The following is a 47,367-nucleotide window of genomic DNA, read 5'->3' as shown; positions in this document are numbered from 1 at the left end:
GACCAGGAACGGACCCGGCTCGCACGCCGGAGGCGGCGGCGGAGGCGGAGGCGGAGGTGGCGGCGGCGGAGGTGGCGGTGGCGGCGGCGGAGGCGGCGGAGGCGGCGACCCGAAGTTATAGGTCAGCGTCACCAGCGCACTGTGCGACCGGATATCCGTTTCGTCCGACGTGCTGTAGAAGCTGTTCGTTTCAACATCATCGTGATTAAACAGGCGATACTTCACGCCAATGTCGAAGTTCCGGGAAAGCGGATAGCGAACGCCGGCAACAAGTTGCCAAGCGAAGCCCGAGTCCGAATCATCGGTGTAGACCGGAGCGGCGTCCGTAGTACGGATACCATCGAAGCTGGTGCGGGCGATACCGACACCACCACCGATATAGCCCTGGAACCCGTCATCGTCACCGAAGTCGAGAAGACCATTGACCATGAAGGCGAGGATACGAATGCTGCCCTGCGCGCCATTCCACTGGAACGGGTTGCCCGGAGCGTTGCCGTTCGGGCCACCTGGGTTGTAGTTCACACCGCCGTCGGCGCGAGGCGTACCCGCGATCGGCAGACGCGAACCAAGATTCTGTTCAATGGTAGTAACTTCAGCGCGGCGATACGAAACATCGGCTTCCAGACGGAACCAACCGAAATCATAACCCAGAACACCGCCAACGTCGAAGCCAGGCTCCGTGTTGACGCTGAACGCGTTGTTGGTGAACACACCGGCCGAGTTGGTAACGTCAAAATCGGCATTGCCGATCAGCGTTCCACCCGCTTCGGCGCCGAGATACCAAGAATCATCGCGAGCCAGCGCTGGCGTAGCCGCCACGGTGAGCGCGGTTGTCGCGAGCGCCGCTTTGATGGCGAACTTGCGCATAACTTTCCCCTTTCTTACAAATTCCTAGCTTAGGAATGCCAAAACCAATATCGAAACCGAACTGACCACGCAAGCAGTCAATTGGCGTATCTGTTGCCAAAATGCCGCATCTGCGCACTCAAATGGCAGACTGGAAGCGGCCTTTGTCAGCAATACACGACCTGAACGTTTCTATGCCGCGATGGTTGCAGTGTTGCAAGGAAAGTTAGTTATTTAATTGTGATTATTCGCAAGATCATGTCGCAATAAGGCCGTGCGCCCGCAAAACTGCGAGAATCGCGGTGATCCCGGCGCGCGATTCCGCATCGATAACACTACCGCCACCGATATCGGCAATCGCCGCCTGTTGCGCGCTGACAACAGCGACTCCGTCGATACGGACGACAGAGCCTGCCAACTCACCGTCCATCCATGCCGCGCCATCCCATACTGTATATATCTCGGCGTCCCGCACCCAGACGCGCATATGCTCTGTCGGCGCAACGAAGCGCCAGCCGCCGGCGGTCCAGACGGCCAGCCGGTTCGCCTGACCGGACCAGTCGCCGGTCGGCGCAGTGCCGACGATCCAGCCCTGCCCGATCGCGGGTATCGGCGGCGGGATATTGTCACCGCGCGTTTCGGCCACCGGATGCAGGGCCGCATCGAGCAGCGCGAGCGCCTCGTTGTGGAAGACCTCCTTCTGCGCCTGACCCGGCTGGATGAAAGGTAGCCCGAACCGGGCCGTCGAATCGGTCATGCCGATACTCCTGTGTCAGAGGGTGAAAACCGTGCGCGCCGGCGTGAATGATTCGGCATGCGTACCAAGCTGGACGACAGAGAGGGTGTAGCTCCCGGCCATGTCTGCGCCGTCGGCGAGCTGGTCCGCACGCATATATGTCCAATCGGGCTGGCCGGTCTCGACCGTGCGTTCTGCACCAACCGCCGGCATGACCGTGGCCTGCCACGATTCGGTCTCCTCGCCAAGCGGCACGTCGCTGCCCGAGGTCCATGCCCAGCCCAGGCGGCTGCGCCGCACCCAGCGGAACGCAATTCCGCCATCCGCCAGCCGCTCCGCCGTCAGGTGAACCGGCGCGGGCGGGCGGATAGCCAGTCCGGCGATACTATCGCTGACTGATACGGGCGCGTCGGTATCGCCCAAGCCGGTCGCCATCACTTCGATCGAACCGCCCAATGCGGAGATCGGCGCATTGATCGCCTTTGCAGCCGCCGCCTCGATCAACACGAATCCTTCGCCGATACTGTGCGCGTCCATCGCCCATTCGGTGCCGCGCCGTCCGCGCAACAACCGGCCGAGGCGGAACCGCCCCTCGCCCAAAGGCTCGGCCAAGCCGAACTGAATCAGCTCATCGCCGAGGAGCGCCAGATTCGCGCCGGCAATCAGCGCGGCATCGGATGCCGAGGAGAGCCACATCGCGTCATGGAGTAATGCGACCTCGACCCCAGACTGCGCATCGATCATCGCCGCTTGGCCACCGGCCAACAGGCTGGCGGCCTGTCCCATCACGGCGGAGGGCGCGGTGCGGCCCAGCGAGGCGAAGCTCGCGCCACCGTCATAGCTGACTTCGAGCACGGCGGACCGCCAGCCCAGCGAGGGCCCCGCCGCCGCTACGATCAGGCGCGGAGCGTCGTACAGCGCGTCGTCGAGACCCGGCAGGTCGAGCACATGCAAGACCGTCGGCCCATGATCGAGATCGGGATCGGATACGGCGCGGCCCGGCGCGGCCATATCCGCAACCGGCTGCGCGGCCGGCGCGACCCGGACCAGATCGAGCATCACGGCCATCCGCTCCAGCCCGAAACCGGCGACGCGCCACACCCCGGATTGCCCCGGGATCCGCACCGCATCGCCGGGCCGCACGTCCATCGCCCGGAACGGCAGCGCGACGGTCGCCGTCTCCCGCTCGCTCCATAGCCGCGCCAACCGTGCTTCGGCGATGGCCTTGGCGCGCGGCGCGGACAGCGCCGAGGGTAGATCGATACGTTCCACGGCCCGATCCGGCCCATCGAGCCAGGCCCGCTGCAATCCGGCCTGATAATCGCGCACGGGCTCATAGTAGCGGATGGCAACTTCGACCGGCGTCTGGCCTGCGCCGTCCCGTTCGATACGGTGGCGCGCCCCGCCCTCTTCTCCCGGCTCCGCGCCGAGATCGTCATCCGCAAGGTCGGAACCATCGGGAATCGCATCGGAAAACCGCACGATATCGGGATCGTCGATCTGATGATGCGGCAGGGCGGCGAACAGCATTTCGATCGCGGCGCGCAGATCGGCGCCATGGGCGGCATAGCCGGAGAGCGTAGCATCGCTGTCGGCCGCCGCCTGCCCGGCGCTGAGATCGTCGACGATATCCCCGATGCCGACCGCATCGGCATCCGCTTCCACTTCGAAAGTGAGCGAGGGTATCCGGTTGCCGAAATCGGCCAGCTGGAGATTTTCGAACACGGCGAGCGCCAGCCCGCGATAGGCCGGCGTGCCATCGGCACCCTCGGCCGAAGCGATCAATGGATCGAAAACTTGATCCTCCGATCCCAGATGCAACCGGAAATCGGCGGTCTCGCTCTTGAAGTCCCCGGCCGCGCCGCGCAGCAGCTTGCCATCGGCCCAGATGCGATGGACGGCGCGGATCGGCCGCGCCGACAGGGCAACCGCAAAGGACGCGCTATAACTATAGGTGGTGGTGCTCGGCCGGCCTTTGCCGCCGCCCTCGCGATTGCGATCCTCCTGGATATCGGTCGCCCAGATCACCGTACCCGCGATCCGCATGGTGCCGAAGACGCGCGGGATCGGCGTGCCGTAAGACGAGGTCTGCAGGCGCAGATCGTTGAGGCGCGGCCCTTCCCGCCCCTTGGGCGCGAACAGCCGACTGTCGATCTGCTGACCGATAAAGGCGCCGATCGAGCCGCCGAGCGGACCAGCCACCGCGGTGCCGACCGTGCTTAATATCAGTGTCGCCATGGATCAGCGCCTTTCCCGGTCCGCATCGGGCCGCCAGCGCCAAGTTCCGAGCACGGGCCAGGGCGGCGGTCCGGGCCGCTCAACGATGCGCCGCAGCGCGAGATCGGCATGGATGAATCCGGTGCCGCCCAGAATCGCGAAATGGAGCTGGCGCGCGCCGGGCCGTAAAACTCTAAGGTCGCCCGGTATCGCCAGACCATCCGGTACGGTGGCAAAACCGTTGGCGGTCAGCCGATCGGTCATGTCGCGTACATCGCCGCCGCGCAGCGCGTAACCGGATGGCAGCGTAAGTACCGCGCCCGCCGCGCGATAGGCGAAGGCGGCAAGGCCGACACAGTCGAGCCCGACCGCCGGATCGCGTCCCTGCACGCGAAACCGTGCACCAACGCAGGTGCGCGCCGCCGCGACAATCCGCGACGGAGTATCGTGATGCTCGCCCATCATCCGGCTCCCGGATAGCGGGTCAGCAGATCGTTGCCCGGCAGATGCGGCTCGCCCCGGAAATTCTCTGCATTGGCAAAACGGTCGCGGCAGGTCGCGAACAGCCGGTCGCAGCCTTGGGTGAGTTCGATATGCGCGCCGGGCTGCACGGCGAAAGGCGGAGCTTCGCGCAAAGTGAGACGATCGCCGTCCGATGAGAGGATCGCGCTGATCAGGCCGCTATTCCCGCCATCGATCCAGCGGAGCCGGCCATAGGCATAGCTGTTGGCGGCAGGTTCGCTATCGGCGATGGTGATGGTCCGGTCGTCGATCAGCGCAACGACGCTACTCATCCGCTGATGCTGGGCCAGATCGACGCGGCATCGTCTGTCCCCGAACCGCGCCCGGCATTCGGGCGACGTCATCTCGCTGACCGGCCGGTCGAGCATCGCGGCCGGGCCTTTCAGTTCCGCCGTAAAGCGCAGAACCTCGGTCGAGACGGCGCCGAGTTCGCCGCGTCCAAGCCGCAGTTTTTCGGCGTTCGGCTCTTCCCAATCCACCGCGAATATCTCGACGCGCGCGCCATCCCAACGGCCGGTCGCCAGATCGCCTTCGGTAATCGCATCGCTGGTCAGCGCGCCCGAGACATCCATCACGTCGGCATCGAGGCCGCTCTCCATCCGGATCGCCGAAGGCAGCATGCCCGGTGCCGACCGATAGACCAGGCCGTCGATGGTCAGATCCCGGTCATGCGTGGTGAAACCCAGCGTCACGCCGTCCCGGCGCGCGAGACGCCAGCAAAAGGCAATCGTCGCGACCGGCGCCGCGAGAAAATCGGTCATCAGACCGGCCGAATCTCAATCAACGGCACGCTCAATGCCTCGCCGGCGCGAAAGGTGGCGCGGCTCACTTCGAGCCGGTCCTCGGCGAAGCGCACGGGCACGTCGAACAGATAGCCGGCGCGGATTTCGGCATCGGCGGCAGGCGGTGTGTCGAACCGGATTTCGCCCGCTTCGAACGCCCAGCCGCTCGCCTGTTCAACGCCGTCCACGGCCACTCGGATCGATCCCGAAACCGGATGGGTGATGGCGCGGACCTGCTGATCCGGCGCATCGCCATAGCGTTTGACAAGCGCAAAGCCGGTTGTCTGCCCTTCGCCGATTCCGAGAAACTGGTCGCCGGGCGCGGGCGTTCCCGCCATGCCGTTCGAACTGTGATCGAAGGGATCGCGAAAGCGAAAGCCGCGCGCCGCGCCGCGCCGGGCGCGGAAAAAGGCGATCAGCGTCCCGACATCGTCTTCGGCGCGCACGCCCGGCCCCGCATCGTAGCGCATCCGCGCATCGGCCCAGTCGCTGTTGCGATGCTCGGCGCCCGACGCTGTCGTCACGATCGCGGTCGAGAAGCCGGAGGCCGCCACCGCCTCGCGGCCGAGCGCCAGCGGAAATTGCACATCGTCGAAAGCCTGCACATCGCTCTCCTCGCTGTCGAAATGGGTAAAGCCGTCGCGCATCACCTGGGGCAGCGCCCATACGAAAGTGTCGGCGACGCCCCGGCGGCGTGCGGCATCGGCCGCCGCGTCGATCTCGCTCCATTGCGCCGCATCTTCGGCGTTGAGCACGAAGCCCGAAAAATAGTGCTGGCGCGTGACCGGATAGCCGAGCCGCGCTTCCATCGCCGCGACGCCGCGCGCGGTCGCGCCGCGATTGCCGGCCGTCACCCAGTCATAGTCTTCAAGCTGGAGCACATCGAAAGCCGGGTCCGCCCAGCCAAGCGGCACATTGGCGCGCTTCGCCTCGGGCGCGGCCTCGTCGAGCACGGTCGGCAGATACACCAGCAGATAGGTCGTCGCATCGGGGGCCTGCGCTTTGACCGCATTGGCGATCAGCGCCGTGGAGTCCGCAAGGATTTCGCCGGCCCGGTCGAGCATCGCGATCTGTTCGGGCGATTGCGGCCCGAGGATCGTCGGGATCGAGACGAGATCGTCGCCAAAGGCCGGCACGGCGGCATTATCGTAGAGGCAGATGCGATAGGAGCCGTCGAGCGTGATCCACCACCAGGGCTCGCCGATCTGAAAATGGACGGGCAGCCCGGCATCCTGCAGGATCGTGACAAAGGCGAGCGCAACCGCACGCAGATAGTTCATCGCCTGGGCGCGCGCCGGCGACAACAGGGTCGAGGGCGGCACCCAGCCGGTCTGCGCCGTATTGCCTAGCTCGTCCCGCTGCTTCCAGCTTTCCCGGCACACCGCGTCGAACAGCTCGTAAGACAGCGAAAAGATCAGATGATAGCCGAGCGCCTTCGCCCGTTCGGCAAATTCGATATGCCAGCGTTCGCACGACGCGTTGATCGCGCCGCCGGACAGGGTCGCCTGGGGAACGCCGGGCTCCCAACTGAAATAGCCGAGCCGGTAATAATGGCTCATGCCGACATAATGGTTGATCGGCCCGCGATAGCCGAGATGCAGCGCGTTGCGCAGCAGCCGTTCGGGCGTCTGGTTATAGGCGTCGTCATAGCCCGTCGCGAGGCGCAGCCCGTGTTCGGGCAGAAGTGTGTCGCCGATCTCGAGCGTCGAGGCAGGACCACACGCGACGATATCCGACAGTTCCACCCAGGCCTCAGCCGTTTCCGCGAGCGGCGCGGCTACGTCCGTATAGCCGGGCGGCACCAGCGAGATGAACATCCGGTCGATATCCCCGGCCCAGACCGGATCGGCCTCGCCCGGCAACAGAAAGCCGCCGTGCATCGCATCGAAATCGAGCGCGATTGCCGCATCGTCCGGCGCGCCGCTGGCATAGTTCCAGAGGCGCACATACCAGCTGCGCGCCGCACCGCTCGCGTCCCGGCCCTCGATCGTCAGCGTCGGCCCGTTAATAGCATCGAGCGGCATGAGTCCCGACGACCGCCAGTGAAAACTCACGCGGCACCCGCGATAATCGCGCGCCGTTTCATAGGCGATCAGCGGATGATCCCACCGGTCTTCGCTCTCCCAGATCAGCCCGGCCAGATTGTCGCTGTCATAGAAAACGCAATCGGCGCGCAGCGAGGCAGGGCTCGTCGTCACGACCGACGCCATCATCGGGCGCGGAAAATCGACGGTCCAGAAGCGCGGATCGAAACGCTTGATGAAGCTGTGCTGCTGCGCATCGCCGGGCGCGGCGAGCCAAAAGGGCATCGGCCTAGTCCGCCCGCTCGAGCGCCCGGCGGACATGGCGCGCGATCTGGCGGCTCGAACGGGTCAGCGCTTCGGGTTCGGACCCGCGCGGCGCGTTGAGATTGACGGTCACGTGCACATCACGGGCATTGTCGCGGGCGGCCAGCGGCTCGACTCGCCCGCTGGCCGACGGCACGAACAGTTCCGGCCCGCGCTCGCCGACGCGATAGGCCCGGCCCGGTGCCACGGGGCCGCCCGTCGCGCGCCCCGGAACGCCGAGCAACGCACTGGCGAGCTGCGTGCCGAGCGACAGCAAGCCGCCCGATCCGGCGCTCCGCGCGCCGCCGAAGAGCGAATCCAGCCCGCCCCGGATCGCCGCCTGGGCGATATCGCTCATCACGGCGAGCGCAGTGCGTTTCAGATCGTCGAAACCGAGCTTGCCGGTGCGCACCGCGCGCAGCAGCGCGCCCTCGATCCGCCGTCCGGTAATATCGGCCGCGCCGCCCAACCCATCGGCCAGCGCACGGCGCATATCCTCGACATCGTGCCGGAACGCCTGGGTATCGGCGCGGATACGGACCATCTGGTCGTCAAACTCATCATCCATCGGGAAATTGCTCCATCAGGGCGGACAGATCCGATCGCGCGGCGGGAACGCCGTCCGGTGCGTCATCCGAAAAGACCTGCAAAATCGTTGCGAGTTCGGCCGGCGTCGCCGCCCAGAAATCGTCCGGCCGCCAGCCCAGCATCGCACCGGCAAGCCCGGCGAGCCGGGCAGCGGATTGGGCGAAAGTTTCAGATATCATCAATTCTTTCTCTCCCTTTACGGGAGAGAACAACGAAGGCTTGGCAGCTTGCTGCCTAGCCGCAGTCAGAGAGGGTTTAGCTGCGCTGCAATGCGCCGCGTTTCCACGCTCACTAAACGTTCGCTCTGTACCCTCTCCCTGACGACGCTACGCGCCGTCTTTCCCTCTCCCGTAAAGGGAGAGGGCTTTATCGGCCCTGCAGTACCTGCCCAAGCAGGATGCGCAGCGCCGGGGTCAGCGCGGCAAGCCCCTGCCCCGCCAGCGCCTCGCCGAACCGCTCGCGCGTCAGCGCCTCGGGCTTCGGATCGAGACAATGCCAGAAGAGCGCGACAAGTTCGGCCAGCCTGAGCCCGCCATCCGCCGCCCGCTCGACCAGCGCGAACAGCGGGCCGAGCTCTTCCTCGGCGGCCACCAACGCGGCAAAGCTCGGCCGCAACCGCAGCGCTTCGCCCGCAACGACAATCTCCGCCTCGCCACGCGCGGGGTTGGCTTTCGTCATATTGGGTACCTTTCAAACCTTCTCCCTTGATGGGAGAAGGATATGGAGCCTTGGCGAGGCACGAGCCTAGGCGAAGTTGGATGAGGGTGATTCATCGGTAGGCGATATAGCCAGCGGATAGATCACCCTCATCCAACTCCAACTAGCTTCTCCTTCGACAAGCTCAGGATCAGCAAGTTTGCGTATCCTTCTCCCATCAAGGGAGAAGGTTTAGAGGCTCACCACCGCGCCCGAACTTTCGAGCGCCAGCGTGTAGTTGCGTTCGCCGTTGAAATCGCCGGCATAGTCGAGCCGGGCGATCAGGAATTGCCCCTGCATCCGCTCGCCGCTTTCGAAGCTCAGCTCATAATCGTCGAGCGATCCGCCGAGCGCATTATTCTTGAGCCGCGTCTCGGCCACCGAGCCGGTAAAGATGCCCGCCCCCGACACCGATACGGACCGCACGCCCGCACCGCTCAGCAATTCGCGCCAGCCGCCCGAATCCTTGTTCGTGACGACCACCGGCTCGCCATTGATCGAAAGCTGCGTCGTGCGCATGCCCGCCACCGTGCTGTAGGTCGGCGGATCGCCGCCATCGCCGACTTTCAGGAGGAAAGCCGATCCTTTTTCTGCTGCCATGATTGTCTCCTCGATAATTCCTCTCCCCTTGCGGGAGTTCGGAGGTCGATCATGCTCCCAGCATGATCTGAACAGCGCGGGGCGCTGTTCACCCCGAACTGATATGGAGCCTTGCGATCCTGAGCTTGTCGAAGGATCGCTAGGCGAAATTGGAGAGGAGGTAAGCTGCAAGCTCTTTGCCCCGAGGCATTTACGCTTCGCTCTGCCCCCCTCTCTCTGGCGACGCTGCGCGCCGCCTTTCCCTCTCCCGCGGTGGGGAGAGGGTGTCACACCGCCAGCATCCGCACCCGGTAATCGATGATGCCGCGCCAGGAGTTGGTGCTGCGGTCGACGCGGCCGCGCAGAAAGACGCAGCTCGCGACGCGCCAGCCGGACAGGTCGCGCGGGAGCGCGGCGATTGCGGTTTCCGCCTCGGCCATCAGTTCGGCGAGGCGCTCGGCGCGTTCGTCCTGATCGAAGATGGACAGCGCAAAACGCAGCTCGCGGCCCGGTTCGGTCTTGGTGCTCCAGTCGCGCGCCGCGATCGGGCCCAGCTCAACGTACGGGATCGCCGGGCGGATGACGGGTGCGGCATAAATGCCGTTCACCGCATCGGCGAGCGGCGCATGATCGCGCAGCGCCGCCATCAGCGCACCGCGCAAGACGATCTCGGTGCTCATTGGAGCCGCATCCGCCGCCAGGGCCGCCACAACGCAACGACCGCGGCCGGCGGCCCCGCCGTCTCGTCCGCATCGCGCTCCGTAAAGAGATGCGCGACGAGCCGCACAATGCCCTGGCGCAAGGGTTCGGGCACGGCATTCCAGTCCGGCCCCATGCCGGCGCGATAGGCGACCGTCACCCGGCGCGCCTGCCCGGCCGCCGTCACGCGTACCCAGCCATCCCCATTGCTATCTATATCGATCGCATAGCTGTCGATCGGCAACGCGAAGGGATCGCCCGTTTCCGGCAGCCCGGTTATCCCGGTGATCGCGGCGACCGGCGTCAGCGTCAGCCGCCGCCATTCGCTCGATACGGGAATCGTCTCCTCCGCATCTCGCAACAGCAGGGCCCGCCCGACAAAGCGTTCGCAGACGCCGGTCGCGGTGCGGATCAGCCCGGCGAGCAGCGCATCGTCTTCGTCCGTCGCGATGCGCAGATCGGCTTTCACCGTGTCCAGCGCGACGGCGGTTGCGGCGGGCACATCTTCGACCGCCGCCATCAGACCTGCTCCACGCGAATGACGAGCGAGCGGTCGGCCGCGCACCCGTCCGACAGGTCGATATGGCAGGCGGCGCGATAGACGCGGCCCGCGATACCGCCCGAGAAACGCGCGCCGGTTTCGCTGCCGTCGATAAAGTCGGCCGAGGCGGTGACGCCGCCAGGCTCATCGGGTTCGATCGCCCAACTGGCGGCCGCAATCGTCGCGCCATCGAGCAGCGCGTCCGGCCAGCGCATGGCATAACGCAGATCCGCATCGGGATCTTTGAGAATGGGAGTCATGAAAAAGGCTCCGTGGATATAGGGGAAAGCGCCGCGCCTCCTGCGAAGGGGGAGGCACAGAAGACGCGGCGCACGCCATCCTCTCCCCTTGCGGGAGAGGATACGCAGCCTTTCCCGCGCAAGCGGGTTAGGCGAAGTTGGAGAGGGGTGAGCCGCAAGCGTATCGCTTTGAGGCTTTTACGCTTCGCTCTGCGCCCCTCTCCCTGGCGACGCTACGCGCCGCCTGTCCCTCTCCCGCAAGGGGAGAGGGTTTCAGGATCAGCTCACACTAAACCGCAGCAGCTTGATCGCCTCGCTGTTCGAGACCTGCCCGCCGACGCGCTTCGTCGCGTAGAAATGGACGAAGGGCTTGTTGCTGAACGGATCGCGCAGGATCGCGGTTTCGGCCCGTTCGGCGATCAGATAGCCAGCCTTGAAATTGCCGAAGGCGATCGCGTCCGTGCCGCTGCCGATATCGGGCATGTCGTCGGCCTCGACGATCGGATAGCCGAGCAGCGTATCGGGCTGGCCCGCCATCAGGCCCGGCTGCCAGAGAAACGCGCCGTCCGCCGTCTTGAACTTGCGGATCGCCGAGAGCGTCGCCGCGTTCATCACGAAGTGCGCGCCCTGCCGATAGGGCGAGCGCAGCGACTGGACGAGATCGACCAGCGCATATTCGGGATCGCTCGCATCGAAGCCGCCATCCGTGCCGGTGGCGATATATTGGAGCGTTCCGAAGGCGCGGACGTCATCGGCCTCGTCGGTTGGCGTGCCCGTGAGGAAGCCCCTGGGTCGGTCCGTGCCGGAGCCCGATACGAAGGCCGCGCCCTCGGCTTGGGCGAATTCGGCCGCGATCTCGCTGGCGAGCCAGGCTTCGACATCGAAGGCCGCATCGTCGAGCATCGCCTGGGAGGCGGCGGGGTTCGCGTAAAGCTCGCCCATCGGCGGGGCGATCTCGGCAAAATCGGGCGTATCGGTTTCGGGGCGCGCGGCGTCTTCGGCGACCCAGCCCGAGGGCGTCCCGCCCGTCGTCACGAGTTTCCGGTAACCGGCGCTGCCGACCTTCACGACATTGGCGATGCTCCGGATCGGCGAAATGTCGTTCAGCGTCCGGTCGATCACCGCATCGATTTCCTGCGGGATGGCATAACCGCCCGCCGGCCCGCCCGTGCCGTCGAAGCTCTTGCGCTCGAGGCCGGTCTCCAGCCCGCGCCGCAGATAGTGCGCCGTGAAATCGCTCTGCCCGCGCGGCATCGACTTCGTACCCTCGAGCGCCGGGCGCGCCGCGGCGACCGTATGCGCATCCATCCAGCGTTTTACGGCGGCAATATGTTCGGCAACCTGCTCGGCCGGCGATTGCTCCTGATCCTCCTCTGGCGCGTCATCTTCGGCCGCGGCGGCATCTTCATGCGCCGGCTGCTCCATCGCCGCAAAGCTCGCCGCGAGCGGGTCCATCTTGGTTTCGATTGTCATGTTCATCTTCTCCTTGGGGGCACAAAAAAAGCCCCCGAGCCGGAAGGCGCGGAGGCGGTGAAATTAACCCCTCTCCCCTCGCGGGAGAGGGAAAGGCGGCGCGCAGCGTCGCCAGGGAGAGGGGCCGAGAGCGAACGTAATGAGCGTGGAGCCGTCCTGCGCCGTTTCTCGCCCGGAAAACCCTCTCCAACTGCGACTAGCGACCCTTCGACAAGCTCATGATCGCAAGTCTCGTTTCAGTGAGCGGTGTTCGACGGGTCGGTCGTGCTCCCAGCACGACCTGTGCGATGCCGGGGGCATGGCACACCCGGCGACCACCGCTCACTCCCAGAAATGGGAGAGGAGTGAGCCTTCCCATCGCAAGAATTTCAAATTACAGGACGCGCCATGACCGACACCAAAGAAACCCCGCCCGATCGCCTTGCCAACAACCCGATGAGCGATTTCTACGATCCCGCCATGCTCCAGCGCGGCATCGGCATCCGCTTCAAGGGCAAGGAGCGGACGGACGTCGAGGAATATTGCGTTTCCGAAGGCTGGATCCGCGTCCAGGCCGGCAAAACCAACGACCGCCACGGCAACCCGCTGACGATCAAACTCAACGGCGAAGTCGAGGCATGGTTCGAGGATGTGGACGAGGTGTGAATATAAACATATCGCCCTCTCCGAGCGATTACCTTACGGTAGACGAGCGTATTGTTTGGAGCGGTAGACCTGCACAAGGCTTCTTGTTTCAAAGAACCGATTGGTTTCTCATTCCATTCAGCATATTTTGGGCGGGCTTTGTCGTTTTCTGGAATATCGAAGCTTGGGGCGCCGCAATCATTAGTGGTGAGTCCGTAGCCTTCATGTTCGCATTATTTGGTATACCCTTCTTGCTCGGCGGGTTTTACTTTACGGTTGGTCGCTTCGTACATGATGCCAAAATCCGAAGTTCTCAAATCTATGTGGTTACCGATCAGCGCGTTTTAGTTTTCAGGCAACGAAAAAATGTGTCGGTTCAGTCACTAGACTTAGGCCATCTACCCGTTTTGGAGCTTTCCGAACGAGCTGATGGCTCGGGTACTATAGCCTTTGAAAGCAAGAGTGATTGGATTTCACCTTCAGGTTTGGGTATTTGGGTTCCGTCCCTCAGCAAATCGATGAAATTTCAAAGAGTTGCGAATGCTCGATCTGTTCACGAGCAAATTCGCCGGGAATCTCAGCGAGTTTGATTGTCAGCCACCGCATGCACCCGCGCCAATGGCTGCATGGGAATAGGCACCAGGCTGACTTCCACCAGATCGACATCGATCAGTTCGCGCAGCGCGCGTTTGCCCTGCCGGCCGTCGCGCACGCGATAGCCGAAGCTGAGGCCGCCGAGTGTGCCGCTCTCCAGCCCCGCCGCCAGCTTCGCATCGTCGAGCCTTGCGATCACGCGCAGGCCGCGCGCATCTTCCGCCAGCGTCTCGATCCGGCCGATCACGTGGCCTCTCTCATGCTGCCACAGCAGGGGCACATCCCGCCCCTGCCCCGCCGAACGCTCCAGCGACCGCTTGAACGCGCCCGCGCGGATCACATCGCCGCCCTGGTCGGGCCGATCAAAGACCGCCGCATAACCGGCGAAGCGCAGGCTCATCGCCCGGGCCAGCCGACCATGCCGAAGCGCACGGCAAGACCAAGCAGGATCAGCGCCAGCAGCGTCTTGCCGATCCAGCCAAACGCCGTACGCATCGCCCCGCGCCGCGCGATCCGCCAGGCGCCGAGCAGTTCGCGCAGCTCATCCAGATCCTTGCGCGCATGGACATCGTCGAGGCCGAGCTTGTGCAGCGCATGGGTCGCGCCCAATTCGCTCGCCTCCTCGACGATCGCGCGGACCGTCACCAGATCGCCACCCTTTTCGGATAACTGCTCGACCAGCCGGACGAGCATTTCTTCGTTTTCGGTCATGCCGGTTGTCCAATGTCACACGTCATTCCCGCGCAGGCGGGAAACCAGTCCACCGGCCGCAGCGCGAACTGACCGGGCCGGACTGGACTCCCGCCTGCGCGGGAGTGACGAGGGGTTATTCAGCCAGGGTCTCCAGCCCCAGCATCGCGCGCTTCTCCTCAGGCGAGAGGAAGTCCGCTGCGCTGACCTGCGCCCAGAGCTTCTCGCGATCCTCGGCAAGCGCGGGCACATGATCGAGATCGACCTCCAGCGCCGCATCCGGCCACCACTCGGCGAGCCCGCGTGCGATGCCCCCCAGTATCTTGTTCGCCAGCGGCAAGACGCCCAGCCGCCACAGCGCCCGGTTCGCCTCGCGATAATTGGCGTACGTATTGTCACCTGGGAGGCCGAGCAGCATCGGGGGGACGCCGAAGGCCAGCGCGATCTCCCGCGCCGCGGCCGCTTTCAGCCCGACGAAATCCATGTCCGCCGGCGTCATGCTCATCGCCTGCCATGTCAGCCCGCCTTCGAGCAGCATCGGGCGGCCCGCATTGGCCGCGCCCTGGAAGCCGGCCTCCATCTCCGCCTTGAGCCGCTCGAACTGTTCACCCGACAGCGCCGCGCCCGGTTCGCCGGGATCATAGACGAGCGCACCCGAGGGCCGCGCCGCATTGTCGAGCAGCGCCTTGTTCCATTTGGTCGCAGCATTGTGGATGGCGATCGCGCCCGCCGCCGCGCCGAGCGCGCCCAGCCCGTAATGATCGTCGAGCGGATGCATGGCGCGGATATGGATAAGGCCCGGCCTCCCCATCCCATCCTTCGCCTCGAGCCGCATGGTCTTCTCGCCCGCGCGATAGAGATAGGCGGCGGGCCAGCCCTGCGCGTCGGGCTCGACCGTCACCCGCTCGGGGCGCAGCGCGTACAGCTCGGCCGGCGCGTCATCCGCATCACAGAGAATCTGGATATAGGCGTTGCCATGGAGCAGCAGATGCGCCGCCGCCGTCTCGATCAGAGGCTGACCGGCGGAATCCGCGGCGCACAAGCCCGTCTCCCGCGCTCCGCCGGCCAGCGGCGCCGCGCCCGCGCTCTCGGAAACAAGACGCACGGCGCGCTGCGCAACCGGATTGTCAACATAGCCGCCACGCACCTGGGCCTCATACCCACGCGGCCAATCGCCGACCGTGACCGCACCCCATGGCGCACGCAGCAACGCCGGACGCGCGGACGCGCGCCCGGACTTCCATCCGAAGAGTTTCATCGAATTCTCCTGAACCTTCTCCCAGCGGCGAGCTGGCTAGACGCAGTTCTATTTGAGCCCGTACGGCTCAGATCGTTTCTGCTGTAGTTTGCCGTTACAGCACATTATCAGCTCAGCCGCGTTGGATACGCTCGTTCACATTTGGTCGGCTTCTTCATCGGCATAGCGGATCGCCTCACGCCGCGCGCGCCATTCGCCGAACCGATTGGACAACCAACGCAAACCAAAAATCAGCAGGCCACCGACGACGAGCCATGGCAGCAACACGGTCACGAGATATACCAGAACGGTGAAGAGCGCGGTCAGACTGGTACGGCCCGCCTGGAGCCCCTCATCCGCGATCTGTCCGAGTGGCTTCCGGCCATAGCTGTATTCGCCGACATAGCTGATCGTCAGTGGCGACATGGCGAGGCGCCGCTCATTCGCCGCTTGCACCTGCTGCTCGCCGGCCAATCGCGCCCGCAGATCTGCTGCCTCCGATTCAAGTTGGGCGCGCCGGTCATCCGACAATCCACCGGCATTCAAAGCGCGGTCGATCTCGGCCAAACGGTCCTCGATACGGGTTTCGCTGCGCTCGCTGTCATCGATAGCTGTCTGCACCTCCTCGCCGCTGAACCGGCTCGATAGCAGAGTGCCTCCCATTTCTTCTGCGCTGCTTACGGCATCGCCGGCGAAGGACCGGGCCTCGGCGGGTACGATTAGAAAGGTCAGCGATCCCCGCACTCTACCCTCATCGGATCGATCGAATTGCATGCCGATAATCTGGCAGCGATCCAGCCCCATTTCCTCGCACGAATCCGCATGGCTTTCCTGTAATTCGGCGATGAGCGAATCCGGCACTCCGAGCCGCATCGCATAATCGAACGCGACGCCAGGGGCCGCGGTGGGATCGATATTTGGCGCGACCCGGTCGGCTGATGCGCTTTCATCCGCATATTGCGAAGCTTCACCACAGGCCGCCAACACGCCCAGAACACCAAGCACAGCAAATTTCTTACGCACGCGGAACTCCTCATCTGCAAGACGAACCGTTTACTATGAGCGATGAACTGTGTCCACCGTCCGCACGATCGCGAGTGATTTTAGCAGCCGAAATAACTGATATGAAACAATATTAGCACTTTGCTTCACAGCCTTCGTACCCCCGGCGCATTCCGCCCTCTCAACAATAGCTCCGTCAGCGCATGGACCAGCGCGTCGGCGCGGTCGGGGCTGCGGCCGGGGCCCTGGTAGCGGCCGTCTATCGTCAGGCCCGCCATCTCGTCTTCGAGCGCCGGGAAGGTGCCCATATGGCGGACCTCACCGCGCTCATAAAAGGCCGCGATCGGCTCGGCGCGGGCGCTCTTGCCGCGCGCGGCGTGGACCAGCCGGAGCGGTAGGTTCCGCTCCGCCGCGCGCAATACGGCGCGCACCATCTCGCCGCCCTGGTTCGCCTCGGCGATCACGCGATCCGCGTTCCAAATCTCCGCCGTCTCGGCCACTTTCCGCGCCCAGCCTTCGGGCCGCAATCCGTCGACGCTCGCATCGGCGAGCACATAGCCGCGGCCGTCCGCGCCAAGCCCGGCGGCGACAATGCCGCAGGCGTCCGAATGCTCGCCCGCGCCGGCCGGCGGATCGACCGCGACGACAATGCGCCGCATCTCCGGCGCGGCATCGACGCGGCACGCTTCGATCAGCGCGCGCGGCCACAGGCTGTTCTCGATATCCGCGATCAGCTCGCCATCCAGCTCCTGCCGCCCCAGCCGGGTGCCGCCATAGGCGGCTTCGACGGTGGCAATAAAAGCTGGCGCAAGGTTCAAGCAATTGTCCTGCGTCCTACCGCGTGTGACGATGATAGCTTTATCGTCGCTCTGCGCCTCGCCTATCAGCCGCTCGATCAGCGGAACCGGACGCGGAGTCGTCGTGGCGACGATGCGCGGCCCGCCGCCACGCCGCATGCCCAGCATCATATTGTCCCAAGCCGCTTCGCCATCCGGCCATTTGCCGATCTCGTCGCACCAGGCATGGCTGTGCTCCGGTCCGCGCAGACTGTCCGGTTCCGCCGCCGAATAGAGCTTGGCCTGTGCCCCGTTCGGCCAAGCCAGCCGCCGCAGGGATGGCGCCCACAGAATATCCTCATCTCGCGGCGTAACCGCCAAAAGCCCACTTTGGCCTTCCACCATCACGCTGCGTGCTTCATGCAAAGTCGCGCCGATCAGTGCGATCCGCGCTGCTCCGTTCTCCTTCGCGATTGCCCGCACCCATTCGGCTCCGGCACGCGTTTTGCCGAAACCGCGACCGGCCAGAATCAGCCAGACATGCCAGTCGCCTTCTGGTGCAATCTGATCATCGCCGGCCCAAAATCGCCAGAGGCTTTCCAGCGCGCGAGCAGACGTCTTGCCCAACGCCTCCAGAACAGCGCGCCGGTGATGCGGCGGCAAGGCCAGCATCGCAGACAACCGCGGATTGCTATGGACCATCCGATGCCGAACCGGGCCGCGCGGTTTCCGTGTCCGCGCTCTCCAGCCGCACTTTCATCTCGGCAAGTTTGGCATCGAGGCGCTCCAATATGTCATCCTCGTCGACATCCTGTTGCATTGCGCGCTGCCGGACCACCGCGTCCTTGTGCGCCAGCAGCAGTTTGAGCGCCGTGGCGTCGCTGTATGTGGTAATCTCGGCAATCTTGTTGCCCGCATGAAACTTCGGGGTTTCCGTTCCGAACCGCGCCCGCGCCAGCATTTCCATTTCCAGATGCGCATAGCCGGAGGTCAGCGCTTCGCACCATTGCCGGGCGAAAGCCGCGTCGCGATCAAACAGGCGGTATGCCGTCTGCTTGCACATACCGGCATGGCGCGCGGCGCTGGCGACATTAGACGTCATCGCCAGATGCGCGAGAAACTCAGCCCGTATCTCTTCGCTCGGAGCATCGTGCCGCCGGGCGACCATCGCCACCCGAACGCCGCGGCCGCCGGGATTGATCCGGCGCGGCTCAAGCACGATTTCCTGCCCAAGTACCTCCGCCCATCCAGCGCGAAACGCTTTGTCCTTGTTGCGCCAGCGATAAGCGCAGGCGCTGCTAATGCCGACAGCCCGGGCCGCCTTGGCGACGTTCTGGCAAATACCGAGTTCTTCGAGGAAATGTTCTCGGCGCTCCGGCGTAAACAGATTGCCCTTTCCACGCGGTCGTCCGGTTTTGCCTTTCATCGCCGCCGCCATGTTCACGCCAAAACAAAAGCCGGGAAACGCTGTCGCGCCCCGGCTGGATAGATTTTTCGATCTTCGGCTTGTGTACCGAAACAGCGTTACGCTGTCAAGGTATTTTTACCGATTTGGTAAAATAACCGACCCCACTCTATCCCAAGGCCCCGATATGCGCGGGATTGCGTGACTCAAAATTCTCTGACACCACCTTCCCCCATGAGCTGGGACGAACTCAATCTGGTCGTGAAGGGCGGTGTGATCGGGCTCGCGCTGCTGATGACCCTGATTCTCTGGCGCGATCATCGGCACGCGCCGGCCGGCCGGATCGGCATGCTCTTTCTTGTAACGGTAATCTGCCACATCGTCGCAACGAACCGGGTCACGGGGATCGACGGTCCGCCGGCCTTGATCGACTGGGCGTTCGAGGTCGGTTCCAACGCGGCACCGGGCGTGTTCTGGCTGCTCGCGCGCGCCTGGTTCGCCGACGAACGGCCGGGCTGGCGCAGCTGGGCCCTGGTCGCGGGTTCGGTCGGGCTCATGCACTGGCATGCCTGGATGCTGTGGCTCGATATCGAACCCTGGATCATACCGACCGGAATCGCGGGACGGGCTGCGGCCATCGGCATGGCGGTGGCCGGCCTTTATGTCGCCTGGCGCAGCCGGGGCGAAGACCTGATCGAGGAACGCCGGCGGTTTCGCACCTGGGGTATGAGCGCGATCGGCCTTTACACGGTGATCGTACTGGTCACCGAAATCGGCATGCGGCCCGCCTTTCTCTATTCGCCGAGCAGCGCCCGGGCATGGCTGGTCTTCGGTATTTTCCTGCTCACGCTTGCCGCCGCTACAGCGATGCTCGCCACGAACCGCGCCGATCTGTTCGGCGCGCCGCAGCGATCCGGCGATGCCGACGAGAAGAAGCCCGAACTCGATACCGTGCTGGCCGCCAAGCTCGATGCACATATGACGAGCGAGCTGGCCTGGCGGGAGGACGGCCTCACCATCGCCGCGCTCGCTCATCGCCTCGACACGCAGGAATATCGGCTGCGCCGCCTGATCAACCGGCAACTCGGCCATCGCAACTTCGCCGCCTTCCTCAACAGCTATCGGCTGGACGAGGTGCGCACGGCGCTGGCCGATCCCGAACAGCGCGACGTGCCGATCCTGACCATCGCGCTCGACGCCGGATTCGGCTCGCTCGGCCCGTTCAACCGAGCGTTTCGCGAAGCCGAGGATATGACGCCAAGCCAGTATCGCGCGGCGAAGATCGATTAGACGGTCATTTGCGAGAATTTCGCGCAGATCGGAATTAGGATGAAATACAAAATATACTTTTGCATAACTTTGATTTCTCTTCTGGTTTCCTTGGGATTCTCCGTGTGGCTATGGCTCAAGGTTGAAGAATTTGAGCGCAAGCCTTTCTACTACAGAAGCGATGTATCAATCGTGGAATCTTCGATTCGACGATACAACGCTATGAACCCTAGGGCAGAGCCCATGCTGCTGGACGACTATAAATATCTGTTCCCGATCGTTATGCATTTGGAAGATAGACGATGTGTTGAGCTTAGACCAACGACGCGAACAATCGGCGGGTCGAAAGTATACTGCTACAGCCGCATTGATGATCGGCTCATTTCGGAACACCGGGTAGGCGAATAGCAGTATCGCGTGACTAGTTGAGTTCGGCAACGGTGGGCGACAACGATAAATATCGAAATCCGATACCGAGATCTATCGGGCAGGGCACAAGATCAGTGTGCCTGCCTAGCCAAGATCGGCTGAATTCCGACGCTTTTCCGCTTATCGATTTCGAAATCCGGCTAGCCTGGTTCCAAGCCGGGCGAGAAAAACAGGCTGCAGACCGGCACATCGGCCCCATCAAACGCACATGGGAGAGCCGCAATGCCGATCAACGAAATTCTCGCCTTTCTGCCCGAGCCGATCCGTGTAGGTATCGCGCATATACCCAGCATGATCACCTTCGATTTCGGCCGCTATCTGATCGCCGCGTCGGTGATCGCCGCGATCGTCTGGATCGCCAAGCGCGGCGGCGGGGCCTATCGTCAAATTCAGAAACGGGTCGCGAGCTCGGCCGATTACCGGCGCGAATTCTTCGCCTCGCTGCGCACCTGCGCGATATTCGTGTTTGTCGGCATCTTCATCGTCGCCGCGTCGCAGATGGGCATCCTCTACGATATTCAGGGCAGCTACGGCCTCGCCATCGATCTCGCGCTGTTCGCAGCGATACTGCTCGCACATGACGCCTATTTCTATTGGACGCACCGGATGATGCACCACCCGAAGCTGTTCAAGACCTTCCACCGCTTCCATCATCGTTCGGTTACGCCGACGCCCTTCGCCGCCTATGCGTTCGATATACCCGAGGCGCTGGTGATGGTCGCCTTCATGCCGCTCTGGCTGTTCTTCGTGCCGACCCCGGCCACGGTGATAACCGCCTTTCTCGCGTTGATGATTATCCGCAACGCGATGGGCCATGCCGGGCTCGAGCTGCACGCGCGCTGGTGGCTGAAAAACCCGCTCACCCGCTGGATCAGCACGACCACCCATCACGACATGCACCATTCGGGCAATTTCAATCGCAACTACGGATTTTATTTTCGCTTTTGGGACGTGCTTATGAAGACCGAAGCGCCCGAATATGAAGCCGCTTTCGCCGCATCGGTCGCCAAGCCCGAAGCGGAAACCGAGCAAGCGGAAACAGGCCTTGCCGCCGCGCGCTAGGGTTAGGACCCTAGATTTCACTCTCCCCTCGGAGCGGGCGGCCTCACAGCACGCCCGCTTCTTTTTTCAGGCGGTCAACGGGTCCTTCATATCGGCCAGATCCTGCTGCTCGATAATCCGTTGCGCGGTATATTGGCGCGCCGATTCCGAGAGATCGCGGCCGAGATGCCAATCGAGAATCTTCATCGTTTCGGGGATCGGCGGCATCAGCAGCACGTCCGCCTGGCTGAGATTGTCGCGCACCGCGCTCGCGCTGGAGACGACCATCGAGCGCGACATGATCTCAACGATGCTCGGAAATTCGTGTTTCGGTTTGCGGCGTAAGAGCACGTCCGCCAGCAATTTTCCGCGCGAGCGGAGGAAGCGGTATTTGGTGTCGAGCCGCCACTCCTCGCCGGCATCCGAGCGCAGCGAGACGACCACGTTCGGCCCCGCCTTCGCCTCTCGCATGATCGTGACCGGGATATTGTCGAGCACGCCGCCATCGACGAGAATATCCCCTTCCCGCGTGATGAAAGGCGGCAGGATCGTCGGCAGAGAGCCCGATGCGCGCACCGCATGCCAGAGCGGCCCGCGCCGGTGCACATAGACGCTGTTGGTAGAGAGGTTCGTCGACACGCCGAAGAAATTATAGGGCAGATCGGCGATATCCTTGTTGGAGTATCGCAGCTCCAACTGCTCGTCGAACACGCGCGGATCGAGGATCGAATGGACCGGTACAGTAACCCGCTTCATCGCCTTTTTGGCGATAAACATGTCCTGCATCTGCACGATCGTCTCTTCCGGCGTCAGCCCTTGCGCCAGCGCGCCGCCCATTGCCGCGCCCGCGCTCGTGCCGCCGTAAAAGTCGATCGGAATGTCGTTTTCGAGCAGCGCCTGCATCACGCCGACATGCGCGCAGCCCAGCGCGCCGCCACCGGCGAGCACGACACCATTGGCCCGCCCCGCCATGAACCGGCCAACCCGCGCAAACGCCGCCTCGCTGTCGAGCGGCACCTGATGGTGGAGCTTCACATTGCGGCTGTCGAGCCAGCGGCCAGAGCCCGTAATCTCCTGCGCCTCGCGCTCGCGCCACAGGATCAGCATCCGGTTCGCGCGCAGGAACAGCGGGATCGCATAATCCTCAAGATCGGAGCGGTCGCATTCCTCCTCGAATAGCGGCGCGACAAGTATCAGATCGTCAGCATTGCGCGCGATCGCCCGGTCCCAGCCGCGCTCGCCGCCGGCAACCAGGATAACGCGCTTGGCCTTGCGCTCCAGTTCGCCCAGCCATTGGCTCAGCGCGTCACTATCGGCCGACACGCCTTCGGGTTTCTCGGCAAGGGTGACGATCCGCGTTTCGTTGTGCCGGCCGAGCGCCGCGCCCAGCCGCTCGGCAAATCCTTCGGGCAGTTGCGATCCCGCGGCGGGCATCAGCGCGACAACCTTGCCGGGTTTCGCCTCCATGGCGCTCGATGAGGCCGTCGTCCGCGCCAGCCGTGAGGACACGGTCGCGAGTATGGAGTCGGCGATTTTCGGATGTTTTGCGACGATCGAGTCGTACGCCTCGCGCGTCAGCCGGAAGACGGTACTGTCGCGGCTCGCGCGCACGTCGGCTGTCCGCGTGCCGCCGGAGAAGAAAGCGAGTTCGCCGACCGGTTCGCCCGCGCCGATCTCCGCAACCACGCGGCCGTTGGAAAGCTGCACGTAAAACCGCCCGGTGGAGACGAGGTACAGCGCATCGGCTTCCTCGCCATAGCGGACCAGATATTCCCCGCCCTTGACCGGCATGCGCTCCGCCGCTTCGCGTAAGGCCTGCCGCCCGGTTTCGTCCAGACCGGCAAAAGCTTCGACCTGCGAAAAATCGTCCGCCATCTATTCGCCCCCTAAAACCCCGTCCCAGTGCGACCCGCGATATGTTTTGCGCGCATCTAGCGGAGTTTACGGGCTTTTGGGAAGGGCTTTGGTTCAGTCTTCTTTCGCGCCAAAGCGCGGGATTTGATAGTCGGGCCGCAGCCAGCGGACATGGCCCTCGGCTTCCTCGGCCGCGCGTTCATGGTTGAGCGCGACGAGCCGCGCTACGATCTCGGACGGACCGAGCTCGCCAGCCTTCCATTCCTCTCCCCAGCCATAGGCCTCGGCAACGGCCTGATCGAGCTGCTCATGCAGCCGGTTGATGATGGCAGCGCGCGCCTTGGTCGCGCGCCTCTCTTCCTCTTTCGACACGGGATCGCCCGAGCGCAGTTTCTCGCGCAGATTATAAAGCTCGGTCATGGTGAGCTTCTCGGTTTCGGCGAGCGCGGCTTTGCGGGTCGCGTCCAGTTCTTCCGCTAGGTCGGCGATGGCTTTACGCTGATCGTCGGTGACATCGGGGAACGGGAATGGCTCGAATATCTTCGATTTGTTGTAACGAGGTCTATCTTCCAAAGTGCCGCCCGCGCGCAACGCCCATTGCACATGAACCGCCGATTGCAGCGCGCCAAGATGGAATGCGTCATCGCTCCCGATGGCGATGAGCATATTGTCCGGCACTATCTCGGCATCGAGAAACTGGAATATCCGATGCTTTGAGGTTTCGACGGTCGCGATATAGCGTGGCAGTCCCTCAAGCGCTGGCCGCAAATCCTTTCTCGGTTCGCCGTGAATCCACCAATATTCCTTGTAACTCTCTCGGCGATTATGCTTGCGACCTTTCTTTTCCCAGTCGCCTTTGCGTTTGTTGAACTCCTCAAACTCCCATACTTTAGTGAGCAGATGCTCATAGACTTCCGGAAAACGTTGCCGGACCTCTTTTTCATCGAGCCCGAACAGATCGATCACCATGACATCGCGCGACCGCTGCAGCAGATCCCGACCATTGCGATACGGCCGAATATGCCGCTCCAACCCTTCACGTTCGCCGAGGCCCAGTACGGCGGCCTCTTTCTTTGTGACGATAAATCCGCTTCCGTGAAGTTTGACACCCGGTGATGACAGTCCTTCATTGGCGCGGAGCGACTGCGCCAAATTGGGGCTGACGCCCGTGGTAAGGTTGGGATTTATCCGACCCTCGACGGTAGCCAACTCGATATGTGGCTCGTCCGTATCAAGTGCCGTCTCACTGGTCACTTCATGGAGAAGGCCATCCATCTTTCCTGCTTCGGCCACGGTCATGGCAATCCGTACAGCGGCTGCATCTTTGGTCGCTTTTGTCCATGGATGATCGGGAATTGCCATGACGAGAGACAGAGGATGGGTATCGTCGCCCAGATAGTTAGCGATTACACGGCGCGAAAATTCCTGCGTGATCGAGTTGGTCGTCACAAGACCGAAACGCTTGAGCGGGCTGGCTTTGGCCGTCAGCATGGCAGCGGCCCGATCCCACCATTGCACGACGAAGTCGGCCGATTTCGGCACACGTGGATTGGCTGCCCACAAGGCCTCGGCGTAATCGCCGCCGAGCTTGTCGCGGATATCTTTGCCGCCAATAAACGGCGGATTGCCGACGATAAACTCCGCTTCGGGCCAAGCCGGTTGGCGGGGTTTCTTGGTATCAGGCTGACCCGTCGCTGTCCTGACGAGCACAGCATCGAAGCCACCATGAGTGCCTTCGTTGATATTGGTCAGCGTTGGCAGCACCGGCTCGCCGATAGCGTCGGGATGGTTGGCGAGGCGATGGCGCAGCCAGCCGATCCAGAGCACGAGTTCGGCGATCACGGCCGCGCGCGGATTGAGCTCAAGGCCCAAAAAGCCATTGGGATGCACTTCGGGTTTCAGCTTGTGATCGAGTTCGGCGGCGAGCTGGATCGCCTCGCCTTCGAGCCGCAAAAGCTGCTCCATCGCAACATAGAGAAAGTTGCCCGTGCCGCAGGCCGGATCGAGCACACGGACGGCGGCCAGCCGGTCGCGGAACGCCCGCAGTTTATCGAGCGCCCGATCGCGTTCGTCCTTTTCGATCAGCATGCGCACATCGTCCCGCACAGCCTCCCATTCGGGGCGCAGCACGTCCATGATCGTCGCATCAACCAGCCGCTCGACATAGAGGCGCGGCGTATAATGCGCGCCGAGCTTCGAGCGATCGCCTTCGGTCAGCACTTGCTCGAGTAGCGTGCCGAAGATGGCGGGCTCAACCGCGCGCCAGTCTTTCTTCGCCGCCTCAAGCAATTCGCCCTTGAACTCTTGGGGCACGTCGAACACCTGGGCCGAGGCGAAGAGATTGCCGTTGAAATAACTGACAATCGCATCGCCGAACGACCAGTAGCGATTGGTTTCTTCGGCCTCGTCCATCTTCGACCAGAGATCGTGAAGACCGCTGCGCCAGAACTGATCCGAACGTTTGCGCGCATCCGCGAGAAACCGCTTGAAACTCTCTTGCGGCAGGAGCCCAACATCCTCCGCGAACATGCAGAACAGCATCCGCATGAGAAAGAGCGAGGTCGCTTCGATGCCGAGCGCCAGTTCGGTTTCCAGCCCGTCAGGATTGGCAGCGCGCTGATCCTTTTCGAGCCGTTCGGCCACGCGCGACAGCCGCATCGCGACATCGCGCGTCACTTCCGCCGAAACCAGGCGCGGGTCTATGCCGGCCGGATCGGTCCAGATTGCAACCAGCGTGTCACGCGGCGTGAGTTTGGTGCCGCGAAGCTTTTCAGTGCTTTGGAGGTCTTCGAGCGCGAGGCGATAGCTTTGCTGATCCGGGAAGAAGCCATAGCCCCGCCCGTTCCCCGAATAGTCGAAATAGAGCTCGAACGCCCTACCGATATCGCAGACAATCAGAAAGGGCGGGGCCTTGTGATCGCCGGGCAGCGCCAGCGCATAGCGCTCCGCCTGAACGCGGGCATCGGACATCAACCGGTCATAGCGCGGCCGCGCCTTTCCGGCGGTATCGTGCACGCCGACCGGATTGCCAAAGAGATCATAGGCCGTTTCGGCGGGCTCGGCTGGCGGTTCTTCCGGCGCTTCTTCGCCCTCGGCCAGCTGACTCTGTTTCGCTTCGAGAATGAAGTGATTGCGACGGTACAGATCGATCCGATGCGTGCCCTTCGTGCCAAAAGCCGCTTCCGATACAACCGGGGCTTCGAACCGATAGTCCTCAGCAGGAATCCCATCGTCGCCGGGCGTCGGGACGTCGATGGCCTGACAGAATTCGGTCAGGAATTGCTGATATTCAGCGCGTTCTCCGGCCCGCTCCTTCGTCAGCCATTTTTCAACAAGTTGGTCGATATTCACTTTTGTGTGCGGAGCTCCCTCATGGTTTCCCATGGCTTATGTGACACGTGGCATCAATCCCTCCCTCCCCCACCCCGCGGTTTACATCACTCCGGCTTCCGCTAAAGCTCCCGGCCCGCAACGATAACGGTTTCGGGGAGTGAGTTGATGGCGGCGGACGCACCGGTTTCGGGGATGGAGGCGCTCGTCGGGCGCGTTACCAATGTCAGCGATTTCATCTGGGGCGGCACCTGGAATGGCGAGGAGGTGCTGCTCGTTCCGCCGATGGTCGTGATCCTGCTGGGCGCGGGCCTCTATATGATGGCGGGCCTCAAAGGCTATCCGATCCGCAAGCTCGGCAGTTCGCTGGTCGGCATTTTCAAGAAATCGGACAAGAAGGGCGAAGGCGAGATTTCGCCGTTCGCGGCGCTCTCCACCGCGCTTTCGGGGCAGGTCGGCACCGGTAATCTCGTCGGCGTGGCGACCGCCATCACGCTGGGCGGGCCCGGCGCGATCTTCTGGATGTGGGTGACGGCGCTGTTCGGCATGGCGCTGGCGTTCGGCGAGGGGTCTCTTGCCGTCCGGTTCCGCGAGCGGACCGAGGACGGCGTCTATCGCGGCGGGCCGATGAGCTACATCACCTATGGCCTGGGGCCGAAATGGAAATGGCTGGCGATCCTGTTCTGCCTCGGTACGCTGTTCTCGGCGCTCGTCACGGGCAATTCGATCCAGGCCAACAGCTTCGGCGACAGTGTCAACGAGCTGACCGGCGTGGACGAGTGGATCGGCGGGCTGGTCGCGGCGATCGCCGTGTTCATCGTCATCATCGGCGGCATCAAGTCGATCGGCCGGGTCGCGGAGACGATCGTGCCGTTTATGGCGGGGCTCTATATCGTGATGGCGATCATCGCGCTGATCCTGAACGCGAACTATCTGCCCGAGACGTTCGGGCGCATCTTCGACGGCGCGTTCAATGCGCAGAGCGCGAGCGGCGGGTTCCTCGGCGCGGCGATCATCATGGCGATCCGCGCCGGCGTCGCGCGCGGGCTCTTCTCGAACGAAGCCGGGCAAGGCTCCACGGCCATCGCCCATGCCGTCGCGCAAACCAACGACCCCGCCGCCCAGGGCCGCTTCGCGATGATGGGCACATTCATCGACACCATCGTCATCTGCACGATGACGGCGCTGGTGATGCTGACGGTCGGCGGCGATTTCACCGCGACGGTCGAAGGCCAGCAGATCGCCGTCGAACATGCCTGGCAGTCCGACCTGCAGGGCTTCGCAATGACCTCGGGCGCCTATGCCGCCGCCTTCCCGCTGGAGGTGATCGGCATACCGATCGGCACGCTGATCGCGTCCATCGCGCTGCTCTTGTTCGTGTTCACGACGTTGCTGACATGGAGCTATTATGGCGAGCGCGCGATCACCTATCTCTACGACCAGCTGCCCGGCGCAACGCGGGCTGGCGAGCTCCGGCTGCACCTCGTGTGGCGGATCCTCTGGTGCCTGGTGATCTTCATCGGTTCCTTCGTCCCGCTAGATCTGGTCTGGCGGCTTGGCGATATTTCGAACGCGGCGATGGCGCTGCCGAATATCGTCGCGCTGATGGCGCTATCCGGCGTGATCTTCGCGCTGGCCGCCGGCAACCGGACCGCTGGCACCGACCATGGCCGCGAAACGCCGAAGGAGCTGATGGACGATGTGAGCGGCGAGCCGGGGCACTAAAGACCTTCCTTCTCCCCTTGTGGGAGAAGGATAGAAAGCCTTGGCGTGGAACACGCCTAGGCGAACTTGGATGAGGGGTTTCGCGTCATCGTGAAATCATACCCCTAACCCGGCTGCGACTAGGCCCGACACGGTCGGACCAAGCCTCCACATCCCTCTCCCACAAGGGGAGAGGGAGCGTCTTCTCAGCTATTCCAAACCCAGCGCCCCGATCACCCGCCCCCAATCCACCAGCTTGAAATTCTGCCGCCGCGAGGGGGTGTGGCCGTCCTGGACGACGAACAGGCCGTTCGGGAAGGCGGGGCCGAAATTGGCGAGGCTCAATTCGATGCCGTCGGTTTCCGTCACCCCGTCGATCGTTTCGCTATCGGCGATATAGAAGCGGCCCACATAGCCGAAATCCGGCAACCGATAGACGGCGAAGGCGTGGTCGCCCTGGCTCGAGGCGATCAGGTAACCGCCATCTTCGCCCGCCGGCGCGAGTGCGAGCCCCTCGACATCGGCCACCAGCCGGTCGCCATCGGTGCGGATGACGAGTTCGCCCTCGCCCGTTTCAAGATCGAAGCGCCAGACGCCCGCCGCCTCTTCGCCGACATAGAGTGTGCCGTTGCGCCCGTCGACGACGCAGCCTTCGGGCTGGGTCGGCACGGTCATGGTGCGGGTGTCACGCACTTGGATTCCGTCGATCCAGTCCAGCCGCTGATGATAGATCGTGCCTTCCTTGGTGTTGAGGAAGGTGTGCACGAGGCCGTCCGGCGCCAGCGCCATGCAGAAGCCGTAACCCTCGCCCGGCCCGGCCTCGATGCGGCCCGCCGGTGCAAGCGCGCCGCTGCCCGGATCGAGCCAGAACAGGGAGACATGCGCGGTTAGCTCGTCGTTGCGGTCGCTCGCCGCGACGAGCACGGCATCGCCATTGCGGCGGCGCACGGTTAGCAGATCGACATTGTTGACGCGGCCGGCCGGATAGAAGCCACGCCGCGCGCCATCGAGGCCATAGACATAGAGCCCGGCCTGCTTGTCGGTGCCGACGATCAGGCTTTGCGCGGGATCGGTGGGATGATGCCAGATCGCCGGATCGTCGGCGGCATCGTCGGTGCTCTCGACTGGCACGGTCTGCGCGCTCGCCGTCACCGGAATGCCGCGCGCGGGATCGGGCTGCGGGATGGTTTCGCAACCCGCGAGCAGGACCGCGAGTGCGGCAACGGAAATGGCTGATCGCATGGCGGAAACCTCTATCAGAATCGCAGACGCGCGCCGAACTTCATCGTCCAGTTATATTCTTCATATTGGAGAAGCCGCCGGCTGCCGTTGAAATTCTGATAGGCGAAATAGGGTTCGTCCGTGATGTTGATCCACTCCCAGAAGAATTGGAGATTCTCGGTCGCGGTAAAGCGCGCGCTCGCGTCGAGCTGGAAATGGTCCTGCACGTAGCGGTCCGTATCGGGCGAGCTGCCGAGCTCGTCGAGATAGAGGTCGCGATAGGTGCCCGCGATGCGGATGCTGAACGGTCCGGATTCATAGCCGAGCACGGCGTTGAAAGTGTTCTGCGACGAGGCCGGGAGCGGAATCACGCGCGGATTATTATCCTCGTCCAGCACCGTCCCTTCCGCGTCGGTATAGGTATAGTTGAAGTTGAAGAGCAGCCCGTCCAGCGGGTGCGGCAGGAAGGTGAAGGCCTGGGCGAAGCTGAACTCGAAGCCGAAAACCTCCGCGCTTTCCCCGTTGATCGGGATCACCGCTTCATCGAACGCCACGCCGTTGAACGTGCCGCCGTCACTGTCGAAGAAATCGACGATGAAATTCTCGATATCCTTATAAAAGATATTGGCCGAGATCGCGCCGTTCGAGCTGAAATAATATTCGATCGAAGCATCGAAGTTCCACGCTTCATAGGGCAGCAGGTTCGGGTTGCCGAACTCGCCCTCGCGTTCCTCCTCATCATTTTCCTCGACCGCGAAGATCGGCGCGAGATCGGCGAGATTGGGGCGCACGAGGCTGCGATAACCGGCGGCGCGGAAAACGAGATTGTCGATCGGCTCCCAGCGGATGTTCAGGCTCGGCAGCCAATCGGTATAGCTGCGCGAGAAGCTGTTCGGCGTGACGATCACCTGTTCCTCGCGGATAACAATATCTTCGCCTGTGATAGGATCTTCCTCGGCGATCTCGTCGAGCAGCTCCGTGGTGTTCGCATTGATCTGGTTTTCGGTCAGCTCGACGCGGACGCCGCCGATCACGCGCAGCGTATCGCTGTCCCAACGGCCGAGCAGATAGCCGGCATAAATATCTTCCTGGTTCATATAATCTTCGACGTTCGAATCGAACTGCGTATCGATTTCCTGCAGCTCGAACGCGCCGCGATTATTGAAGAAGAAATTGCTGATCCGGCTATCCGCCGCGGCCGGCGCGATATTGGCCAGCCGGAACGTCGGCGGGCCGACAAAATCGCGCAGCACCAGCGCGTCATTCTCATAATATTCGACTGTGCCGTCGAACATCTTGTCGCGCCACCGGCCCTGCACGCCGGTCTGAACGGTGAAATCGCCGCTGGTCGTCGGGAAGACATGGGCGACGTTAAGCCGGGCCATCCATTCCTCATCGACCGAGTCCGACAAGGCCGTAAATTCGATCTCGTCCAGTTCGAATTCGCTCGCGTCGAAGAACAGGCTCTGACCGCCCGTAACCGCATAGGTCGGGATCATCGGATTGGTATAGTCGAACGCAACGCCGAACCCTTCATCGTCGAAATCGCGGGCAAAGGTCGCCGGGTCGACAGACCCGTTCTCGAACTCCGAGGACCGGGAGAAGCTGCCCTGATAATCGATCGTCCATGGGCCGGTTTCGGTCTCGCCGCCGATACTGATCGACCAGATACGCTGCCGCTCGAACCGGTCCTTGATGTCCCGCTCGACCGCGATTTCCTCTTCGCTATCGGAGAAGGAGACCAGATTACCGGACCCAGCAGAGACCTGATCGAAATCGCCGACATCGAAAATCAGCCGGCGGCGGAATTCCTGATCATCGAACTGACTCCACAGGCCCCGCGCGAAGAGCGTCGTACTGTCGCTCGGCCGGAAATCGAGCGAGAGCGACGCGCTGATCCGTTCGCGCTCAACGTCATAATCGCGATACTCGATCTCCTCGACGAAATCCGTGCCGTCATCGCCGGTCGTCCAGCCATCGGCCTCGACATTGTCGGTTTCGAACTCGCGCAGATAATAGGAGATACCGCCCGAAATGCCGAAACTGTCGGAGAGCGCGGTCGAGAAATCGAGGCTCGCTTTCGGCGTGATCGAATCCGACAGTTCATTCCAGCTCGCTTCAGCACGCAGCGAGAGGAAATCGCTGCGGCTGTCGAACGAGGCGACCGTCTGAATGTCGATCGAGGCGCCGATCGTGTCGGCGTCCATATCGGGCGTCAGCGTCTTGCGGACTTCGATCGATTCGATGAGGTCCGAGGAAATCACGTCGAGGGCAACGGCGCGTACGTCTGCTTCGGGCGATGGAATACGCGTCCCGTTGATCGAGGAGGAGTTGAGGTTCGGGTCGAGCCCGCGCACCGAAACAAAGCGGCCCTCGCCCTGGTCGTTGAGCACGTTGAGGCCCGGCAGGCGGCGCAGCGATTCCGCAACATTCTGATCCGGAAACTGGCCGATGGCATCGCGGGTGAGGACCGAGCTGACGCCATCCGCCTCGCGCTGGCGGGAGAGCGCGCTCGCCTGGTTTGCGCGCTGCCCGATAACGAGGATCGCATTGTCGGGCATGCCGACCACAATGTTCGCGGTGACCGTGCCGGTCTCTGGAACCGTGATCTGCGTCGTCACCGTTTCGGCGCCGACATACCGGGTTTCGAGCGTATAATTGCCCGCCGGAACGTCGGCGAAGCGGAACCGCCCGTCGCGTTCGGCCAACGCCGTTCGGTCGAGCTCGAGGATTCGCACCTGCGCCGATTGCAGCGCCCGCGTATCCGTCGCGTCGATCACGGTGCCGACGATGGTGCCGGCAACAGCCGGCGAGACGATGGCCGTCGATACGGCCAAAGCGGAAAGAAGACGCACGGAACGCCGTGCGAACAGAGAATCGCTCATGATGTTACCCCATTGATGCCTGCACCGCGCCTAGGCGACGAAGGTTTCGCTTGGGTGGTGTTTTCATGACGACCCAATGACGCATTTGTTATATATTGTTGACGCGCATCTAAGGGTTATCGGTAAGCTGTTGTTATTCCGAAGGTCGCCGGGAATTCGGCGATTTCGCCCCTACCCGTATTTCCTATCCGCCCTACCCGTATTTCCCTTTTCGATGCGGTGCCTATAAGGCGCGCCCATGCTGAAACGCCTCTACCACTGGACGCTGGAGAAAGCCGCGCACCGCCAGGCCGAGCGCTGGCTCGGCGGCGTGTCCTTCGTGGAATCGAGTTTCTTCCCGATCCCGCCGGACGTGATGCTGCTGCCGATGTGCCTGTCCCGGCCTGACAAGGCGTTTCGCTATGCGACGATCTGCACGATCACTTCGGTGCTCGGCGCGGTGCTGGGCTATGCGATCGGCTATTTCCTGTTCGAGACGGTCGGCCAGCCGATCATCGAATTTTACGGCTATACCGGCGATTTCGAGAGCTTCGCGACCAATTTCAACGAACAGGGCTGGATCATCGTCCTGCTGGCCGGGTTCACGCCCCTGCCCTTCAAGGTGATCACGATTGCGGCCGGCGCCACGGGCCTCCCGCTCCATATCTTGATCCCCGCCGCGATCATCGCCCGCGGCGCGCGCTTTTTCCTCGTCGCGGCGTTGCTCTGGAAATTCGGCGAGCCGATGAAAGCGTTCATCGAACGCTATTTCGGGATGCTGACCGCGCTGGCCGGTGTGTTGCTCGTCGGCGGGTTCGTCGCGATACGCTATCTGTTTTAAAAGTCCGGCCCCAAGCCACAGACTCACAATCCGTCATTCCAGCGAAAGCTGGAATCTCCGGCCACAAACGCCGTGCCTATCCGCCTGAGATCCGAGCTTTCGCTGGGGTGACGAGCGCTGCCTGTTTGAACGGGATATACGCTCAAAACAAGAACCGCACTCGTCTATTCGACCGCAATCACGATATCGCCCATCGAGCTGGAGCGATAGTGTACGATATCGCCCGGCTGCAGGAAGTGGCCGGTTTCCAGCTCATTGCCAATAAACACCTCGATCACCGACGATGTCAGCGTCTCGCCTTCGAACAGCCGCCCGGAAAAGAGATGCCATAGCCCGCCCTCGATAATGTCCGCGCGCGTCGGCGGCGTAAAAATAACGCCCTCGGACGTCCCGGACATCAGCGTCATGCCTTCGCGTATCTCGGGTTCGGGCGAGAGGTGATAATAGTCATCCTGATACAGAAAGCGGGGTTCGGCCATGTCCGCCAGCGCCTGTTCCGTCAGTTCCCGGAAATCGAGCGTCATCTCCCCGCCCCGCGCATCCTGGCGCCGCTCGTCATTCACATGCGTCGTCATCCGCTCTTCGGCGATGAAAGCGCGCCAGTCGCGCGGGATCACGAGAAACGCACCGGCCGGGTAGAAACCGGGGCCGCTTTTCGCGTCGCTGAAGCCGTGACCGGAATCCAGATTGTCGGGATCGATCAACCGGATCAGCGTCGACCGGTCCGTGAAATCGCCGCAGAGGAAAAAGCCTTTCGCCGCCGCGTCGAAATCCTCAAGCGCACGGATCGGGCGATCGAAGATCATGCACATCTCGATCTCGTAATCGAGCATGACATCGGGCTCGGCTGTCACCGTTGTCCGTGCCGGTGTCGCGGTGCCGAACTTGGGAAAGCGAAAAACAGAGTCGCTCGACGCCTCTTCGGCATGCTCGGGGAAATTGGTGCCGGTCGCGATATGACGGTCGCCCGAGCCGGCCGCAGGCAGCAAATCATCCATGGAGACGGTCTCGCGCACGATATCGCCCGTGACCCGCGAGGCCAGATCATCACCGTCGACACTGGCCAGCGCCTCGAAAGGGTCATCAGACGGAACCGCACCGAGCGTTTCCAGATCGACAACCGTCGCCGCGTTCCCGTCGAAATCGAGGACCAGAAGGGTCGCGATATCGCCCCCGGGCCGCTCCATCCGCGCTAGCGTTACGGCTTCGTCCAGCGGGCGGATCGCGGATTCCAGTTCGCTATCCTCGAAGGTTGCGGCATTGCCGCGCGGGTCCGGGGATGTTGCCCAGAGCGCAAACAGGATGATCGCGCCCAATGCGACGATGGCGAATATCGTGATTGCAATCCTGCGCGCCATCCGGCCCTCCCCCGCTCTGGCTATCGCCATAACGGGGCAGGCGCACTGGCGCAAAGCGCGGTGGTTTCAATGCGAACAGGGGACGCAGCGACCTGATCCGCTATCTGTTCTGAAGATTCGCCATCACAATCAGATCGCGCAAAAGTCCGGCAAACGTGTATAGGAAGCGTTCAACCCCGATAAGTCACTGTCCCAAGAGAGCTTTCACGATGCGGTTTCTCAAGATTTTGTTCGGGGTCGTCGCGGTTGTCGCCGTGGCACTTGTCATATTGCGACTTACCCATCCCCTGCCGCCGCTACCCGAAGGCGAAGCCTCGATGGCCATCCCGACGAGCGAGGATACCCGGCTGGGCGCCGCCTTCCTGCCGCATATCGCCGAGAATCCGGGCCGCAGCGGGATCGTCCCGCTGGCCGACGGACGCGACGCGCTGGCCGCCCGACTATTGCTCGCCCGCGCCGCCGAAGAGACGATCGATGTCCAATATTATATCTGGCAGACCGACACGACTGGCTGGCTATTGCTCGACGAGCTGCGTGCGGCCGCCGAGCGCGGAGTGCGGGTCCGGATGCTGCTCGACGACAATGGCATTCCCGGCCTCGACAATGTGCTGGCCGACCTAAACGCGATGGAGAATGTCGAGGTCCGCATCTTCAATCCGTTCACGATGCGCAGCCCCAAGCTCCTCTCCTATGGCTTCGATTTCTTCCGGCTGAACCGGCGGATGCACAACAAGTCGATGACTGTGGACGGCGTCGCCACGGTGATCGGCGGGCGCAATATCGGCGATATCTATTTCGCCTATGGCGACGGCGTCACCTATTTCGATCTCGACGTGCTCGCCGTGGGGCCCGCCGCGATCGATGTCTCGGATAATTTCGACCGCTATTGGACAAGCGGCTCCTCCTATGAAGCCGCCGACATCCTGCCCGCTTCGGACGACGGGCGGGAAGAACTTGCCGCCGCCGCCGCGACGGCGCGGGAAGACGCGCTCGGTTCGGAATATAGCCGGGTCGTTGCGAACGCGCCGGTGCTCTCGCGCGTCATCGCTGGCGAGGATTTGTTCGAATGGGTCAATCTGACGCTCATCAGCGACGATCCGGCCAAAGGACTGGGCGAAGCGGAGCAGGATGAACTGTTGGTCGGGCAATTGCCGGCGCTCTTGCAGCAGCCGAGAGAAAGCGTCGACCTTGTTTCGGCCTATCTCATTCCCGGCGAAATCGGGACGGAGTTGTTCGAAACGTATCTGGCCGATGGCGTGCGCGTCCGGCTGGTGACCAACTCACTCGAGGCAACCGATGTCGCGCCCGTACACAGCGCCTGGATGGGCTATCGCAACCGTCTGGTGCGCGCCGGCGCCGAGGTGATGGAGTTACGCGGGCAACCCGGTACGCCCGATCCGGCGCAAACCCAGCTGTTCACGGGCTCGCAGTCGAGCCTCCACGCCAAGACTTTCGCAATTGACGGGGAACGCATTTTCATCGGCTCGTTCAATTTCGATCCGCGCTCGGCCTCGCTCAACACCGAGATGGGGTTTCTGATCGAAAGCCCGGCGATCGCCACCGCCCTATCGCGCGCACTTGACCGCAACGACCTCTTCTATCGACTGTCATTGAGCGACGAGAACGAGATCGTCTGGACCGAAGCCGGCGAAGATGGCGAAACCATCACGCATGACACGGAACCCAATACCGGCGCTTTCGAACGCGGCATGGCCCATTTCATGAGCTGGCTGCCGGTCGAGTGGATGCTGTAAGGACGCGCAGACATGCCGGCATCGTATGCGCGCTATGATTCAGCTGGTGCAAGCCACAGCAGACAGAGACTCAGCCTTCCTCGCTGGCTTGAGACCGAATAACGGGCGTAGCCAGCCGATCCGCCGGATCGCATATTCGTGCAGCAGCACACATCCGCCGACGGTGGTCAGCACCAGCAGCAGGAACTCCGGCCAGGCGCCGAGCGCAAGCTGCGTCAGGTAGAAACCCGCGATCACGATGATCGTCTGGTGCAGGATATAATAGGGGAAGATCGCTTCGGTGAGGTAGCGTAGCGGTTTCGAATCCCGGTTGAGGAAACGCTGCCCCAGCCCCATGAGCAGCACGATCACCGACCAGGCGTAGAGCGTCATCAGCGTCGTCCCGACGATAGGGCCGAGCCGGTGTTCTTCGCGAAACCCCGGCACCATCGTGTAGACGAGAATGATCGCGCCGATCGCAGCGGCGACGATGGCCGCCAGGGGCAGTGCGCGGCCCACGGCTTTCCAGAAACGCGCATTCTTCGCGGCGAAATAGCCGATCAGGAAAATCGTGAAACGATTGGCGTGATTGTGCCAGTCATCGAACAGGGCATGCGTTTCTGGAAAGCGATCTCCGAAGACGGCCGCATAGAAAACGAATGGGGCGGTCACGACCAGCAGCAGCGAGACGGGATGGCCGAGCGCCTTTCCAAACCACTCCGCGCCCCGCCCGGCTGCGAAGCGCGACAGCGGCTTCAGAAAAGGTGCGAGCAGCAGGATGTAGACGAGCAGGTAAACCACATACCAGAGATGGTTCCAGGTCGGGGTGATCATCTCCCAAGGCCCCATCGGCACGATATACTCGCCGTAAAAGGCCAGATAGCCGGGCGGCATCGTGCCATCCTGGATAAGCTCGAAATAAGTCTGCGGTGCGACGACGACCGTCATGCCGAACAGGATCGGAAGACCGAGCCGCCTGAGCCGGCTCGCGGCGAAGGCCCCCGACGCCATCTTGTCCGACGCGAAGCGCACGGCGACGCCCGAGATGAAGAAGAGCAACGCCAGTCGCCACGGGTTGAGCAGGCTCATCAGCGGCTCGGCCGCCGGCGAGGCATAGACGCTTTTGACGTGCCAGCCCCATGTCACATAGAACATGCCGATATGGTAGAAGATCAGCAGCGCGAAGGCGCCGAAGCGCAGCCAGTCGAGATCGTAGCGGCGGCTGTCGGCGATCGGTTCGGCAAGCAGTGCCATGCGGCGTCTCCTTTCGGCTTGGCGGCATCATGACTGGCGTGTGTCGAGAAGAAATCCCAGAAATCCGGGCCGGAACGCGACTGTCGAGGACGAACGGCGATGCGCCGGGACGAGCGGCAAGCCACAGGGACGAGCGGCGATGGTGCTGAGCGCGGCCGAAACCGAAGGACGTTTCGAACGCCGCATCATGCTCTACGCCATGATCGCGATCGCACTCGTGGGGATTGCGATCGCTGCCGTGAACGCGCTGTCCGACATCGCCGATATGAGGCGCACCGGGCTGCTCGTCGAACCGGCCCAGCAATGGCTGACCGAGTTGACCAGCGTCGCGGCCATCGTCGCGCTGGCGCCCTTCATCGTCCTACTGACCGGGGCGTGGCGGCTCCCCGATCGCGGGCTGCCGCTCTGGATCGCCGGGCATCTGGCTGCGGCGGCGATTTTTTCAACACTGCATATCGCGCTGATGACGGGACTGCGGCTCGCGCTGTTCCCGCCGATCCTGGACCGCGCCTATCTGCCGTCCGAGTCCCTCGCCGCGCTGTTCGTCTATGAGTTTCGCAAGGACCTGCTGACCTATGCCGTCATCGCCGCCTCGATGACGATGTTCCGGATGCTGATGGAACAGCAGCGCGAACTGGAAGCGGCGCGCAGAGATGCGCGCGAATCGCAGCTCATCACACTCAAATGCGGCGGGCGAACGATGCGCTTCGATGCCGCCGCGTTTCGCCATGCGAAATCGGCCGGCAATTATGTCGAAGTCGCCGCTGGCGACCAGACGCATTTCGCGCGCGCGACGCTTGCCGGGGTGGAAGGGCTGCTCCGCGATGCCGGCATTGATGTCGCGCGCGTCCACCGCTCATGGCTCGTCAACCGCGACAAGATCGTCGAAAGCGCCCCGTCGGGCAGCGGCGATCTGGTGCTGACGCTCAAGGGCGGCGAAACCGTACCCTGTAGCCGACGGTACCGCGCGGCGATCGAAATCTGATCCATTGCGCACGGGCTGCATGGACAGCGGGCCGGCGCCAAGATAGGTTTCGCCCCGCATCGTGCGTTTTCGCATTTCAGGGGGAGAATTCTGTCATGAATCGTATTCTTGCATTTCTGGCGCCGCTTTTGCTCGTCTTCGCGGCAGCTTGTTCGGGTGGCAATTCCGGGCCCGGCGCGACGGTCGAGGCGTTTCAGACGGCGATTGCCGAGGGCAATGAAGAAGCCGTTATCGAGCATATCGAGCCCGATGCGCGCGAAATGTTCCGCCCGAAAATGGGCATGATCGTCTCGCTCGCGTCGCAGGAAGCCAATCGGCGCGGCGGGTTCGACGGTATCGAGATTCTGTCCGAGGAAGTCGAAGGCGATACGGCCACCGTGCGCTATCAATCGAATTTCGGCGACGGCACCAGCGAAGAGGATGAAGCGACGCTGACCCGCGTGGACGGCGTCTGGTATATCTCGGTCGAGATGGAATGACCGGCCGGCCAGCCGCGATATGGCTGGCCATCGCCGCGATGCTGGCGGCACTGGCGACGGTGCCGGCCAGCTCGCTGGACCGCACGCAGCGGATCGCCACCGCTGAGATTGACACGGACCGGCTACGCTCGGGCGATCTCGTATTCCGCGCCGGCCGCGGCTGGGAGGCGGACGCCGTGCGGGCTGGCTCTTTCGCCCGCTTTTCCCATGTCGGTCTGATCGAGCGGACGGCGGACGGCGCGATCTTCGTGATCCATGCCGCGCCGCCCGAAGATGGCGGGCGCGGTTATGTGGAGCGCGTGCCGCTGGCCATCTTCAACGATCCGGGGCTCGCCAGCGATATCGTTTTCTACCGACCGTCAGACCTCACCGCGGCAGAACGTATCTCGACCGTGACGGCCGCCCGCGCATTCGCCGCGCGGCGCATTCCGTTTGATGAAGAGTTCGATACTGACGACGATAGCGCGCTCTATTGCACCGAGCTCGTACTGGACGCTTTCCACAGCGCCGGCGCGGCGATCACACTCGCGCCGCCCGATGCGAGCCGCGCGGCAATGATCCGCGACATCGTGTTTCCAGCCGATCTGTTGCGCTCCGCCGCATTTGCGCCGGTCCCAGTTGGGGATCGTAGCTAGGCCGGCTGCGCCCGGCTGGCTTCCTCCGCCAGATATTGATGGACGCTGGCGATGACGACCGAGCCTTCGCCGACGCCCGACGCCACGCGCTTGACCGAACCCGCGCGGACATCGCCGACCGCATAGATGCCGGGCCGGCTCGTCGCATAGGGCGATGTCGTGGCATTGCCCTGACAATCCTCCCCAGTCTGCACAAAGCCTTTGCCATCGCGGTCGAGACAGCCTTCGAGCCAATCACTGTTCGGCACCGCGCCGATCATCACGAAAATATTGCCGATGTCGCGCGTTTCGCTCTTGCCGTTCGCCTTGTCGTGCCAGGTCACCTGGTCGAGCAGCGGATCGCCGTGCAGTTCGGTAATCTCCGTTTCGGTGTGCAGCGTGATGCGTGCGGAAGAGTCGATCCGCTGGATCAGATAGTCGGACATGCTCGCCGCGAGATTCTTGCTCCGCACGAGAATATGGACATGGCGGGCATGGTGCGAGAGGAAGATCGCCGCCTGCCCGGCCGAATTCCCGCCGCCGACCACGATCACCTCCTTGTCATGGCACAGCCGGGCTTCGATGGCCGTGGCGGCGTAATGAATCCCCTGCCCCTCATATTTGTCGTAATTGTCGAGGCTGAGCTGACGATAGCGCGCGCCCGAAGCAATGATGACCGACCGTGTCACGATCCGCTGTCCGCATTCGAGCTGCAGCGCATAAGGCCGGTTATCGCAATCCATGTCGACAATCGCCCGCGAGATCGCAAAACGCGCGCCGAACTTCTGCGCCTGAATCCAGGCCCGCCCGGCCAATGCCTGCCCGGAAATGCCGGTCGGAAAGCCGAGATAGTTCTCGATTTTCGAGGACGTGCCCGCCTGCCCGCCGGGCGCCTCCTGTTCGATCACGACCGTATCCAGGCCTTCCGACGCCGCATAGGTCGCCGCAGCGAGCCCGGCCGGTCCGGCGCCGACAACGGCAACGTCATAGATATGATCGGGATCGAGATCCTCCGTCAGGCCCAGCGCATTCGCGACTTCGTGATTGCTGGGATTGGAGAGGCAGGCATTGCCGGTATGGATCAGCACCGGCAGCTTGTCGCGCGCCGTGGGATGATCGGCGAAGAACGCCTCGGCCTGGTCTGGATCGTCCGTGTCGACCACCCGCAGCGGATAGCCGTTGCGGCGCAGGAAGCGCGTGATGCGCAGCGCATCGCCGTCATTTTTCGGACCCGCCAAGGTCGCGCCCGCCTGATCATGCACGAGAAAGCCCGTGCGCCGGAGGATGAAGGCGCGCATCACAAGCTCGCCGATATCGGTTTCAGCCGAGACCAGTTGCGGGAAATCTTCGCGCGTCACGCGGATAACCCGCGTGCCCGGGCGCACCCGGCCGTCGACGAGAATCTTCCGGTCGTTGAACAGATCGAGCTCGCCGGTAAACTGGCTTGGCCCGTGAACGGTGATCACTTCCTCGGTATTGTCATCCGCGTCCGCCTGGTCCTTATGCGCGACAATCTCGATCGCGCCTTCGAGGCAGATGAAGAAATCGACGCCGCGCTGCCCCCGCTCGAACAGATAGCTGCCCGCCTCCGGCGCCTCTTCGCGGCCATAGGCCAGCGCGCGTTCGAGCTGGTTCGCGGACAGCTTCGGGAAGATCTGATGTTCCCGGTTATAGGGGTCCTGCGCGCTCCCGGCTTGAATGTCGAAGGCGGCGGCGGTGGGCGTGGCGGTGCGGGCTGTATCGGTCATGAGCGAATATGTAGGTACGAACTGTTACGGGGTCGAGATTGGACCGAGTTTCACTGATTTCGGAACATCTTCAACTTGCATGCAGATGCCGCGCAAGGCACTCACACCCTATTGTGTCAAGACGTGTCGAAATACCTGAAATGCGCACCTTGCTCCAAAGCCTGGATGCAGCTCGATACCAAGAGGACGATGAACTCGATCGGGCTTTCGATATTTCACAGGCGCGCACTGACGTCCTTATGGCGGTCATTTTCGGACGCAAAATCGTTGTACCCGCGGGTTTCATCGCCGATTCTCCCGGGTTTCAGATAATTTTCAGCGAAGTTATCACGGCTTTGGAAGCTAGTAGGGAAAAGCTCTATTCTCTAAGTTCCTACAGACCTTTTTCATTGGGGCTCGATCATCAGTTTCAAAACTATGATGACTTCGTCCGCGATTATGTCGACCGGTTCCTTGACCCGGAAACCAACCTCGTTGTCCTGGGCGACATCGCCAAACAGCAGGGAGTGACCAACGATCAACTGCTCGCTTTTATGTCCAAAGCATATCTCGAACGGAAATTTTTTCTGATCGAACAGCATGGAGGCCCTGGCCTTTTCTTCAATCGTATCGCCAGGGAATTTGGGGAAGGAAACGACTGCTCCCTCACTGTCACCCATGGTAATATCCATAGGCCCTATAGCTCAAAACGGGAGGGCTTGGCCCTTCCGCTACGTGCGTTCTTGGAACGAACGGGCGCGCAATTCGGCGATCTTGCGTCGCACAAAGAGTTGAGCGAGGGGCTGGAAGCTATCGAGAAGACTTCGCAAGGCCTTGGATTACGTGGAACGTGGTACAAAAATGAAAATCGGGTGCGCTTCGGTGATACGTGGGATCTAGCCCGGATATGGCTCGATTACTCTCTCAACCAAGAATTCATCACGCGTTACGGCGTGCACGTCCCCTCGCTCTTCTTGCAGGAAATCGAGCAAGACAAATATCCGGTCGGCCTCACGCTTGGTTTCGCCAGTGATGGCCTCGTAAAGGCCGTGGAAACCGGAGAGCAAGGAAGTGCAGGCCTGAGTGGTGCCACCAACAAGGTCGACTGGGATCGCATTTGGGAAATCGTTGCCTCATCGCCCTTTCAGAACAGTCTTCGGCGTATGAACAGCAAAATCAAACAGGCGCTGGACAACGAACAAAGGTCGCTCGCATCGGCCGAAGAACACAAAGATACCGACATCGTCCGGTTCACCCGCGAGGTTCGCGATGCGCGTAAGGGTCGACAAGCTGCCGTTCAGGACGCGATGGATCAGCACATCGATACTGTACTGGCCGACCTCCCCGACTACGCTGTCGAAAACAAGCTCGGAAAAATATTTCTAAGGCTAAAACAACAGGCCAACGAATGGACGCCAAAAAACGCCATTGCGGGTTTTGCAGTTCAAAAGGCCGCTCCTGCCGCTGTGGTCAGCGTAACTCCCACATTGTTTCTTGCTAGCATGGGGATGCCCGAAGCCGCAATCAACACAGCGCTCACAACTGCATTAGGCGGCGTCGGCATGGCAACGGCCGAGAAGATCGCAGATCACACAATTGGTAAGGTCATGAGGCCCACACTCGAGGGACTGCTCGGTTTGGATCAAGCCAATATCGATAAACATATCGACCACATGAACTTTTGGATCGGTGCGAGTTACGTGCACGATTGATCGGCCGGCCTCTAGCCGCCTACCATCGCCGCATCCTTCGCCAGCAGCTCGGCAAAGCTGTCGCGACCCAGCACACGGTCCTTGAAGGCCTGCGTCTTCGGATAGGCATCCCAATCGACGGCCGCCCGGCCGTAATCGAGATTTTTGAACGGCGCCGCGACAGCGATATCGGCCAGTGTGAGGTTGTCGCCGACGAGCCACTCCCGTCCGTCCGCCAGCGTTTTTTCGATAAAGGCGAGGATCGGCGGGAGCGTTTCGGTTTCCGCGGTCACCGCCGCCGCCTCGTCCGGCTCCTGCCCCATGAAGGTGGCGACCACACGATTGAAGAAGATCACCCCGCCAACCGCCACGAAGATCGTATCGGCGAACTCGTCGAACCACATCACTTTTCCGCGCGCTTCGGCCTCAGCGGGGATCAGCGCGGGGTCCGGGTTTTTGGCTTCGAGATAGTGGGCGATGGCCGTGGAATCGCTGAGGCAATAGTCTCCATCGCGCAGGCCCGGAATCTTGCCGAAAGGCGAACATTCGCGGAATTCCGGATCGTCGGCGCCGGGCATCCTGTCGCGATGCTCGAATTCGACGCTCTTTTCATTGGCGAAAGCGACGGTTTTGCGGACAAAGGGCGAAAGCGAAGCGCCGTAGATGATCATGCGAGAAACTCCTGATGAAGCGGTGGGTTGAATCCAAAGCTATCAGATCAGTTGCAGATTGCAACGCATGAAAAGCGCACCGGGCCGGTGCAAATCTGCTCTACGGCGGCTCTCCTATTTGGAGTTGTCGCCGAAACTCTGCTCCGCGCGGATCTGCTCCTCATAATCCCGCGCAATGGTTTCGCCGAAGCTCACCAGCCCCCACCAGGCGAGTAGCCAGGCGACACATATGGCAAGCGCGAGCGCGCCGCTGATGATGCCGGTCCAGGCAAATCCGCCGCCCGTCGGCTTGTTCTTGCCGATGATACCGAAGACGATCGCCAGCGGCGCCAATATCCATGAGATAAACCCGATGATCGGGATCAGCGCGAGCAGCACCGCGCACAGCCCGATGATCATCGCGGCAATCGCCATCCCGTTGCTGTCGCCGCTCTGCACCGGCTGCACCTGCGGCCGCGGTTCCTGATTATCCATAATGCCTGCCCCTCTATCTGTGCCGCGCACCCTAGTCACTGCGCGGCCTAGCTGACAAGTCGCGTACCCAGACGCCGTGAAAATCGCGCAATTATGAACAAGGCTATGGCCTCGCGCATGGACAAAGCCCTTGGCTTTCAGGACAATGGGCGCACGGGATAGGTCGCATATGTCGTATCAATTCGCGGAATTCACGCTCGACCGGGAACGGTTCGAACTGCTGCGCCGGGGCGAGGTCGTCCGGCTGCAACCGCGCGCGATGCGGCTGCTCGATTTGCTGGTTTCGGCCGAGGGCCGGCTGCTGACGAAGCAACGGATATTCGACGAAGTATGGGATGGGCGCGCCGTTTCGGACTCGGCGCTGTCGAGCCAGATCAAGGCGCTGCGCAAGGCGCTCGGCGATACCGAAAGGCCCTATCGCGTCATCGGCACGGTGCATGGCCAGGGCTTCCGGCTGCTCGCCAATACGTCGCGGCCCCGGCCCGCAAGCGTCGCGCGCGCCACCGCGGAAGCGCCCGATACGCCGGCCGATCGCATCGGCAGCCGCCCGTCGATAGCGGTTCTGCCCTTTACCGTTCTGGATACGTCCGATCCGCGCGGCGCGCTCAGCGAGGCGCTACCCGACGAGATCATCACCGCGCTCTCGCGTCTTCGCATGCTCCATGTGATCGCGAGAGGTTCGAGTTTCCAGTTCCCCGCCGGCGCGACGAGCCTGTCGGAGGTCCGCCGCGCATTGTCGGTCCAATATTGCCTTTCCGGCACGATTGAGATCGCCGGCGATAAACTGTTCGTGACGGCCGAACTGGCCGACACCCGCGACGACAGCATCGTCTGGGCCGAGCGTTTCGCGGGCAGCATGGGCGCAATCCACGAAATCCGGCAGGATATCGTCGCGGCCATCGTCTCGGAGGTCGAACTGCGGATTTCGCATAACGAGGCGCAGCGGGTCCGGCTGAAAGTCCCCGATCAGCTCACGGCTTGGCAGGCTTTCCATCTCGGCATGTCGCATATCTTCATGCGCGATATCCGGCGGCAGAATGCGGCAGCGCGATTTTTCGAACAGGCCATCGCAATCGATCCGACATTTTCGCGCGCCCATGCCGGCCTGTCCCACACCTATTGGTGGCTGAACATCCAGCACCTGTTCCGGGACACCGGCGATATGCGCATGAAAATGATCGACAGCGCCAAGCGCGCCATCGACTGCGATCCGTTCGACCCGGCGGCGAGCCTCGCCATGGCCCGGTCCACATCGTTCGAGGACACGCAGGACGAATCCCTGATGTGGCTCGATCGCACGATCGAATATTGCCCCAACTATGCCTGGGGCCACAGCCAGATCGCCGCGAAGCGCTCGATGACCGGCCCGGTCGATGTCGCCGTCGATCATGCGATGAAGGCGCTTGCGCTCAGCCCGCGCGATCCGCTCCGTCACAGCACCTATGCGGCGCTGGCCACCGCCCATATTCATCTCGGCAAGCTGGAAGAGGCGGCCGAATGGGGCCGCAAGATTATGGAGCTGCCGCATACCGACATCGTCGCGATGGTATCGGGGCTGTGCGCCAATTATGTCGCCGGACATCGGGATGTGTCGCTCAGGATCGCGCGGCGCATCGAGGAAGTTCACCCCGGTTTCACGACGGAACGGTTCGTGAAAGCCCATCCGATGATGCGCAAAGAGGCAGCCGAGCAACTGAAGGGCATCTTCGCCGCGCACGATATTCCCTGAGGCAAACCCGTTTTGCCACGGCAGAATCCCCGAATTATCCAGAATTGATTCAAGACTTGGATAGGCCCGCCTTCCCATAATTGCCGCCACAGCGCGCAAGGTCACCGAACGGGTCGGACGGCAATGCGCGCGGGAACGAGGCGATGCAGACGGTGGCGGCATTGAACAGGAGGAGCGATCCGGAATTTGGCGGCGACAACCGCGCCGAACCGCGCATGCGCCTGTTGTACCGGACCGCCAAACTCATCTGGGACGATCATGAAATATTGACGGTGGTGCGCAACGTATCGCGAAAGGGCCTTGCGATCAGAACCTTCGGCGCAATCGATTTTCCGGCGCAGATGAAGATCGAACTGGCCAACGGCACGGTACTGCCCGTGAAGAAGGAATGGCAGAATGAAGACAGTTGCGGCGCCTCTTTCCGCTCGCCGATCGATGTCGAGCAGTTTCTGGCTACCGCCCCGCCCGGCATGGCGCGCCGCCCCTTGCGTGCGCGGGTCGATTACCGGGCGACGCTCAAGGACACGGATTGGCAGCGGCCCGCGCTGATACGCGATATCGGGGTCGGCGGCGCATTGTTGGAGCTGGACTATCCGCTCGACAAATACCGGTCGCCCGAGCTGGCAATCGGTTCGCTCGGTTCACGGACCTGCGTGGTGCGATGGTCGCGCCGCAACTGTTTCGGTGTGGAATTCTCGCACCCCTTCCCCTTCACCGCGCTGGCCGAATGGGTCGTGCGCATCGCGCGCAACCGTAACGCTGGTGACCAAGCCCCCCACAGCGCCGGCTAGAGATTCCCGTTCCCCCGGACAAGGCCTCTGGGCGGCGTGCATTACCGGCTGTCAGGGTATTAGCCCGGCAGCCGGTAATGGTCTGCCAACCGGTCGAGCGCGAGGCCGAGCACAAGCTTGCCTGAGCGGGCCGGCCAGCCAAGTTCGCCTTCTGCCGTTTTGAGCCCCTCGCCGGCACAGAGCACACGCCAGGCAATATCATCGAGCCCCGGGCCGAGCGCTGCGACCGCCTGTTCGAAGCGCTGCTTTGCGACAATCTGCGTCTCGCCCGGATCAAGCGCCGCGGGCGCACCGCGCGCAACCTTGCCGGTCGGCGGCGCATCCCATTGCATCGTCACGCGCGGCGATAGATGCGAAAGCTCGTAATCGCGCCGCAGGGCTTCGCCCGCATCATATTGGCGCGCGGTCACATGGCCCCGCGACCGTAGCCAGGATAGCGGCGATTCCGCGAGATTGACCGTAACCGAACGGGCCAGCCGGCCCTTGCGCACCGGCGCACCCGGCCGCACCGGATCGGGACGCGCCACGCCATCCTGCGGCAAAGGCCGTTCGGCGAGAATACGGGGGCCGGTATCGGGTTTGCGGGACGCTTTCGGCATAGACGCTGTCTCTTTTATGTGCAGGGAATCGATACCCCTACTTGCCATTTCGGCAATAGTGTAGGAAAGAGAAAAACCGATTTGGTTAGGGAAGCTTCTTTGTCAGACCTTCGTTTTCGCTCAGGCGCGGCACCGG

General features: G+C 62.8%; 43 protein-coding genes. 13 read left to right on the top strand and 30 right to left on the bottom strand.

From position 1 onward, the window contains the following. The 14 genes from Q0974_RS13645 to Q0974_RS13580 form a co-directional block, all read right to left on the bottom strand. On the bottom strand, window positions 1-867 hold an 867-nt coding region (locus Q0974_RS13645), incomplete at its 3' end, for an outer membrane beta-barrel protein (RefSeq protein ID WP_299328692.1). 235 nt (window positions 868-1,102) lie between these two features. Beyond that, the gene (locus Q0974_RS13640) at window positions 1,103-1,603 is read right to left on the bottom strand and encodes a DUF2793 domain-containing protein (RefSeq protein ID WP_299328689.1); all 501 of its coding nucleotides are present in this window, start codon (window positions 1,601-1,603) and stop codon (window positions 1,103-1,105) included. Between the two features lie 15 nt (window positions 1,604-1,618). After that, the gene (locus Q0974_RS13635) at window positions 1,619-3,820 is read right to left on the bottom strand and encodes a phage tail protein (RefSeq protein ID WP_299328686.1); all 2,202 of its coding nucleotides are present in this window, start codon (window positions 3,818-3,820) and stop codon (window positions 1,619-1,621) included. A gap of 3 nt (window positions 3,821-3,823) precedes the next feature. Then, on the bottom strand, window positions 3,824-4,264 hold the full coding sequence (locus Q0974_RS13630; protein WP_299328683.1) for a peptidoglycan endopeptidase: 441 nt from the start codon (window positions 4,262-4,264) through the stop codon (window positions 3,824-3,826). After that, entirely contained in the window at window positions 4,261-5,082 is an 822-nt protein-coding gene (locus tag Q0974_RS13625; protein ID WP_299328680.1) for a DUF2163 domain-containing protein, read from the bottom strand. The genes Q0974_RS13630 and Q0974_RS13625 overlap by 4 nt, the downstream gene beginning before the upstream one ends. After that, the gene (locus Q0974_RS13620) at window positions 5,082-7,412 is read right to left on the bottom strand and encodes a DUF2460 domain-containing protein (RefSeq protein ID WP_299328677.1); all 2,331 of its coding nucleotides are present in this window, start codon (window positions 7,410-7,412) and stop codon (window positions 5,082-5,084) included. The genes Q0974_RS13625 and Q0974_RS13620 overlap by 1 nt, the downstream gene beginning before the upstream one ends. A 4-nt stretch (window positions 7,413-7,416) precedes the next feature. Beyond that, window positions 7,417-7,998 (bottom strand): tail tape measure protein, encoded by a 582-nt coding sequence (locus tag Q0974_RS13615; RefSeq protein ID WP_299328675.1) that lies wholly within the window; start codon window positions 7,996-7,998, stop codon window positions 7,417-7,419. Then, window positions 7,991-8,197, bottom strand: coding sequence for a phage tail assembly chaperone (locus Q0974_RS13610; protein WP_299328672.1), 207 nt, complete (start codon window positions 8,195-8,197; stop codon window positions 7,991-7,993). Before Q0974_RS13610 ends, Q0974_RS13615 begins: the two co-directional genes overlap by 8 nt. 187 nt (window positions 8,198-8,384) lie before the next feature. After that, on the bottom strand, window positions 8,385-8,696 hold the full coding sequence (locus tag Q0974_RS13605; RefSeq protein ID WP_299328669.1) for a gene transfer agent family protein: 312 nt from the start codon (window positions 8,694-8,696) through the stop codon (window positions 8,385-8,387). 210 nt (window positions 8,697-8,906) lie between these two features. Beyond that, window positions 8,907-9,314 carry a phage tail protein gene (locus Q0974_RS13600; RefSeq protein WP_299328666.1) on the bottom strand — a complete coding sequence of 136 codons (408 nt, stop codon included), beginning with the start codon at window positions 9,312-9,314 and terminating at the stop codon, window positions 8,907-8,909. A gap of 266 nt (window positions 9,315-9,580) precedes the next feature. After that, entirely contained in the window at window positions 9,581-9,973 is a 393-nt protein-coding gene (locus tag Q0974_RS13595) for a DUF3168 domain-containing protein (protein WP_299328663.1), read from the bottom strand. Beyond that, the gene (locus Q0974_RS13590) at window positions 9,970-10,512 is read right to left on the bottom strand and encodes a head-tail connector protein (RefSeq protein WP_299328661.1); all 543 of its coding nucleotides are present in this window, start codon (window positions 10,510-10,512) and stop codon (window positions 9,970-9,972) included. The genes Q0974_RS13595 and Q0974_RS13590 overlap by 4 nt, the downstream gene beginning before the upstream one ends. Then, a complete protein-coding gene (locus Q0974_RS13585) occupies window positions 10,512-10,793 on the bottom strand; it encodes a hypothetical protein (RefSeq protein ID WP_299328658.1) in 282 nt (93 codons plus the stop codon). The genes Q0974_RS13590 and Q0974_RS13585 overlap by 1 nt, the downstream gene beginning before the upstream one ends. Before the next feature lie 258 nt (window positions 10,794-11,051). Then, window positions 11,052-12,251, bottom strand: coding sequence for a phage major capsid protein (locus Q0974_RS13580; RefSeq protein ID WP_299328655.1), 1,200 nt, complete (start codon window positions 12,249-12,251; stop codon window positions 11,052-11,054). A 381-nt stretch (window positions 12,252-12,632) separates the two neighbouring features. On the opposite strand from Q0974_RS13580, the gene Q0974_RS13575 reads away from it, so the two are divergent. Both Q0974_RS13575 and Q0974_RS13570 read left to right on the top strand, forming a co-directional pair. Continuing rightward, window positions 12,633-12,890: a DUF3297 family protein gene (locus Q0974_RS13575; protein WP_299328652.1), complete on the top strand. Its 258-nt coding sequence runs from the start codon at window positions 12,633-12,635 to the stop codon at window positions 12,888-12,890. Next, window positions 12,887-13,459 carry a hypothetical protein gene (locus Q0974_RS13570; RefSeq protein WP_299328649.1) on the top strand — a complete coding sequence of 191 codons (573 nt, stop codon included), beginning with the start codon at window positions 12,887-12,889 and terminating at the stop codon, window positions 13,457-13,459. The genes Q0974_RS13575 and Q0974_RS13570 overlap by 4 nt, the downstream gene beginning before the upstream one ends. Here Q0974_RS13570 and Q0974_RS13565 read toward each other — a convergent pair. The 6 genes from Q0974_RS13565 to Q0974_RS13540 form a co-directional block, all read right to left on the bottom strand. Continuing rightward, window positions 13,447-13,863 carry an HK97 family phage prohead protease gene (locus tag Q0974_RS13565; RefSeq protein ID WP_299328647.1) on the bottom strand — a complete coding sequence of 139 codons (417 nt, stop codon included), beginning with the start codon at window positions 13,861-13,863 and terminating at the stop codon, window positions 13,447-13,449. The two genes, Q0974_RS13570 and Q0974_RS13565, sit on opposite strands and share 13 nt — an antisense overlap. Further along, the gene (locus tag Q0974_RS13560) at window positions 13,860-14,174 is read right to left on the bottom strand and encodes a DUF6127 family protein (protein ID WP_299328644.1); all 315 of its coding nucleotides are present in this window, start codon (window positions 14,172-14,174) and stop codon (window positions 13,860-13,862) included. Before Q0974_RS13560 ends, Q0974_RS13565 begins: the two co-directional genes overlap by 4 nt. A gap of 115 nt (window positions 14,175-14,289) precedes the next feature. Beyond that, window positions 14,290-15,411, bottom strand: coding sequence for a phage portal protein (locus Q0974_RS13555; RefSeq protein WP_299328641.1), 1,122 nt, complete (start codon window positions 15,409-15,411; stop codon window positions 14,290-14,292). Window positions 15,412-15,546: 135 nt separating this feature from the next. Next, window positions 15,547-16,413 (bottom strand): DUF4349 domain-containing protein, encoded by an 867-nt coding sequence (locus Q0974_RS13550; protein WP_299328638.1) that lies wholly within the window; start codon window positions 16,411-16,413, stop codon window positions 15,547-15,549. Window positions 16,414-16,538: 125 nt separating this feature from the next. After that, window positions 16,539-17,840, bottom strand: coding sequence for a terminase family protein (locus tag Q0974_RS13545; RefSeq protein ID WP_299328695.1), 1,302 nt, complete (start codon window positions 17,838-17,840; stop codon window positions 16,539-16,541). Between the two features lie 19 nt (window positions 17,841-17,859). Then, window positions 17,860-18,594, bottom strand: coding sequence for a hypothetical protein (locus Q0974_RS13540; RefSeq protein ID WP_299328636.1), 735 nt, complete (start codon window positions 18,592-18,594; stop codon window positions 17,860-17,862). A gap of 213 nt (window positions 18,595-18,807) precedes the next feature. Here Q0974_RS13540 and Q0974_RS13535 point away from each other — a divergent pair, with 213 nt between their 5' ends. Both Q0974_RS13535 and Q0974_RS13530 read left to right on the top strand, forming a co-directional pair. Next, window positions 18,808-19,863 (top strand): helix-turn-helix domain-containing protein, encoded by a 1,056-nt coding sequence (locus Q0974_RS13535; RefSeq protein WP_299328633.1) that lies wholly within the window; start codon window positions 18,808-18,810, stop codon window positions 19,861-19,863. A gap of 630 nt (window positions 19,864-20,493) precedes the next feature. Beyond that, window positions 20,494-21,333, top strand: coding sequence for a sterol desaturase family protein (locus Q0974_RS13530; protein WP_299328630.1), 840 nt, complete (start codon window positions 20,494-20,496; stop codon window positions 21,331-21,333). Between the two features lie 66 nt (window positions 21,334-21,399). Here Q0974_RS13530 and Q0974_RS13525 read toward each other — a convergent pair whose 3' ends face one another. Both Q0974_RS13525 and Q0974_RS13520 read right to left on the bottom strand, forming a co-directional pair. Further along, window positions 21,400-23,187 (bottom strand): patatin-like phospholipase family protein, encoded by a 1,788-nt coding sequence (locus Q0974_RS13525; protein ID WP_299328627.1) that lies wholly within the window; start codon window positions 23,185-23,187, stop codon window positions 21,400-21,402. Window positions 23,188-23,280: 93 nt separating this feature from the next. Further along, entirely contained in the window at window positions 23,281-26,517 is a 3,237-nt protein-coding gene (locus Q0974_RS13520; protein WP_299328625.1) for a DNA methyltransferase, read from the bottom strand. A gap of 147 nt (window positions 26,518-26,664) precedes the next feature. On the opposite strand from Q0974_RS13520, the gene Q0974_RS13515 reads away from it, so the two are divergent. Further along, the gene (locus tag Q0974_RS13515; protein WP_299328622.1) at window positions 26,665-28,221 is read left to right on the top strand and encodes a sodium:alanine symporter family protein; all 1,557 of its coding nucleotides are present in this window, start codon (window positions 26,665-26,667) and stop codon (window positions 28,219-28,221) included. 189 nt (window positions 28,222-28,410) lie between these two features. On the opposite strand, the gene Q0974_RS13510 is transcribed toward Q0974_RS13515, so the two are convergent. Beyond that, complete coding sequence (locus tag Q0974_RS13510) at window positions 28,411-29,442, bottom strand: phytase (protein ID WP_299328620.1); 1,032 nt, start codon at window positions 29,440-29,442, stop codon at window positions 28,411-28,413. A 14-nt stretch (window positions 29,443-29,456) separates the two neighbouring features. Beyond that, window positions 29,457-32,306, bottom strand: a complete 2,850-nt coding sequence (locus Q0974_RS13505) for a TonB-dependent receptor (protein ID WP_299328617.1) — start codon at window positions 32,304-32,306, stop codon at window positions 29,457-29,459. A 238-nt stretch (window positions 32,307-32,544) separates the two neighbouring features. Here Q0974_RS13505 and Q0974_RS13500 point away from each other — a divergent pair, with 238 nt between their 5' ends. Further along, on the top strand, window positions 32,545-33,126 hold the full coding sequence (locus Q0974_RS13500; RefSeq protein ID WP_299328615.1) for a YqaA family protein: 582 nt from the start codon (window positions 32,545-32,547) through the stop codon (window positions 33,124-33,126). A gap of 164 nt (window positions 33,127-33,290) precedes the next feature. On the opposite strand, the gene Q0974_RS13495 is transcribed toward Q0974_RS13500, so the two are convergent. Then, a complete protein-coding gene (locus tag Q0974_RS13495) occupies window positions 33,291-34,484 on the bottom strand; it encodes a fumarylacetoacetate hydrolase family protein (RefSeq protein WP_299328612.1) in 1,194 nt (397 codons plus the stop codon). Between the two features lie 209 nt (window positions 34,485-34,693). Here Q0974_RS13495 and Q0974_RS13490 point away from each other — a divergent pair, with 209 nt between their 5' ends. After that, on the top strand, window positions 34,694-36,238 hold the full coding sequence (locus tag Q0974_RS13490) for a phospholipase D family protein (protein WP_299328609.1): 1,545 nt from the start codon (window positions 34,694-34,696) through the stop codon (window positions 36,236-36,238). 39 nt (window positions 36,239-36,277) lie between these two features. Here Q0974_RS13490 and Q0974_RS13485 read toward each other — a convergent pair whose 3' ends face one another. Next, window positions 36,278-37,471, bottom strand: a complete 1,194-nt coding sequence (locus Q0974_RS13485; protein WP_299328607.1) for an acyltransferase family protein — start codon at window positions 37,469-37,471, stop codon at window positions 36,278-36,280. Window positions 37,472-37,610: 139 nt separating this feature from the next. Here Q0974_RS13485 and Q0974_RS13480 point away from each other — a divergent pair, with 139 nt between their 5' ends. The 3 genes from Q0974_RS13480 to Q0974_RS13470 all read left to right on the top strand — a co-directional run bounded on the left by Q0974_RS13480 (window position 37,611) and on the right by Q0974_RS13470 (window position 39,570). Continuing rightward, window positions 37,611-38,456 (top strand): LytTR family DNA-binding domain-containing protein, encoded by an 846-nt coding sequence (locus Q0974_RS13480; RefSeq protein WP_299328604.1) that lies wholly within the window; start codon window positions 37,611-37,613, stop codon window positions 38,454-38,456. A gap of 95 nt (window positions 38,457-38,551) precedes the next feature. Then, window positions 38,552-38,935 carry a DUF4878 domain-containing protein gene (locus Q0974_RS13475; protein ID WP_299328601.1) on the top strand — a complete coding sequence of 128 codons (384 nt, stop codon included), beginning with the start codon at window positions 38,552-38,554 and terminating at the stop codon, window positions 38,933-38,935. Next, window positions 38,932-39,570 carry a YiiX/YebB-like N1pC/P60 family cysteine hydrolase gene (locus Q0974_RS13470; protein WP_299328599.1) on the top strand — a complete coding sequence of 213 codons (639 nt, stop codon included), beginning with the start codon at window positions 38,932-38,934 and terminating at the stop codon, window positions 39,568-39,570. The genes Q0974_RS13475 and Q0974_RS13470 overlap by 4 nt, the downstream gene beginning before the upstream one ends. Here the strand turns inward: Q0974_RS13470 and Q0974_RS13465 are convergent. Further along, window positions 39,567-41,297, bottom strand: a complete 1,731-nt coding sequence (locus tag Q0974_RS13465) for a cyclic nucleotide-binding domain-containing thioredoxin-disulfide reductase (RefSeq protein ID WP_299328597.1) — start codon at window positions 41,295-41,297, stop codon at window positions 39,567-39,569. The genes Q0974_RS13470 and Q0974_RS13465 overlap by 4 nt on opposite strands. Window positions 41,298-41,437: 140 nt before the next feature. On the opposite strand from Q0974_RS13465, the gene Q0974_RS13460 reads away from it, so the two are divergent. Continuing rightward, window positions 41,438-42,988, top strand: coding sequence for a hypothetical protein (locus tag Q0974_RS13460; RefSeq protein WP_299328594.1), 1,551 nt, complete (start codon window positions 41,438-41,440; stop codon window positions 42,986-42,988). A gap of 11 nt (window positions 42,989-42,999) precedes the next feature. On the opposite strand, the gene Q0974_RS13455 is transcribed toward Q0974_RS13460, so the two are convergent. Further along, on the bottom strand, window positions 43,000-43,638 hold the full coding sequence (locus tag Q0974_RS13455) for a glutathione S-transferase family protein (RefSeq protein ID WP_299328591.1): 639 nt from the start codon (window positions 43,636-43,638) through the stop codon (window positions 43,000-43,002). 114 nt (window positions 43,639-43,752) lie between these two features. Next, on the bottom strand, window positions 43,753-44,112 hold the full coding sequence (locus Q0974_RS13450) for a DUF4190 domain-containing protein (RefSeq protein WP_299328588.1): 360 nt from the start codon (window positions 44,110-44,112) through the stop codon (window positions 43,753-43,755). A gap of 169 nt (window positions 44,113-44,281) precedes the next feature. Here Q0974_RS13450 and Q0974_RS13445 point away from each other — a divergent pair, with 169 nt between their 5' ends. After that, a complete protein-coding gene (locus tag Q0974_RS13445; protein WP_299328585.1) occupies window positions 44,282-45,841 on the top strand; it encodes a winged helix-turn-helix domain-containing protein in 1,560 nt (519 codons plus the stop codon). Window positions 45,842-45,984: 143 nt separating this feature from the next. Continuing rightward, window positions 45,985-46,632 carry a PilZ domain-containing protein gene (locus Q0974_RS13440; protein ID WP_299328582.1) on the top strand — a complete coding sequence of 216 codons (648 nt, stop codon included), beginning with the start codon at window positions 45,985-45,987 and terminating at the stop codon, window positions 46,630-46,632. Window positions 46,633-46,691: 59 nt separating this feature from the next. Here Q0974_RS13440 and Q0974_RS13435 read toward each other — a convergent pair whose 3' ends face one another. Further along, on the bottom strand, window positions 46,692-47,231 hold the full coding sequence (locus tag Q0974_RS13435) for a DUF6456 domain-containing protein (RefSeq protein ID WP_299328580.1): 540 nt from the start codon (window positions 47,229-47,231) through the stop codon (window positions 46,692-46,694). Window positions 47,232-47,367: the final 136 nt, after the last annotated feature.

It is taken from the genome of Parasphingopyxis sp. (genome assembly GCF_028279465.1).
Taxonomy (GTDB): Bacteria; Pseudomonadota; Alphaproteobacteria; order Sphingomonadales; family Sphingomonadaceae; genus Parasphingopyxis.
Note: the sequence above shows the minus strand (reverse complement) of the source record. Positions and strands in the feature narration are given on the sequence as shown.

Coding starts and splice junctions, on each gene's coding strand:
- Q0974_RS13620 (WP_299328677.1), bottom strand. CDS start 7,412: ATGCCCTTTTGGCTCGCCGCGCCCGGCGATGCGCAGCAGCACAGCTTC.
- Q0974_RS13585 (WP_299328658.1), bottom strand. CDS start 10,793: ATGACTCCCATTCTCAAAGATCCCGATGCGGATCTGCGTTATGCCATG.
- Q0974_RS13575 (WP_299328652.1), top strand. CDS start 12,633: ATGACCGACACCAAAGAAACCCCGCCCGATCGCCTTGCCAACAACCCG.
- Q0974_RS13470 (WP_299328599.1), top strand. CDS start 38,932: ATGACCGGCCGGCCAGCCGCGATATGGCTGGCCATCGCCGCGATGCTG.
- Q0974_RS13595 (WP_299328663.1), bottom strand. CDS start 9,973: ATGAGCACCGAGATCGTCTTGCGCGGTGCGCTGATGGCGGCGCTGCGC.
- Q0974_RS13535 (WP_299328633.1), top strand. CDS start 18,808: ATGAGCTGGGACGAACTCAATCTGGTCGTGAAGGGCGGTGTGATCGGG.
- Q0974_RS13540 (WP_299328636.1), bottom strand. CDS start 18,594: ATGAAAGGCAAAACCGGACGACCGCGTGGAAAGGGCAATCTGTTTACG.
- Q0974_RS13510 (WP_299328620.1), bottom strand. CDS start 29,442: ATGCGATCAGCCATTTCCGTTGCCGCACTCGCGGTCCTGCTCGCGGGT.
- Q0974_RS13465 (WP_299328597.1), bottom strand. CDS start 41,297: ATGACCGATACAGCCCGCACCGCCACGCCCACCGCCGCCGCCTTCGAC.
- Q0974_RS13605 (WP_299328669.1), bottom strand. CDS start 8,696: ATGACGAAAGCCAACCCCGCGCGTGGCGAGGCGGAGATTGTCGTTGCG.
- Q0974_RS13565 (WP_299328647.1), bottom strand. CDS start 13,863: ATGAGCCTGCGCTTCGCCGGTTATGCGGCGGTCTTTGATCGGCCCGAC.
- Q0974_RS13560 (WP_299328644.1), bottom strand. CDS start 14,174: ATGACCGAAAACGAAGAAATGCTCGTCCGGCTGGTCGAGCAGTTATCC.
- Q0974_RS13435 (WP_299328580.1), bottom strand. CDS start 47,231: ATGCCGAAAGCGTCCCGCAAACCCGATACCGGCCCCCGTATTCTCGCC.
- Q0974_RS13635 (WP_299328686.1), bottom strand. CDS start 3,820: ATGGCGACACTGATATTAAGCACGGTCGGCACCGCGGTGGCTGGTCCG.
- Q0974_RS13505 (WP_299328617.1), bottom strand. CDS start 32,306: ATGAGCGATTCTCTGTTCGCACGGCGTTCCGTGCGTCTTCTTTCCGCT.
- Q0974_RS13590 (WP_299328661.1), bottom strand. CDS start 10,512: ATGGCGGCGGTCGAAGATGTGCCCGCCGCAACCGCCGTCGCGCTGGAC.
- Q0974_RS13625 (WP_299328680.1), bottom strand. CDS start 5,082: ATGACCGATTTTCTCGCGGCGCCGGTCGCGACGATTGCCTTTTGCTGG.
- Q0974_RS13445 (WP_299328585.1), top strand. CDS start 44,282: ATGTCGTATCAATTCGCGGAATTCACGCTCGACCGGGAACGGTTCGAA.
- Q0974_RS13615 (WP_299328675.1), bottom strand. CDS start 7,998: ATGGATGATGAGTTTGACGACCAGATGGTCCGTATCCGCGCCGATACC.
- Q0974_RS13485 (WP_299328607.1), bottom strand. CDS start 37,471: ATGGCACTGCTTGCCGAACCGATCGCCGACAGCCGCCGCTACGATCTC.
- Q0974_RS13610 (WP_299328672.1), bottom strand. CDS start 8,197: ATGATATCTGAAACTTTCGCCCAATCCGCTGCCCGGCTCGCCGGGCTT.
- Q0974_RS13500 (WP_299328615.1), top strand. CDS start 32,545: ATGCTGAAACGCCTCTACCACTGGACGCTGGAGAAAGCCGCGCACCGC.
- Q0974_RS13600 (WP_299328666.1), bottom strand. CDS start 9,314: ATGGCAGCAGAAAAAGGATCGGCTTTCCTCCTGAAAGTCGGCGATGGC.
- Q0974_RS13580 (WP_299328655.1), bottom strand. CDS start 12,251: ATGAACATGACAATCGAAACCAAGATGGACCCGCTCGCGGCGAGCTTT.
- Q0974_RS13555 (WP_299328641.1), bottom strand. CDS start 15,411: ATGAAACTCTTCGGATGGAAGTCCGGGCGCGCGTCCGCGCGTCCGGCG.
- Q0974_RS13490 (WP_299328609.1), top strand. CDS start 34,694: ATGCGGTTTCTCAAGATTTTGTTCGGGGTCGTCGCGGTTGTCGCCGTG.
- Q0974_RS13495 (WP_299328612.1), bottom strand. CDS start 34,484: ATGGCGCGCAGGATTGCAATCACGATATTCGCCATCGTCGCATTGGGC.
- Q0974_RS13475 (WP_299328601.1), top strand. CDS start 38,552: ATGAATCGTATTCTTGCATTTCTGGCGCCGCTTTTGCTCGTCTTCGCG.
- Q0974_RS13450 (WP_299328588.1), bottom strand. CDS start 44,112: ATGGATAATCAGGAACCGCGGCCGCAGGTGCAGCCGGTGCAGAGCGGC.
- Q0974_RS13525 (WP_299328627.1), bottom strand. CDS start 23,187: ATGGCGGACGATTTTTCGCAGGTCGAAGCTTTTGCCGGTCTGGACGAA.
- Q0974_RS13545 (WP_299328695.1), bottom strand. CDS start 17,840: ATGCTGGCCTTGCCGCCGCATCACCGGCGCGCTGTTCTGGAGGCGTTG.
- Q0974_RS13480 (WP_299328604.1), top strand. CDS start 37,611: ATGGTGCTGAGCGCGGCCGAAACCGAAGGACGTTTCGAACGCCGCATC.
- Q0974_RS13630 (WP_299328683.1), bottom strand. CDS start 4,264: ATGATGGGCGAGCATCACGATACTCCGTCGCGGATTGTCGCGGCGGCG.
- Q0974_RS13640 (WP_299328689.1), bottom strand. CDS start 1,603: ATGACCGATTCGACGGCCCGGTTCGGGCTACCTTTCATCCAGCCGGGT.
- Q0974_RS13455 (WP_299328591.1), bottom strand. CDS start 43,638: ATGATCATCTACGGCGCTTCGCTTTCGCCCTTTGTCCGCAAAACCGTC.
- Q0974_RS13530 (WP_299328630.1), top strand. CDS start 20,494: ATGCCGATCAACGAAATTCTCGCCTTTCTGCCCGAGCCGATCCGTGTA.
- Q0974_RS13515 (WP_299328622.1), top strand. CDS start 26,665: ATGGCGGCGGACGCACCGGTTTCGGGGATGGAGGCGCTCGTCGGGCGC.
- Q0974_RS13460 (WP_299328594.1), top strand. CDS start 41,438: ATGCGCACCTTGCTCCAAAGCCTGGATGCAGCTCGATACCAAGAGGAC.
- Q0974_RS13440 (WP_299328582.1), top strand. CDS start 45,985: ATGCAGACGGTGGCGGCATTGAACAGGAGGAGCGATCCGGAATTTGGC.